51 protein-coding genes and 1 pseudogene (2 of these 52 only partly in view) are annotated in these 56,751 nt (G+C 72.6%); 23 read left to right on the forward strand and 29 right to left on the reverse strand.

Features of this window, described 5'->3' with window-relative positions:
- Positions 1-359 (forward strand): annotated as a pseudogene (locus AB0M80_RS28430) (IS66 family transposase); it begins 984 nt to the left of the window's first position.
- Positions 360-845: 486 nt separating this feature from the next.
- Here AB0M80_RS28430 and AB0M80_RS28435 read toward each other — a convergent pair.
- Positions 846-1,826: an RluA family pseudouridine synthase gene (locus tag AB0M80_RS28435; RefSeq protein WP_364571067.1), complete on the reverse strand. Its 981-nt coding sequence runs from the start codon at positions 1,824-1,826 to the stop codon at positions 846-848.
- Positions 1,827-1,850: 24 nt separating this feature from the next.
- Positions 1,851-2,249, reverse strand: a complete 399-nt coding sequence (locus AB0M80_RS28440) for a DUF5313 domain-containing protein (RefSeq protein ID WP_364571069.1) — start codon at positions 2,247-2,249, stop codon at positions 1,851-1,853.
- A gap of 63 nt (positions 2,250-2,312) precedes the next feature.
- Between AB0M80_RS28440 and AB0M80_RS28445 the strand changes: the two genes are divergently transcribed.
- Positions 2,313-2,750 carry a MarR family transcriptional regulator gene (locus AB0M80_RS28445; RefSeq protein WP_364571071.1) on the forward strand — a complete coding sequence of 146 codons (438 nt, stop codon included), beginning with the start codon at positions 2,313-2,315 and terminating at the stop codon, positions 2,748-2,750.
- 53 nt (positions 2,751-2,803) lie between these two features.
- On the forward strand, positions 2,804-3,685 hold the full coding sequence (locus tag AB0M80_RS28450; protein ID WP_364571073.1) for a TIGR03854 family LLM class F420-dependent oxidoreductase: 882 nt from the start codon (positions 2,804-2,806) through the stop codon (positions 3,683-3,685).
- Between the two features lie 7 nt (positions 3,686-3,692).
- On the opposite strand, the gene AB0M80_RS28455 is transcribed toward AB0M80_RS28450, so the two are convergent.
- Together AB0M80_RS28455 and AB0M80_RS28460 are read right to left on the reverse strand one after the other, a co-directional pair.
- A complete protein-coding gene (locus tag AB0M80_RS28455; RefSeq protein ID WP_364571075.1) occupies positions 3,693-4,493 on the reverse strand; it encodes a hypothetical protein in 801 nt (266 codons plus the stop codon).
- A 221-nt stretch (positions 4,494-4,714) separates the two neighbouring features.
- Positions 4,715-6,226 (reverse strand): MDR family MFS transporter, encoded by a 1,512-nt coding sequence (locus tag AB0M80_RS28460; protein ID WP_364571192.1) that lies wholly within the window; start codon positions 6,224-6,226, stop codon positions 4,715-4,717.
- 121 nt (positions 6,227-6,347) lie between these two features.
- On the opposite strand from AB0M80_RS28460, the gene AB0M80_RS28465 reads away from it, so the two are divergent.
- Positions 6,348-7,508, forward strand: a complete 1,161-nt coding sequence (locus tag AB0M80_RS28465; protein WP_364571077.1) for a DUF1015 family protein — start codon at positions 6,348-6,350, stop codon at positions 7,506-7,508.
- Positions 7,509-7,602: 94 nt separating this feature from the next.
- Here AB0M80_RS28465 and AB0M80_RS28470 read toward each other — a convergent pair whose 3' ends face one another.
- Complete coding sequence (locus AB0M80_RS28470) at positions 7,603-8,112, reverse strand: DinB family protein (protein ID WP_364571079.1); 510 nt, start codon at positions 8,110-8,112, stop codon at positions 7,603-7,605.
- Between the two features lie 54 nt (positions 8,113-8,166).
- Between AB0M80_RS28470 and AB0M80_RS28475 the strand changes: the two genes are divergently transcribed.
- Together AB0M80_RS28475 and ligD are read left to right on the forward strand one after the other, a co-directional pair.
- The gene (locus tag AB0M80_RS28475) at positions 8,167-9,285 is read left to right on the forward strand and encodes an ATP-dependent DNA ligase (protein WP_364571081.1); all 1,119 of its coding nucleotides are present in this window, start codon (positions 8,167-8,169) and stop codon (positions 9,283-9,285) included.
- Complete coding sequence (gene ligD / locus AB0M80_RS28480) at positions 9,282-10,286, forward strand: non-homologous end-joining DNA ligase (protein WP_364571083.1); 1,005 nt, start codon at positions 9,282-9,284, stop codon at positions 10,284-10,286. Before AB0M80_RS28475 ends, ligD begins: the two co-directional genes overlap by 4 nt.
- Here the strand turns inward: ligD and AB0M80_RS28485 are convergent, their stop codons facing one another.
- A complete protein-coding gene (locus tag AB0M80_RS28485; RefSeq protein WP_364571085.1) occupies positions 10,287-11,432 on the reverse strand; it encodes a YbfB/YjiJ family MFS transporter in 1,146 nt (381 codons plus the stop codon).
- Positions 11,433-11,524: 92 nt separating this feature from the next.
- Between AB0M80_RS28485 and AB0M80_RS28490 the strand changes: the two genes are divergently transcribed.
- The gene (locus AB0M80_RS28490) at positions 11,525-12,085 is read left to right on the forward strand and encodes a TetR/AcrR family transcriptional regulator (protein WP_364571087.1); all 561 of its coding nucleotides are present in this window, start codon (positions 11,525-11,527) and stop codon (positions 12,083-12,085) included.
- Here AB0M80_RS28490 and AB0M80_RS28495 read toward each other — a convergent pair.
- Positions 12,082-12,336 carry a hypothetical protein gene (locus AB0M80_RS28495; protein WP_364571089.1) on the reverse strand — a complete coding sequence of 85 codons (255 nt, stop codon included), beginning with the start codon at positions 12,334-12,336 and terminating at the stop codon, positions 12,082-12,084. The two genes, AB0M80_RS28490 and AB0M80_RS28495, sit on opposite strands and share 4 nt — an antisense overlap.
- A gap of 64 nt (positions 12,337-12,400) precedes the next feature.
- Positions 12,401-13,423 carry a GTP-binding protein gene (locus AB0M80_RS28500; RefSeq protein ID WP_364571091.1) on the reverse strand — a complete coding sequence of 341 codons (1,023 nt, stop codon included), beginning with the start codon at positions 13,421-13,423 and terminating at the stop codon, positions 12,401-12,403.
- A 462-nt stretch (positions 13,424-13,885) separates the two neighbouring features.
- Here AB0M80_RS28500 and AB0M80_RS28505 point away from each other — a divergent pair, with 462 nt between their 5' ends.
- From AB0M80_RS28505 to AB0M80_RS28515, 3 genes are all read left to right on the forward strand, one after another.
- Entirely contained in the window at positions 13,886-15,019 is a 1,134-nt protein-coding gene (locus AB0M80_RS28505) for a nitric oxide synthase oxygenase (RefSeq protein WP_364571194.1), read from the forward strand.
- Positions 15,020-15,098: 79 nt separating this feature from the next.
- A complete protein-coding gene (locus AB0M80_RS28510; RefSeq protein WP_364571093.1) occupies positions 15,099-15,605 on the forward strand; it encodes a flavodoxin domain-containing protein in 507 nt (168 codons plus the stop codon).
- Positions 15,606-15,685: 80 nt separating this feature from the next.
- On the forward strand, positions 15,686-16,966 hold the full coding sequence (locus AB0M80_RS28515; protein WP_364571095.1) for an MFS transporter: 1,281 nt from the start codon (positions 15,686-15,688) through the stop codon (positions 16,964-16,966).
- Positions 16,967-17,008: 42 nt separating this feature from the next.
- On the opposite strand, the gene AB0M80_RS28520 is transcribed toward AB0M80_RS28515, so the two are convergent.
- From AB0M80_RS28520 to AB0M80_RS28535, 4 genes are all read right to left on the reverse strand, one after another.
- A complete protein-coding gene (locus AB0M80_RS28520; RefSeq protein WP_364571097.1) occupies positions 17,009-18,157 on the reverse strand; it encodes a hypothetical protein in 1,149 nt (382 codons plus the stop codon).
- Between the two features lie 74 nt (positions 18,158-18,231).
- Positions 18,232-18,684, reverse strand: coding sequence for a hypothetical protein (locus tag AB0M80_RS28525; protein WP_364571099.1), 453 nt, complete (start codon positions 18,682-18,684; stop codon positions 18,232-18,234).
- A 41-nt stretch (positions 18,685-18,725) separates the two neighbouring features.
- Positions 18,726-19,385 carry a response regulator transcription factor gene (locus AB0M80_RS28530; protein WP_364571101.1) on the reverse strand — a complete coding sequence of 220 codons (660 nt, stop codon included), beginning with the start codon at positions 19,383-19,385 and terminating at the stop codon, positions 18,726-18,728.
- Between the two features lie 9 nt (positions 19,386-19,394).
- Positions 19,395-20,594, reverse strand: coding sequence for a histidine kinase (locus tag AB0M80_RS28535; protein ID WP_364571103.1), 1,200 nt, complete (start codon positions 20,592-20,594; stop codon positions 19,395-19,397).
- A 169-nt stretch (positions 20,595-20,763) separates the two neighbouring features.
- Here AB0M80_RS28535 and AB0M80_RS28540 point away from each other — a divergent pair, with 169 nt between their 5' ends.
- A complete protein-coding gene (locus AB0M80_RS28540) occupies positions 20,764-21,372 on the forward strand; it encodes an MmpS family transport accessory protein (RefSeq protein WP_364571105.1) in 609 nt (202 codons plus the stop codon).
- An 85-nt stretch (positions 21,373-21,457) separates the two neighbouring features.
- On the opposite strand, the gene AB0M80_RS28545 is transcribed toward AB0M80_RS28540, so the two are convergent.
- Both AB0M80_RS28545 and AB0M80_RS28550 read right to left on the reverse strand, forming a co-directional pair.
- Entirely contained in the window at positions 21,458-22,942 is a 1,485-nt protein-coding gene (locus tag AB0M80_RS28545; RefSeq protein WP_364571107.1) for a sialidase family protein, read from the reverse strand.
- A gap of 121 nt (positions 22,943-23,063) precedes the next feature.
- Positions 23,064-24,032: a putative sulfate exporter family transporter gene (locus tag AB0M80_RS28550; protein WP_364571109.1), complete on the reverse strand. Its 969-nt coding sequence runs from the start codon at positions 24,030-24,032 to the stop codon at positions 23,064-23,066.
- Between the two features lie 70 nt (positions 24,033-24,102).
- Here AB0M80_RS28550 and AB0M80_RS28555 point away from each other — a divergent pair, with 70 nt between their 5' ends.
- The 3 genes from AB0M80_RS28555 to AB0M80_RS28565 all read left to right on the forward strand — a co-directional run bounded on the left by AB0M80_RS28555 (position 24,103) and on the right by AB0M80_RS28565 (position 27,138).
- Positions 24,103-25,005, forward strand: coding sequence for a LysR family transcriptional regulator (locus tag AB0M80_RS28555; RefSeq protein WP_364571111.1), 903 nt, complete (start codon positions 24,103-24,105; stop codon positions 25,003-25,005).
- Positions 25,006-25,183: 178 nt separating this feature from the next.
- Entirely contained in the window at positions 25,184-25,978 is a 795-nt protein-coding gene (locus AB0M80_RS28560; protein ID WP_364571113.1) for a PadR family transcriptional regulator, read from the forward strand.
- 128 nt (positions 25,979-26,106) lie between these two features.
- A complete protein-coding gene (locus AB0M80_RS28565) occupies positions 26,107-27,138 on the forward strand; it encodes a class I SAM-dependent methyltransferase (protein WP_364571115.1) in 1,032 nt (343 codons plus the stop codon).
- A 1-nt stretch (position 27,139) separates the two neighbouring features.
- Here AB0M80_RS28565 and AB0M80_RS28570 read toward each other — a convergent pair whose 3' ends face one another.
- Positions 27,140-28,459 carry a M14 family zinc carboxypeptidase gene (locus tag AB0M80_RS28570; RefSeq protein WP_364571117.1) on the reverse strand — a complete coding sequence of 440 codons (1,320 nt, stop codon included), beginning with the start codon at positions 28,457-28,459 and terminating at the stop codon, positions 27,140-27,142.
- A 185-nt stretch (positions 28,460-28,644) separates the two neighbouring features.
- On the opposite strand from AB0M80_RS28570, the gene AB0M80_RS28575 reads away from it, so the two are divergent.
- A complete protein-coding gene (locus AB0M80_RS28575) occupies positions 28,645-29,421 on the forward strand; it encodes a hypothetical protein (RefSeq protein WP_364571118.1) in 777 nt (258 codons plus the stop codon).
- Positions 29,422-29,478: 57 nt separating this feature from the next.
- Here the strand turns inward: AB0M80_RS28575 and AB0M80_RS28580 are convergent, their stop codons facing one another.
- Both AB0M80_RS28580 and AB0M80_RS28585 read right to left on the reverse strand, forming a co-directional pair.
- Entirely contained in the window at positions 29,479-34,944 is a 5,466-nt protein-coding gene (locus AB0M80_RS28580) for a biotin carboxylase N-terminal domain-containing protein (protein ID WP_364571120.1), read from the reverse strand.
- Positions 34,945-35,200: 256 nt separating this feature from the next.
- On the reverse strand, positions 35,201-35,440 hold the full coding sequence (locus AB0M80_RS28585; protein WP_308675412.1) for a hypothetical protein: 240 nt from the start codon (positions 35,438-35,440) through the stop codon (positions 35,201-35,203).
- A gap of 235 nt (positions 35,441-35,675) precedes the next feature.
- Here AB0M80_RS28585 and AB0M80_RS28590 point away from each other — a divergent pair, with 235 nt between their 5' ends.
- Positions 35,676-36,005 (forward strand): hypothetical protein, encoded by a 330-nt coding sequence (locus AB0M80_RS28590; protein ID WP_364571122.1) that lies wholly within the window; start codon positions 35,676-35,678, stop codon positions 36,003-36,005.
- A gap of 340 nt (positions 36,006-36,345) precedes the next feature.
- Positions 36,346-37,134, forward strand: a complete 789-nt coding sequence (locus AB0M80_RS28595; RefSeq protein WP_364571196.1) for a hypothetical protein — start codon at positions 36,346-36,348, stop codon at positions 37,132-37,134.
- 202 nt (positions 37,135-37,336) lie between these two features.
- Here the strand turns inward: AB0M80_RS28595 and AB0M80_RS28600 are convergent, their stop codons facing one another.
- Both AB0M80_RS28600 and AB0M80_RS28605 read right to left on the reverse strand, forming a co-directional pair.
- A complete protein-coding gene (locus tag AB0M80_RS28600) occupies positions 37,337-38,686 on the reverse strand; it encodes an alpha/beta hydrolase (protein WP_364571124.1) in 1,350 nt (449 codons plus the stop codon).
- Positions 38,683-39,996, reverse strand: a complete 1,314-nt coding sequence (locus AB0M80_RS28605) for an MFS transporter (protein WP_364571126.1) — start codon at positions 39,994-39,996, stop codon at positions 38,683-38,685. The genes AB0M80_RS28600 and AB0M80_RS28605 overlap by 4 nt, the downstream gene beginning before the upstream one ends.
- A 166-nt stretch (positions 39,997-40,162) precedes the next feature.
- Between AB0M80_RS28605 and AB0M80_RS28610 the strand changes: the two genes are divergently transcribed.
- Positions 40,163-40,996, forward strand: coding sequence for a PaaX family transcriptional regulator C-terminal domain-containing protein (locus AB0M80_RS28610; RefSeq protein ID WP_364571128.1), 834 nt, complete (start codon positions 40,163-40,165; stop codon positions 40,994-40,996).
- Between the two features lie 16 nt (positions 40,997-41,012).
- Here AB0M80_RS28610 and AB0M80_RS28615 read toward each other — a convergent pair whose 3' ends face one another.
- From AB0M80_RS28615 to AB0M80_RS28655, 9 genes are all read right to left on the reverse strand, one after another.
- Positions 41,013-42,881, reverse strand: coding sequence for a Calx-beta domain-containing protein (locus AB0M80_RS28615; RefSeq protein ID WP_364571130.1), 1,869 nt, complete (start codon positions 42,879-42,881; stop codon positions 41,013-41,015).
- A gap of 312 nt (positions 42,882-43,193) precedes the next feature.
- A complete protein-coding gene (locus tag AB0M80_RS28620) occupies positions 43,194-44,429 on the reverse strand; it encodes an NAD(P)/FAD-dependent oxidoreductase (RefSeq protein ID WP_364571132.1) in 1,236 nt (411 codons plus the stop codon).
- Between the two features lie 5 nt (positions 44,430-44,434).
- Entirely contained in the window at positions 44,435-45,976 is a 1,542-nt protein-coding gene (locus AB0M80_RS28625) for an NAD(P)/FAD-dependent oxidoreductase (protein ID WP_364571134.1), read from the reverse strand.
- Positions 45,973-46,704 (reverse strand): class I SAM-dependent methyltransferase, encoded by a 732-nt coding sequence (locus tag AB0M80_RS28630; protein WP_364571136.1) that lies wholly within the window; start codon positions 46,702-46,704, stop codon positions 45,973-45,975. Before AB0M80_RS28630 ends, AB0M80_RS28625 begins: the two co-directional genes overlap by 4 nt.
- The gene (locus tag AB0M80_RS28635) at positions 46,701-47,021 is read right to left on the reverse strand and encodes a lycopene cyclase domain-containing protein (protein ID WP_364571138.1); all 321 of its coding nucleotides are present in this window, start codon (positions 47,019-47,021) and stop codon (positions 46,701-46,703) included. Before AB0M80_RS28635 ends, AB0M80_RS28630 begins: the two co-directional genes overlap by 4 nt.
- Positions 47,018-47,362 carry a lycopene cyclase domain-containing protein gene (locus tag AB0M80_RS28640; RefSeq protein WP_364571139.1) on the reverse strand — a complete coding sequence of 115 codons (345 nt, stop codon included), beginning with the start codon at positions 47,360-47,362 and terminating at the stop codon, positions 47,018-47,020. Before AB0M80_RS28640 ends, AB0M80_RS28635 begins: the two co-directional genes overlap by 4 nt.
- Before the next feature lies 1 nt (position 47,363).
- A complete protein-coding gene (locus tag AB0M80_RS28645; RefSeq protein WP_364571141.1) occupies positions 47,364-48,326 on the reverse strand; it encodes a phytoene/squalene synthase family protein in 963 nt (320 codons plus the stop codon).
- The gene (gene crtI, locus AB0M80_RS28650; protein ID WP_364571143.1) at positions 48,323-49,798 is read right to left on the reverse strand and encodes a phytoene desaturase family protein; all 1,476 of its coding nucleotides are present in this window, start codon (positions 49,796-49,798) and stop codon (positions 48,323-48,325) included. The genes AB0M80_RS28645 and crtI (AB0M80_RS28650) overlap by 4 nt, the downstream gene beginning before the upstream one ends.
- Before the next feature lie 112 nt (positions 49,799-49,910).
- The gene (locus AB0M80_RS28655; RefSeq protein ID WP_364571145.1) at positions 49,911-51,014 is read right to left on the reverse strand and encodes a polyprenyl synthetase family protein; all 1,104 of its coding nucleotides are present in this window, start codon (positions 51,012-51,014) and stop codon (positions 49,911-49,913) included.
- A 426-nt stretch (positions 51,015-51,440) separates the two neighbouring features.
- On the opposite strand from AB0M80_RS28655, the gene AB0M80_RS28660 reads away from it, so the two are divergent.
- The 3 genes from AB0M80_RS28660 to crtI (AB0M80_RS28670) are packed head-to-tail and all read left to right on the forward strand — an operon-like array spanning position 51,441 to position 54,774.
- Positions 51,441-52,148: a carotenoid biosynthesis protein gene (locus AB0M80_RS28660; protein WP_364571147.1), complete on the forward strand. Its 708-nt coding sequence runs from the start codon at positions 51,441-51,443 to the stop codon at positions 52,146-52,148.
- Entirely contained in the window at positions 52,127-53,251 is a 1,125-nt protein-coding gene (locus AB0M80_RS28665) for a glycosyltransferase family 2 protein (protein WP_364571149.1), read from the forward strand. The genes AB0M80_RS28660 and AB0M80_RS28665 overlap by 22 nt, the downstream gene beginning before the upstream one ends.
- Entirely contained in the window at positions 53,248-54,774 is a 1,527-nt protein-coding gene (gene crtI / locus AB0M80_RS28670; RefSeq protein WP_364571151.1) for a phytoene desaturase family protein, read from the forward strand. The genes AB0M80_RS28665 and crtI (AB0M80_RS28670) overlap by 4 nt, the downstream gene beginning before the upstream one ends.
- Here the strand turns inward: crtI (AB0M80_RS28670) and AB0M80_RS28675 are convergent.
- A complete protein-coding gene (locus AB0M80_RS28675) occupies positions 54,691-55,338 on the reverse strand; it encodes a CDP-alcohol phosphatidyltransferase family protein (RefSeq protein WP_364571152.1) in 648 nt (215 codons plus the stop codon). The two genes, crtI (AB0M80_RS28670) and AB0M80_RS28675, sit on opposite strands and share 84 nt — an antisense overlap.
- Between AB0M80_RS28675 and AB0M80_RS28680 the strand changes: the two genes are divergently transcribed.
- Entirely contained in the window at positions 55,327-56,283 is a 957-nt protein-coding gene (locus AB0M80_RS28680; RefSeq protein WP_364571154.1) for a YhjD/YihY/BrkB family envelope integrity protein, read from the forward strand. The two genes, AB0M80_RS28675 and AB0M80_RS28680, sit on opposite strands and share 12 nt — an antisense overlap.
- Before the next feature lie 132 nt (positions 56,284-56,415).
- Positions 56,416-56,751, forward strand: partial view of a MerR family transcriptional regulator gene (locus tag AB0M80_RS28685; RefSeq protein ID WP_364571198.1) — the 5' end (the start) only. 555 nt of this gene lie beyond the right edge of the window; 336 of the gene's 891 nt are visible here — the first part of the coding sequence; its start codon is at positions 56,416-56,418; its stop codon lies beyond the right edge, outside the window.

Here is a 56,751-nt window from a genome sequence, read left to right on the forward strand (position 1 = left end):
ATCCGTTGATCTCCAGGTTCGTCCGCACGATCAACGTCGGCCTGCTGCTCCCACCGGATCGGGGTCGCAAGCAAAGCAAGACACGGAACCTGCTGGTGCGCCTGCGCGACTGCCAGCAGCAAGTGCTGCTGTTCGCCCGCGACCTGACTGTCCCGTTCACCAACAACCAAGCCGAACGCGACCTGCGCATGATCAAAGCACAGCTGAAGATTTCCGGCGGCTGGCGCACCCAACATGGTGCCCAGGCGTGGTCCCCCTTTGAACAAGGAGACGTGGGAAATCTTCCGCGCGGAGGCGGGTCAATCAAGCTACAGGTCAGTGGCAAACTTCAGGGTGGGGTCCTCGGACACTTACCATAGCCCCACCTGTGTGGATCGAGATTAGCCTCGATCCGCACATGTCGTTTACCGAGGTGGTAGGTGGCCTGTTGCACCCGGAGGCGAGCGAGCGGGACCTCGCGCTGTGACTGGATCGCCAGCAGCGGCAGCAGTGCTCGGTGGTCGCGATTGGCGAGATCGACCGGGCTGCCTGTCTTGGGCAGCTACAGCTGGATGCCGCGCCGGGTGCACCAGGCGTAGAGGGTGGCGAACTGGGCACCGGTGAAGGCGCGTTCGTATTTGCCAACGACAATCGCGTCAAGCATTCGCGTCGGTCTGGCGACCTCGGCCATAAGACGGGGGAGGGCTGTCATCGGGCCGTATGCGCATAGGAGCGGCAGGGAGCCAGGCCGTCTACAGGCCGTCACGCGTGCGGCCCGGATCAACCTCAGTCGGCCCCAACCGGCCGGAAAGCCCAGGTCAGGCCCTGTCTGACCGCAAAACGATGCCAGCTCGGGAAACGATGTCCTAAGTTCTGGCACAAGCGACACCGCCGGCGGCGTTCCCGGGGCACGCCGGGGGCGCCGCCCAGGCGTCGGGGTCGTCCCAGGCGGACAGGTGCAGCCCGCTCGTGAAGTGGCGGTGCGCACCGGTCAGCGGGTCGTCGAAGTCGAGGACCTTGGCCAGCAGTTGCAACGGTTTCGTGAAGTCGCCCAGGGACTTTTCCCGCAGCACCGGGTAGAAGTCGTCGCCGAGGATCGGGACGCCGAGGCCGCTCAGGTGCACCCTCAGCTGGTGGGTCCGGCCGGTCGCCGGGACCAGCCGGTACCGGGCCAGTCCGTCGCGGTGTTCGAGCAGGTCGACGTAGGTCTCGGCGTTCGGCTCTCCCGGCACCTCCTGGGCGGCCAGCACTCCGCGTTCCTTGACGATCCGGCTCCGGACGGTCCGGGGGAGCGTGAGCGCCGGGTCGTACGGCGCGATCGCTTCGTACTCCTTGTGCACCCGGCGGTCGCGGAACAGCGTCTGGTAGCGGCCGCGCACGCCGGGCGTGATCACGAACATCACCAGCCCCGCGGTGACGCGGTCCAGGCGGTGTGCGGGGGACAGGTGCGGCAGGCCGAGGTCGCGGCGCAGCCGCACGAGCGCGGTCTCCAGGATGTGCTGCCCGCGCGGGATGGTCGCCAGGAAGTGCGGCTTGTCGACGACCAGCAGGTGCTCGTCGTGGTGCACCACGTCGATCGCGAACGGCACCGGCACCTCGTCCGGCAGGTCGCGGTGGAACCAGATGAACGAACCGGGCGCGTAGGGCGTGTCGACGCCGAGCGGGCCGTCGGTGCCGTGGATGCGTTCTTCGCGCAGCATCTGCTCGATGCGATCCGGCGCGACGCGCGGCAGCCGGTCGACGAGGTGCGCCAGCAGGGTCGGCCACTCGCCGTCGGTGGGCAGTTTGAGCCGGGCGGGCTCCAGCCCGTGGCGGGGCGGGATCGGCGGGCGGAGCTTGCGTCTCATCGTCCCCCGACTGTAACAACCCCACTACGGCTGACCCTCCGACGACGTCCGGTAGCGCGCGAGGTAGCGGGCGGTGACGTCGGCGTTCTTCGCTTCGGCCGCTTCGGCGCGGATGCGGCGTCCGGTGTGGTGGGGGAAGCCCTGCCGGCCGAGCCGGTGCTCGATGCTCTCTTCCATGTACGCGCACGAGTAGAAGTACGCGACGAGGGCTGCCATCAGGACCAGCGAGAGCCGCAGCCAGATCGAGCCCGGCAGCAGCAGCCACACCGCGCACAGCGGCACGATGCCGACCGACCGCTGGAGCACGTACCGGGCCCGCCAGTGCTTCGACGTCGCGTCGTGCAACGCCCAGTCGTTGAAGCGCTCGGGCAGCCGCACCCCGAGGGCGTAACCGGCCCAGCGGAGCACATTCGGTCGTTCCATGCGATCGATAGTACGCTAATACTTAGCGTGCTAACCATTAAGGTGAGACAGGAGGATCGGGACATGATCGACCTGGGCGAGGATCCCCTGAAGCTGGACCGGCAGGTGTGCTTCGCGCTGTCGGTGGCTTCGCGCAGCGTGATCGCGATCTACCGGCCGCTGCTCGAGCCGTACGGCCTGACCCACCCGCAGTACCTGGTGATGCTCGCGCTGTGGGAGCGTTCGCCGCGTTCGGTGAAGGACCTCGGCACGGCGCTGCGCCACGACCCCGCGACGCTTTCGCCGCTGCTCAAGCGGCTCGAGGCGCTCGGCTACGTCACCCGCACCCGCAGCCGTTCGGACGAACGCCGGTTGACGGTCGAGCTGACCGAGTCCGGCACGGCCCTGCGGGCCGAGGCGGAGAAGATCCCGTACAAGGTGGTCGAGACGCTCGGCATGGAGGTCTCCGAGCTGGAGGCGTTGCACGGCGTGCTGAGCCGGGTCATCGACGCGACGGCCTGAGGAATTCCCGGCCGCCCGGCGCGTTGCTCCCGGAGAGCCTTCCGGGAGGAACCGTGCTGAAGATCAGGTTGGGCGTCGCACCCGCGGCCGGCACCGGGCCGGCGGAATTCGCCGGGCTGGCGCAGCGGCTGGAGGAAGCCGGCGTCGACTCGCTCTGGCTGTCCGAGCTGGTCTACTCGCCTGAAGTCGACCCGATGATCGGCATGGCGCACGCGCTGGCGCGGACGTCGAAGCTGAAGGTCGGCACCGGGGTCGCGATCCTGCCGGGCCGGCACCCGGTCCTGGTGGCCAAGCAGCTGCTCACCCTGGCCGGCCTCGCGCCCAAGCGGGTGCTGCCGGTGTTCGGCCTCCGCCCGGCCCGCGCGGCGGAGCACGACCTGTTCCCGGTACCGCCGGGCCGCCGCGCCGCGGTGTTCGACGAGTCGCTCGTCCTGCTGCGGCGGTTGCTGGAGGAGGACGAAGTGTCCTTCCACGGCGAGTTCTTCCACCTCGACGGCGTCCGCCTCGGCCCGCGTCCCGCGAAGCGCCTGGACGTCTGGCTGGGCGGAGCGGCCCCGGCGGCCCTGCGCCGGACGGGCCGCCTCGCCGACGGCTGGCTGGGCAGTTTCCACACGCCGGCCCAGGCGCGGGCCGCCCGCGTCGCCATCCAGCAAGCCGCGGCGGCAGCCGGGCGCGAGATCGAGGAGGACCACTTCGGGCTGAGCCTGGCGGTGGCGGACAAGGGACTGCCGGCCGAGCTCGCGGCGGCCGCGGCCCGCCGTCGTCCCGGCGTGCCGGTGACCGACCTGGTGGCGACGAGCTGGGCGGAGGCCCGGCGGCTGGTGGAGCAGCACATCGAGGCCGGGCTGTCGAAGTTCGTCATCCGGCCCGCGCACGCCGATTTCGCGGGGTTCCTGGAGAACTTCCAGGCGGAACTGGTGCCGCTGCAGAACTAGGGGCTCCTCACCCGTGGTGGAGGCCGCCGTGCACCTGGCCGATCTGGAACGCGGTCCCGTTCACCGGTCCGCTGATGACGTTGGTCGTGCTGCCCGGCGGTGGCGGCGGGATCTGGGCCTTGGCCTCGGCCAGCTCCTCCGCGTAGTCGCCGCCGGCCCCGTAGCGCAGCAGGTCGCCGCTCGGATTCGGGATGTACAGGTAGACGGTGCCGCGGTATTCCTTGAGCTGCACCTGCGCCGGCACGACCTTCGTCGAAGGCAGTTTCGCGTATCCGCTGGCCAGCACATCTTCGAAAACGCGCTGGGACAGCGCCACCGCGAGGAACGTCTGGTCGGGGTCCGAGCGCTCCAGCACCGCGCGCACCGGGGCGGCGTCGAGCAGCCGGTGCGTGGTGATCACGGCACTGCCGATGGCGGCCGCCGAGGTGGTACCCGGAGCGGGCTCGAGGATCGGGCCGACGTTCAAGCTGGCCCGCATCCGCAGACGAACCGACCGCGCGGCCGACCGCAGGCGCGCGTCCCGCTCGGCGAGCACGGTCTGCAATTCGTCGAAGAACCTGGTCACCACGGCGGGCAGGAAGCGCGGGTCGAAGCCGAGGCCGTAGCCGTCACCGGTGCCGTGCGGGAACAGGGCGGTTTCCCAGACGTCGCGCAGCCCGGCGCGCTCGAAAGCCTGGGAAAGCACGTCCGGGATCGCGGCGGACAGCACCGCCTGGGTGGCGTCGGGATTGCTGCCGAAGCCTTTGGTGTCGACCACCAGCAGGGCACGGTAGGGCGGGAGTTCGGCGAGCACGTCGTCGACGGACACGGTCGGGCCTTCCTGATCGCTGGTGGCCCTTCGATTCTGACGGACCGGCGAGGGATGCCCAAGTCACGGCAGCGGCCGGCACCGGCGGCGAACCCCATGAGTGACGTGTAGTCACCCAGCAGGTAGTCGGTGACGGCGCCACGCCAGTCGGTGCGAGAGCGAGCACGCCGAGGACGTCGGCTTCGATGAGCGGAACGAGGTCGTCGTCCACCGTGGTCCGCCTAGAACTCCAGCTGCTCGGTCTTCCGCGGCATGAGCAGCAACGCCCCCACCGACAGCACGGCCACCGCCAACAACCCCAGGAACACGTAGTGCGTCGCCTCCGCCAGCGCCCCGCGCACGTACACCGCCGCCGGGGAATCGTCCGCGTGGCCACCCAGCACCAGGCTCGTCGCGTCCACCGAAGGCGGCAGGGGCCCCACCCCCGCCGGCGGGTTCGCGAACCTCGACGCCAGCGTCGCGTTGGCGATCGCCCCGAAGACCGCCGCCCCCACCGCGCTGCCCAACGACCGGCTGAACAGGTTCGTCGCCGTCACCACGCCTCGGCGGTCCCAGCCGACCACCGACTGGATCGCCACCAACGTCGGGCTCGCCGCCAACCCCAAACCCACACCGAGGACGAACGCCGCGAACGCCGCCGACCAGATCGACGAACCCGCTCCCAGCAGGGCCACCAGGACACCGCCCGCGATGATGAACACGCTGCCGATCAACGCCGTGTCGCGGAAGCCGATGCGCAGGTAGATCTTGCCCGCCAGGGACGCCGAGATGGGCCAGCCGACCGTCAGCGCCGCCACCGCGAACCCGGCCACCAGCGCGCCCGCGCCGAGCACCCCCTGCGCGTACGTCGGCAGGTACGACGTCAGTCCCATCAGGACCGCGCCGACCACCAGCGCCACCAGGTTGCCGCCCACCAGGACCCGGCGGGTGAACACCCACAGCGGCAGCACCGGCTCGGCCGCGCGCTTCTCCGCCAGCACGAACGCCACCAGCACCACCGCCCCGGCGACGAAGATCGCCACGCTCGGCAGGGATCCCCACGCCCACGCGACGCCGCCTTCGAGCAGCCCCAGGATCACCAGCGAACAGCCGATGGTGAGCAGCGCCGCGCCCAGGTAGTCGACCTTGTGCGGCTTGCGCTCCACGCGCTCGGCGAAATTGCGGAACAGCATCAGCGCGGCGATCGCGCCCAGCGGCAGGTTGATGAAGAAGATCCACCGCCAGTCCAGGTACTCGGCGAACACGCCGCCGAGCGTCGGGCCGATCACCGAAGCCACGCCCCAGACGCTGGCCACGTAGCCCTGCACCCGGGCGCGTTCCTCCACCGTGTAGAGGTCGCCGATCACCGTCATCGACATCGGCTGGATCGCGCCCGCCCCGATGCCCTGCACCGCGCGGGCGGCGATCAGCACCGGCATGCTCCACGCGGCGCCGCACAGCACCGAGCCGACCAGGAACGCGGCGATGCCGAAGAACATCACCGGGCGGCGGCCGAGCACGTCGGCGAACTTGCCGTAGAGCGGGACGGTGACCGCCTGGGTGAGCAGGTAGATCGAGAACAGCCACGGGAACTGCGCGAACCCGCCGAGATCGCGCACCACCGACGGCACGGCGGTCGCGATGATCGTGCTGTCCAGCGCGACCAGCGCCGTGCTGAGCATGACCGCGATCAGGACCGGGCCGCGCTCCGACCGGAAGCCGACCCCCTTCACGCTGGCGGCGGGCGTCGTCATCGGCGGCGTGCTCCTCGGGACGGTCATGACCGGAGTCAACTGCTTTGCAGCCCTAAGCATTCCATCCCCGCGGCACCGGCCCCAGCGAATTTCCGGGCCCCGGTGGCGCAAGATGGGCAGGATGAACGACTGGATCCGGCCGATCGGGCGGGGCTGGGTGGTCCGCGACGCGGTCCCCGGCCCCGACGTCGACGAGTTCGCCGAACCCGACCACGTGATCGCCGCGCTGGCCGCGCCCGGCGCCGCGGACAGCCTCCTGGCCGTGCAGCACCCCGCCCGCACGCCCGCGGCGCTGGCGCGGGGGCTCGGCCTGACCGCCGCCGTCCCGGTCGCCCGGGCCGTGCTCGAACGGCTGCGCAAGCGGTTCTACCGGCCGGTGCGCGACATCGTCGCGCCCTACCGCGTCGAGGGGCCGGACGGGGTGGCGCTCGGCCTGCTCTGCCTGGTCGACCCGGCGGCGGTGACCGACGACGGCGCCGCGCGCGTCCGCCACACCGAGGACGTCTACCCCGAGGTCGTGGCCGAACGGGCCGCCGTGCTCGCCGGGCTCGGCTGCGCGACCAGCGCGGCGCTGCTCGTCCCGGCCACCGGCGGCCCGGAGCTGACCGAGCAGGTCGAGCAGGCCTGCGCCGGGCTCGGCCTGCCCGATCTGTCCACTTCGGACGCGGCCGGCCGGCGCCACGACCTGTGGCTGGTGCCCGCGGGGCCCCTGCAGAGCCGGCTGCTGGCCGCGGTCGCCGGGACGGACCTGCTGGTCGCCGACGGCAACCACCGGGTGGCGGCCGCCACGGCGGCCGGCCACGGCGCGCTGCTCGCCCTGGTCACCGCGGGACCGGCGCTGAAGATCGGCGCGATCCACCGCGTCCTCACCGGCACCGGCCTCGGCCCGGAGGACCTGGTGTCGCGCTGGTGCGCGGCCGGCCTGGACGTCCGCTACGACGAGCACGCGGTGCCGGTCACCGGCGAGGCCGTCGTGCGCGCCGGTGACGCCGTGCTGCGGGTGCCGCTGCCGAAACGGGCCGGGCCGGAACCGGTGATCGACCACGAGGTCGTCGAGCGCGTGCTCTTCGCCGAAGCGCTCGGCGTCGACCCCGACGGGCCGTGCGTCCGCCCGCTCCCCGCGGGCCGCCCGCTGCCGCCGGACGCGGACGCCGTGGTGCTGCTGGCCCCCGTGAGCTACGCCGACGTCCTGGCCGTGCACGCGGCCGGCCGCCGGATGCCGCGGAAGGCCACCTACTTCACGCCGAAGCCGCGCAGCGGGCTCGTCCTGGCGGAGCTTTAGCGGGCGTCCCACCAGTCAGGACCCGGGTGGCGGACAGGTCGCGCTCCACCTGCCGGCGTAGGGCCGGAGTCGCGCAACCAGGCGAGCACGTCCACTACGCCCCCGTGACGCCGTCGATGGCCTCCCGCAGGAAGTCGGCGTGGCCGTTGTGCCGGGCGTACTCGTGGATCATGTGCAGCATCACCAGCCGCAGCGAGACGTCTTCGCCCCAGCGCGGCTGGTGACCGGTGACGTCCAGGGACTCGGCCGCTTCTTCGATCTTGCGCGACTGCTCGACCTCGGCCTGCCAGGCCTCGAAGGCCTCCGAACGCGTCGCCGAGCTCGTGTCGTAGGCGGCCTGGAAGTCGTTGGCGACGGCCGACCACACCATCGGGACGTCTTCGGCGTTGATCACCCGCCGGAACCAGGTGCGCTCGACCTCGGCCATGTGCCGGACCAGGGCGAGCAGCGAAAGCGTCGACGGCGGGCTGGCGGCCCGGCGGAGGTCCTCGTCGGACAGCCCGTCGCACTTCATGGCGAGGGTGGCGCGGTGGAAGTCGAGGAAGGTGCGCAGCATTTCGCGCTCGCCTCCGGTCAGGGGCGGCGCGGGGCGCTCGGTAGTCACGCGACAGTGTCTATCACGCCCGGAAATGTCGTACCGGTGTTTTAAGCTCGCGCGGTGGACTTGCCCGTGATGCCGCCGGTGCGGCCGATGCTCGCGAAAGCCGTGCACGCCGTGCCGCGTGCGCCCGGGCTGCTGTACGAGCCCAAGTGGGACGGGTTCCGCTGCATCGTCTTCCGCGACGGCGACGAGATCGTGCTCGGCTCCCGCAACGACCGCCCGCTGACCCGCTACTTCCCGGAGCTGGTGGAGCTGCTGGCCGCCGCCCTGCCGCCCCGCTGCGTCGTGGACGGCGAGATCGTGCTGGTCACGCCCGCGGGGCTCGACTTCGAGGTGCTGCAGCTGCGGCTGCACCCGGCCGCGTCGCGCGTGCGCAAGCTCGCCGAAGAGACGCCGGCCAGCTTCATCGCCTTCGACCTGCTCGCCCTGGGCGACACCGACTTCACCGAGGAGCCCTTCCGCGAGCGGCGCAAGCAGCTCGAAAGCATTCTGAGCACCGCGGCCGAAGGGCTGCAACGCGTCCACTTGACGCCGCTGAGCGACGACCCGGCGCAGGCGGAGGACTGGTTCACCCGGTTCGAGGGCGCGGGCTTCGACGGCGTCATGGCCAAGCCCGCCGACCTGCCCTACGAGCAGGACAAGCGCGTCATGCTGAAGGTCAAGCACGAGCGCACGGCCGATTGCGTCGTCACCGGGTTCCGCTGGCACAAGGACGGCGCCGGTGTCGGCTCGCTGCTGCTCGGGCTGTTCGACGACGACGGCGTCCTGCACCACGTCGGGGTGGCCAGCAGTTTCACCAAGGCACGCCGGGCCGAGCTGGTCGAGGAGCTGGCGCCGCTGCGGGAGAACGCGCTCGAGAACCACCCGTGGCGGTCCTGGGCCGAGTCTCATGCCGCCTCCGCGGGGGAGAGCACGTCGGCGGGATACGAGCCCGAGCCGGGACGGCAGCCGGGCGCGAACAGCCGGTGGGCGCCGCAGAAGGACCTGTCGTGGGAGCCGCTGCGCCCGGAATGGGTGGCGGAGGTCCGCTACGAGCACCTGCAGGGCGGCCGGTTGCGGCACGGCGGGCGCCTGGTCCGCTTCCGGCCCGACCGCACGCCGGAGTCCTGCACGTACGCCCAGCTCGAGGAAGCACCGCCCGCCGAGCTCGCGAAGCTGTTCGGGGAGGCTCGGTGAGCGAGGCGATGATGCTCGACGTCGACGGCGTCGAGGTCAAGATCAGCAGCCCGGACAAGGTCTACTTCCCGGAGCGCGGCGAGACGAAGCTCGACCTCGTCGAGTACTACCGGGCGATCTCCGGGCCGCTGCTGGCCCGGCTCGGCGGGCGCCCGCTGCTGCTGGAGCGCTACCCGGACGGCGCCGGCGGCAAGAACTGGTACCAGAAACGCGTGCCCAAGGGCACGCCGCCGTGGCTGACCACCACCGTCGTCTCGACGCCGAACGGCACGACGAGCGACGCGCTGGTGGCCAAGGACCTCGCCCACATCCTCTGGGCGGTGAACCTCGGCTGCCTGGGCTTCCACGTCTGGCCCTACCGCGCGGAGACCCCCGAGGTCACCGACGAACTGCGCATCGACCTCGACCCGTCGCCCGGGATCGGCTTCGACGAGCTGCGCGAGGCCGCGGTGCTGACCAGGGAGTTCCTGGCCGAGCACGGCATCGAAGGCCACTTGAAGACGTCGGGCTCGCGGGGGCTGCACCTGTACGTGCTGCTCGAACCCCGCTGGGACGGCTTCCAGGTGCGGGCCGCCGCGGTCGCGCTGGCGCGTGCCCTCGAACGCCGTCACCCGGAGAAGATCACCGTGCAGTGGTGGAAGGAAGAACGCGGCTCCCGCGTGTTCGTCGACTTCAACCAGAACGCCCCGCACAAGACGGTGTTCGGCACCTGGTGCGTGCGCCCGCGCGTCGGCGGCCAGGTGTCCACCCCGATCGGCTGGGACGAGCTGGACACCGTCGAGCCCGGCACGCTGACGCTCAGCACGGTGCCCGCGCGGGTGGCCGAGCGCGGCGATCCGTGGGCCGACGCGGGGGAGCGGCCCCAGTCGATGGAGCCGCTGCTGGAGATGTCCGCACGGGACATGGCGAACGGGCTGATGGACGCGCCGTGGCCGCCGGTCTACCCGAAGATGCCCAACGAGCCGCCGCGGGTCGCGCCGAGCCGCGCGAAGAAGACGTGATCAGGGCGGCCCGAGGCGGCGGTGCAGCTGGCTCCACGCCGTGAGCGCCACCAGCGCGGTCAGCCCGAACACCGCCGCGGACCCGATGCCCGCAGCCGCCGCGCCGGCCACCGGTGCGGCCGCGGTCTGGCCGACGCCGAGCCCGGCGAACGACCACGTGATGCCCCGGGCCGGCCGCGCGGGGAGCAGGCGCGCGGCCCAGAGGATGCACAGCCCGGTCAGTGCCATGTAGGTGCTGCCGAACAGCGCGCTGGAGAGCAGGGCCGCGGGCACGCCCGGACTCGGCAGGGCCAGGAGGCCGATGCCCGCCGCCGCCAGCGTCCACGTCACGAGGTTGACCGTCCGCAGGCCCGCGTGCTCGGCCGCCCGCCCGGCCAGGCCGCCGAGCAGCCCGGCCACGCCGATCGTGCACCAGCACCAGGTCGCGGCCACCGGGCTCAGGCCGGCTTCGGCGAGCCGGGAACTGGAGAACGTCCAGTACGGCGCGCTCGTCGCGCCGACCAGGACGGAGTTGACCACCAGCGGAGCCATCCCGCGGACGGGGGCGGTCTCCGCCGCGACGCCGTCGGTTCCGGGCGAGCGCGGCACCGTCCGCCAGGCGATCAGGGTCACCGCCACGCCGAGGGCGGCGAACGCCGACCAGATCACCGGCCAGCCGAACGCCAGCAGGGGGGTGAACGCCGAGGCGGCCAGCCCGAGGCCGGTCCCGGTGTTGGCCCAGGTCTGCGCCCGGGTGCGGGTGCGCGCCCCGACCGTCTCGCCGATCAGCTGGGCGACGCCCGGCGAGACGAGTCCCGCGCCGGCCCCCGCGACGACGATCCCGGCGCCGAACACCGCGACGTGCGGGGCCAGCGCCATGAGCCCGAGCCCGGCCGTCGCCGACGCCGCGGCCAGCAGCACGGTGCCGCGCGCCGACCGCGCGGAAGTCCTCGGGGCGAGCAGCAACCCGAGGCCGTACCCCGCGGTGGACAGGCCGCCGAGCACGCCGACGCCGACCGTCGTGAGCCCGAACGTCTCGCTGAACCGCGGCACGAACGGCCCGTACGCGTAGCGCGCGAACCCGTAGCAGAGGGCGATCACGACGGCGCCGATCGCGGCCGTCGACCGCCACTGGGCTGCCGTCTTTTCCTCCGTTCCGGTCACCATGCCCTCCACCAAACAGACAGGTCTGTCTGGTGTCAAGTGGTGGTAGGATCACCGCAGGAAGCAAGCCATACCGAGTTGTCCGGAGGAGTGCGGTGGCCCGGACCCGTCCCGGCGATGCGGGCGCGAAGCTGCTCAAGGCCGCGTCGACGTTGTTCTACCGCGACGGCATCCACGCCGTGGGTGTCGACACGGTGGCGGCCGAAGCGGGCGTGACGAAGGCGGCGCTCTACGGCAACTTCGGCTCCAAGAGCCGGCTCGTCGTCGCGTACCTGCGGGAGCGCGATCGGCGGTGGCAGGAGGAGATCGACCGGATCACCGCCGCGCACGCCGATCCGCGGGAGCGGGTGCTGGCGGTGTTCGACGCCTACGAGGCCTGGCTGTCCCGCGACGGCTACCGGGGCTGCGCCTTCCTGAACGCGACGTCGGAGTTCCCCGACCCCGCCGACCCGGTCCGCGAGGTGGTCCGCCACCACAAGACCGCGCTGCGCGGCTACCTGCTGGCGCAGCTCCGGCGCGGCGAGCCCGGACGCGCCGACACGCTGGCCGACGAGCTGATGCTCCTGCTGGAGGGGGCGGCGGTCACGTCGGTGGTCGCCCAGGGGCCCCAGCCGTTCGACACGGCGAAGCGGCTCGCGCAGACCTTGATCGCCTAGACCTGCAGGTCGAGGGCGAGCTGGCCCCGGTCCTCGCCGACCCCGGACAGCGTCGCGACGCACGCGGGACACGGCGTCACGTCGGACGTGGCCAAATCCAGGGGTTTCCAGCTGCGGGATTCCCGCTCGCCGCAGGCCGAACGCCGGTAGCGGAGGTCGCCGGAGCGGGTCATCAGGTGGGCCAGGGGGACGTCTTCGGGCAGCACGCCGACCAGGTACCAGCGTGGTGCGCTCACCGCGGTGGTCGTCATGGCCGTCAGTGTCCGTCGCGGTGGCCGGGGCGGGAGCGCATTTGCCGATCTTCGGCGTGGCGCCTCAGGTCTCGTCGGGCAGGTAGCGCAGGACGTGCAGCAGGCCGCGCTCGTCGACGGCGCCGGGGTCTTCGGCCAGGCAGCGGCCCAGGTCGGCGAGCACGGCGCCGGTGTCGATCCCGGCGCCGATCAGCACCAGCTCGGTCCGCCGGGGCTCGCCCGGTGGCCACGCCGACCGCTCCAGCTGCACGAATCCGCCGACGGTGTGCAGGTGGAAGCGCGACTTGGGGCCGGTGGGCCCGAAGTCGGCCCGGCCCTTCATCCGGTACAGCCCGGCCGGGCGCCGTTCGAGGAACTCGACGAAGGCGCGCGGCGCGAGCGGGGTTGCGGCGGTGAACGTGACGCTCTGGTACTCGGCGTGCAGGTGCCGCGAGTGGTGGTCGTCCTCGCGCAGGTCGTCGAACGACAGCTGGCCGGCCCGCTCGCCGCGGGGTTCGGGGTCGAAGAACAGCCGCGGGTCGACCCGGCCGTGCGCGGTGACCAGCAGTGGCCGGCCCGGCGCCAGCTCTTCGACGGTCGCGGTGAGCTTCGCGAGCGCCTCGGCGGGCACCCGGTCGGCTTTGTTGAGCACCACGAGGTCGGCCAGCCGCAGGTGGTCGGCCAGCTCGGGGTGGCGTTCGCGGGCGGCGTCGAACTCCGCGGCGTCCACCACCTCGGCGAGGCCGCCGTAGCGGATGTCGGGGTTCTCGCTGGCGATCATCAGCCGGATGAGGTCGCGCGGCTCGGCGATGCCGCTGGCTTCGACGACGATGACGTCGATGCCCGCCTCGGCGCTCGACAGCTTCGCGAGCATCGCGTCCAGCCCGCTCGCGTCGACGGCACAGCACAGGCAGCCGTTGCCGAGCGAAACCATCGTGTCGACCTGGCCGGCGACGGCGAGCGCATCGACGTTCACCTGGCCGAAGTCGTTGACCACGACGCCGACCCGGGCGCCCTCCCGGTTGGCGAGCAGGTGGTTGAGCAGTGTCGTCTTGCCCGCGCCGAGGAACCCGGCGACGAGGACCACGGGGATGCGCCTGGCGCTCACGAAACGTCCTTCCTCCGGCCGATCACCGCGACCCTAACGCCGGGGCCCGCGCCGCCCATACACGGGTGACCGCCGCCGGTGAAGGCCGTTCGGCGAATGCCCACGAAAAGACGCAGGCGGCCGCGCGGGAAAGGATCACGCGAATTTCGCCACCCGAAGTGATCGATTGACGGAGAATGCGCTGTGCCATGTCCGAATAACGCTTGGTAGCAGTTGTTCTTTCGGTATTTCCCTTGGTTGCGGCCGAATTCCGGGACGGCCGTGACGTCGTTCACGACTGGCGGAGCACGCTTCGCGGAACGTGGGGTATCCTCCCCCGCCTGGCCGGACTTCCCAGGGCAGTGGGAACTTCGGGCCGCCAGTGTCGTCGGCGACCTTCGGAGGAACCGTGAACCTTTTCGTCGGGATGCAGATCACGATTTCGGAGAGTGGGGTGGCACGGTGACCGTTACGCCCGAGCGGGTGACGCCCTCGCTGCCGCTTTACCCCCAGCGCGTGTCGGGGGAGCAGAGCGTCGAATCCGCGGAAGCGGAGGAATTCCTCGACCGGATGTTCGCCGAAGGTGCCGCGGAGGAGGGCGAGCGGTTCGAGACCCGGCTCGCCGAGGTTCGCGCGGAAATCCAGGAAACCGGGACCTACCGGCACACCGCGGCCGAACTGGCGTACGGCGCGCGCGTCGCGTGGCGCAACTCGGCGCGCTGCATCGGCAGGCTGTACTGGCGCAGCCTCCGGATCCGGGACCGGCGCCGGGTCACCGGACCCGCCGCGATCGCCGGCGAATGCGTCGCCCACCTCCGTCAGGTCACCCGGGGCGGGCGGATCCGGCCGACGGTCACCGTCTTCGCGCCCGACGCCCCGGGCGCGCCGGGGCCGCGTATCCACAACGAGCAGCTCATCCGCTACGCCGGGTACCGCTTCGAAGACGGGTCGGTCCTCGGCGACCCGCGCTACACCGAGTTCACCGAGCAGGTGCGAAGACTCGGCTGGCGCCCACCGGAGCGCAGAGGGTCCTTCGACGTCCTTCCCCTGCTGATCGAGGCCGAACCCGGCGAGCCACGGCTGTTCACGCTCCCGCCGGACGCCGTCCTCGAGGTGCCGCTGACCCACCCCGACCACCGCTGGTTCGCCGGGCTGGGCCTGCGCTGGCACGCCGTGCCGGCGATCAGCAACATGCCGCTGGAGATCGGCGGCGTCACCTACCCGGCCGCGCCGTTCAACGGCTGGTACCTCGGCACCGAGGTCGGCGCGCGGAACCTGGCCGACGAGCAGCGCTACGACCTGCTGCCGGTCATCGCCGAGCTGATGGGCCTGGACACCGCGTCCGAGCGCACGCTGTGGCGCGACCGGGCGCTGGTCGAGCTGACGCTGGCGGTGCAGCATTCGTTCGACGCGGCCGGCGTCACCATGGCCGACCACCACACCGAATCGCACCGGTTCCTGGCCCACGTGGAGCGCGAGGAGCGGGCCGGGCGCCGGTGTCCCGCGGACTGGAGCTGGATCGTGCCGCCCCTGTCCGGCGGGCAGACCGCGGTCTTCCACCGCTACTACGACGAACCCGATCCCGCGCAGCGACCGGCGTTCCTGCCGCCGGGGTGAGCAGCGTGGGAACGCCCGTTCGGCGGATCGTGACCGGTCCGTGGAGCAATCCGGCCCGTGAGGGCCGACAATGGGGCATATGACCGCAGTCCTCGTCGCCTACGCCGGGCGTCACGGCGGAACCCGGCAGATCGCCGAGGTCATCGCCGCCGAACTCGGTGAAACGGGCCTGACCGTCGAGGTGCGCGACGCCGCCGACGTGGCCGGCGTCGAGGACTACGCCGCGGTCGTCGTCGGCAGCGCCCTGTACTACCACCGATGGCGGCCCGAGGCCGTCCGGCTGCTGGAGCGCAACGCCCGGGCGCTCGCCGAGCGTCCGGTGTGGCTGTTCCACAGCGGGCCGTGCGGCCCCGGCGCGGCCACGCACCAGGTCAGCCTGCCGGCGAACGTGGCGCTGCTGGCCGCGCGCATCGACGCGGAGCGCACGGCCACCTTCGGCGGCAAGCTGGACCCGGCGACCGTGCGCGGCCTGATCCCGAAGCTGCTGGCGTCCGGCCGGCGCGGCGGCGACTTCCGCGACTGGGACCGGATCAAGGCGTGGGCCCGGGACGTCGGCCGCCGGGTCCGCACCCGCGTCGCGCTCTGAATGTTCTTGCCCGCTTCGGGCGGTGGATGCTAAACCGTGCCTGAAGTCTTCCGGTGGGAAACCGACGGAACGGGGCGAACGTGACGGATCGGCCGGCAAGGAAAGCGCTTACTTCCGGTCAGCGGAACGCGTTCCTCGCGGCGCTGCTCGGCTGGAGCATGGACTCGTTCGACTACTTCCTCGTCGTCTTCGTCCTGGCGGACATCGCGAAGGACCGCTCGTTCGGCGCGACGGCGACGCAGCTGGCGTTCATCACGACGGCGACGCTGGTGATGCGCCCGGTGGGCGCGCTCCTGTTCGGCCTGTGGGCCGACCGGGTCGGCCGCCGGATCCCGCTGATGGCCGACGTCCTGCTGTACTCGGTGGCCGGTCTGCTGTGCGCGTTCGCCCCGAACTACACCGTGCTGCTTGTCCTGCGGTTCGTCTACGGCATCGGCATGGGCGGCGAGTGGGGCCTGGGCGCGGCGCTGGCGATGGAGAAGATCCCGGTGGCGCGCCGCGGGTTCTTCTCGGGCCTGCTGCAGGTGGGTTATTCGATCGGCTACCTGCTGGCGGCGCTGGCGTACCTGCTGTTCCACTCGGCGCTCGGCCTGCAGTGGCGCTGGATCTTCGTGCTGAGCATCTTCCCGGCCCTGATCAGCCTGCTGATCCGGGCGCGCGTCCGCGAGTCGGAGGTGTGGGAGGCCGCGCGGGAGAAGCTGAAGGTGACGCGGACGTCGGTCAAGGACGTGCTGCTGAACCCGAAGGTGATCCGCCGCTTCGGCTACCTGATCCTGCTGATGACGGCGTTCAACTGGATGAGCCACGGCACCCAGGACGTCTACCCGAGCTTCCTGAAGGCCCACGAAAACGGCGGCGCCGGCCTGAGCGCGGCGGCGAGCACGTGGATAGCGGTGCTGTACAACATCGGAGCCATCATCGGCGGGTTGACGTTCGGCACGTTGTCGGAGCGGCTGGGCCGCCGCCGCACGATCGTGACGGCGGCGGTGCTGGGCCTGCCGGTGGTCCCGATCTTCGCGGTCGACCACGGGGCGGGCATGCTGGCCCTGGGTTCGTTCCTGATGCAGATCATGGTCCAGGGCGCGTGGGGCGTGATCCCGGCGCACCTGACGGAGATGTCCCCGGACGCGATCCGCGGGTTCTACCCGGGAGTGACCTACCAGCTGGGCAACCTCCTGGCGGCGCTGAACCTCCCGATCCAGCAGGCGATCGCGGAATCCCACGGCTACACGTCGGCTTTGGTGTGGACGGTGGTCCCGGGGTTGATCGCGGTGGCGGTGTTGACGGCGATCGGGAAGGAGGCGAAGGGCATCAAGTTCGGCGAGTCCGCGGTGGCTTCTGCACCGGCGGGATCGAAGTAACCAGTCGAATCAGGATCCGGGGCCCGATTCGGGACTTTCGAGCTACTCGGCGAATACTCCCCTGGCCTCGGCCCATTCCAGGATCACTGTGGCACTCTTCTTCTGGCCACTTCGTTCGGCATATTCCAGGAGGGAACTGGCGCGTGGTTCCAGGTACAGCAGGGTCGCGGCGATCGCAGTCCGGCTGTCGCTGTCGATCGCGTGGTGAAGCAGTCCGGTGAGATGATCGGCGGTGGCGCTTGGTGCGATCACTGCCATGATCGAAAGGATCGCCCCCGTTTGGTTGTGATCGATGGCGAAGGCGGCGAGAGCTTCGAGTGTTTCCCACTGACCTCGGGCGGAGAGGGCGCCGGCCAGCGCGAGGCCTGCTACTCCGTCCGCCATTCTGATTGCCTCGCGGGCAAGATCGGAAAGGTCTCCAAACCTGCTGTTGGCGGAGAGGGTTGCCGCAGCGGCAACCATGACTTCCCCATGCCGGATCTGGGCGGCGTCGTGGAACATCTCTTTGAGCTGGGAGAACCGCCCCATCTTGCCGATCACGATGGCCACTATCCCCAGCGCCACGGAATCGCCCGCCTCGGAGGCGCGCCGGAAACACTTCTCGGCCACCTCGAACCGCCCGGCTCGGTAGGCGCCCATGCCGATCGCTGTGACCCCTTGGTCGGAACTCAGCGAAAACAAAGTGTCCCAAGTGCTGTCGGGGATCGGCGAGCCGCCCAGCGGGCTGGTGCCTTCCTGCGCCTGGTCGACCAGGTAGTCGGAGGCCAGGTAGGCGCCGTCGCTTCGGGGCTGCAAGCAGGAACTGGCGCCCAGCACCGGCCGGGCCGCCCAAGCCAGGCCTTCGGAAACCGGCGGGAGATCGGGGCGGTCGCACCACGGCGCGGCTAGGTAGCTGCGGCACAACTCGGCGAGCGTCGCGCTCGGAACGGCCTCGGCATAGCCCGCCCGCCGGCAGTCGACTGCTGCGCTGATCACTGCCTGGCCGACATAGAACAGCGGGCTGTCGCCGATGGACCACCGCTGCAGCATCGGCGTCCCCGCCGCCAGGTACTCCGCGAACCCTTCGGAGGCCGTCAGCGCCCGGCCGATGCGTGGGTCACCCGACTTTGCGGCTCTCGCGCGCTCCTGCTCGGCCTCGGTCAAGTGCTGGTTGATCGCGATCAGGTGGCTCGGCGGGATGCTCGCGATCAAATCCGCTGCCGCCTTGTTGATCGCTCCCTCGGTGGTGCGGAAGGCGGCGAGTTCGTGGTCGCGGATCGTGGCGATCAGACACGCCGAGGGAGCCAGTCATGACCGGGACGCAACCGCCGCACAGCCTCGGCCGCCGCCCGGCTCTTGCCCGCGGCGGCGCGGCCGTGCAGCAGCACCAGACCGCCGCTCGCGATCGCCCACTCCAGGTCCTCGTCCCGGTCGCGCGGCACGTACCGGGGGAGGTCCCGGCCTTCGGGGTCGAACGTGTCCACCGCCCGCTTGACCCGCAACGCCAGCAAAGACACGTCGGCAACCTTCGGCAACCGATCGCCATCGAGGTGAAGAGCCCGTCCTGCACAGACACTCTGCGAGACGACAGGTTTTCGGCGCCGCAGTTCGACCACCGAGAAACCGACCGCCACGACAGCAGCCAGCCAGCTGAGTGCTTCGAGCGTCCGCCGAACCGCGCCGCCGTCGGCCACCAGCCAGCTCAGCCAGCCCAGCCGGAGCGCCGCCACGACCGCCACCGGGACGAGGACGGCCGCACCTCGGCGGACCCAGCGGGGACTCACGGCGTGACGAGTGCGGCTTCGTAGGCGAAGATCGTCAGCTGGACCCGGTTGCTCACGTCCAGCTTCGCGAACGTCCGCGTGATGTGCGTCTTCACCGTCGCCTCGCTGAGGAACAGCTCGGCCGCGATCTCCGCGTTCGGCTTGCCCTGCGCGACCGCCGTGACGATCTGGCGTTCGCGGTCGCTCAGCATCGCCAGCTTCGCCTGGGCGTGAGTGCGCCGCGGGTGGACGCGCGCCGCCACGAACTGGCCGATCAGCTGCTTCGTCGTGCGGGGCGACAGCATCGCGTCGCCGTTCGCCACCGCCCGGACGCCTTCGATGATCTCCTGCGGCGAGCCCTCTTTGAGCAGGAAACCGCTCGCACCCGCCGCCAGCGCCTCGAACACGTACTCGTCGAGGTCGAACGTCGTCAGGATCAGGACCTTCGGCGGCCGGGGCCGGGCCAGCACCGCCGCCGTGGCGACGAGGCCGTTCATGCGGCGCATCCGGATGTCCATGATCACCACGTCCGGTGCGTGCCGGGCGACCTGCTCGACCGCTTCGTCGCCGTCGCCCGCCTGCGCGACCACCTGCAGATCGGGCGCGCTGGCCAGGATCATGGACAGCCCGGTGCGGACCAGCGGGTCGTCGTCGACGAGCAGTACGCGCACGCTCACCCGCCCATGCTAGGGCGCCGGTGCCACCCACGGCAGCCAGGCCCGCAGCGCGAACGTCCGCTCGTCGGCCGGGCCGGCCGACAGCCCGCCGCCGAGCAGGGAAATCCGCTCGTTGACGCCGGTGAGCCCGGTGCCCGATCCCGGCGACGGCACCGGGTGCGGCGGCAGCGGGTTGAGGACCTCGAGGGACAACCCGGCTCCCGGGCCCCCGCGCACCGTCACCTCCGCGGGCGCTCCCGGTGCGTGCCGCAGGACGTTGGTCAGGGCCTCCTGGAGGATCCGGTAGGCCGCCGTGGCGAGGGGGGCCGGCGCCGCCGACGCCTGGTCGAGCAGGATGGTCACGTTGACGGCCAGGCCGGCCTGCCGCGCGCCGGTGATCAGGTCGGGGATGTCGGTCAGCGCCGGCTGGGGCGGCTCCGCGGGCCCGCCGGACGCCCGGTCGGCGAAGCCGGCGCCGCGCAGGATGCCGATCACCTGACGCAGGTCGTCGAGCGACTGCGGGGCGGTGGTCCGCACGGTCTTGGCCGCCTCCGCGGCGTCCGGCGTCGTGGTGGCGGTGACCTCCAGGGCGCCGGCCTGCAGCGAAAGCAGGGACAGCCGGTGCCCGAGGACGTCGTGCATTTCGCGGGCGATCCGCGCCTGCTCCTCCCGGCGGGCCACCTGGTCGCGCAGGGCCGCCTCTTCGGCGGCCAGGCGCCGCTTCTCGGTGAGGCTGTACCGGACGATCCCCAGGGTGAGCGGGACCGCCGTGTAGACCGCTGCGGTGACGACGACGCCGATCAGCTTGGCACCGATCGTCTCGGTCGAGATCCAGGCCTCGGCCAGCGACATGTCCTGGTACCGGCCCGCGTCGCGCCACACCGCGAGCCCGGTCGCGGCGAACACGAGCGCCGCCGCGCTCCAGCGCCACCAGCCGGTGAAGCGGCTCACGAGCGCGGCAAGGGCGATCAACGCGGCCAGCGAGTCGGCCACCAGCAGCAACGGTGGCACCACCGCGACGCCCGTCACCACCAGGGGCCAGCGCCACCGCCAGACCAGCAGGATCGACGCGCCGATCCCGAGCAGCCAGCCGAGTACCGCGGCGGCCGTCACGTGCAGTTCGTCGGTACCGGGCAGGCTGATCTCCAGCGACACGTTCACGATGCCCGTCACCAGGCTCGCGGTGACCGCCAGCACGGTGCAGACCACACCCAGCACGGACCGTCCCATGGGGGTCAGCGTACGAGGTGGCCACCGCGTCCCCATCAGCCGTTCCGCTGGTTCACGCGGGCGCCGGTGACGACTTTCGTCGTACGGGGTCGAGGCCTTCCGGCGACGCGGGCGGGGCCGCGTGGCTGGTTTTCTGCTCGCCGTCCAGCAGAGGTGAAAGGAAACCCCGATGACCGACCACACCCAGCTCCAGCCGCAAGCGGTTCCCCAGGCCGCGCCGCCGCGCAACGGCCTCGGCACGGCGGGGTTCGTCCTCGGCCTGCTCGGGCTGGTGTTCTCGCCGATCCCGATCGTCGGCGTCATCGCCTGGCCGCTGGCGGTGCTCGGCCTGATCCTGTCGGCGGTCGGCATCGCCAGAGTGCGCGCCGGGAAGGCGACCAACAAGGGGCTCTCGATCGCCGGCGTCGTCGTGTCGGTGCTCGGCCTGCTCGTGAGCATCCTGTGGGTGGTCGTGATCGGCAAGGCGATCGGCGACGTCAACGAGCAGGCCACCCAGCACCACACCATCACCTACGAAGTGAGCGGCGACGCGAAGGCCGTCGACATCGAATACAGCACCTTCGACCGGAACACGATCCTGATCAACACCGAGGTGGCGGCCGCGGTGCCGTGGACCAAGACCGTCGAAGCCACGGGGTTCCTCGCCGGGGCGCAGTTCACCGCGACCGCCGGGCCGGACGGCGGCTCGGTCGGCTGCAAGGTCGTCGTCGACGGCAAGGAGGCCAAGACCGCGACCGCGGCCGGGCCCGGGGCGTCCGCGAGCTGCACCGGCTTCTGAACCGCCCGTGCCGCCCGGGCGAGGGGCCGGGCGGCACGGGGGAGGGGTGGGACCCCGCCGGGGGGCGGGTCCCCCCTGTCGTGGGTCAGCTGCAGTGCTCGAACTCGCTGTTGAAGGACTCGCCCCCGGTCGAGCCGCCCCACTTCACGCACTTGTCCGCGGCGACCGCCGAGACCGGGCCGGCGAAGTAGGAGAACGAGCCGGAGTCCGTGACCCGTGCCGAGCCCTTGACCTCCAGGTAGGCCGAGGTCGCGGTGGCCGTCCCGGCGGACGCCCTCTTCATCGTGCTGACGCAGTTCTTGCCGTTGGCAGCGTTGTAGGACAGGTAAGCCGTGCCCGCCGTGCCGAGCGGCTGCGATTCGATCACGGTGTAGCCGCCGCCGCAGGCCGGCGCGCCGAGCGCGGCTTCGGTGACCGTGGCGTAGCGGATCGAGTTGCGGTATTCGCCCCCCGTTCCTGCTTCGAAGATCACTCCGGCCGACGACTCGGACAGCGGAACCATGTCCGAGTACGCCGCGTCCTGGCCCCACACGAGCAAGCTGCCGGCGGTGCCGGTCCAGTTGGCGCCCTCGTCGAACGACGAGTGGATCCGGAATTCCTTGCGTTCGCCGCAGAGGGACGGCGCGGCGAACAGGAGGCGGTTGTACTTGCCGCCGGTGTCGGTGGCGCTCATGCGGCCCGTCGACCCCTCGACGACCGAGGTGACGAGGTCGGTGGCGAAGGTGAAGTTCTGGCTGAAGGTCTCGGCGCCGTCCGAGCTGATCGCGAACGCCCGGTTGCGCGTTCCGTCGGCCAGGCACCGGTTACCGTCGTTCGCCTGGTTGCGGGCCGCGGCGTAGACCCGGCCGTCGTTGAGTTCGGTGACGCTGATCTCCTGCGGGTTCATCGCACTCGACGTCGGCTTGTCCTTGGCGCCGAGGTGCCAGGTGCTGCCCTTGTCGTCGCTGTAGATCAGAGCGCCGATGTTCGAGTAGCTCATCCCGGCGACGAGCCGGCCCGCGTGGGCGCCGCGCGTCAGCACGATCCCGTGGGACGGCCCGGTGGCCAGCCAGTCGGGCGCGGTCGAGAAGCCGAGTTCCGAGGTCAGCGTCTTCGGCGTGCCCCACGTCTTCCCGTTGTCGTCGCTGATGGACACGCGCGGGACCCGGTTGCAGTCGGGACTGGTGAAGCACTGCATGGTCGACAGCAGCACGATCCGGTTGCTGTTCGGGATGACGATCGGCGCGGGGTTGCCCTTCACATCACCGAACGCGGTGATGACGGTTTTCAGCTCTCCCCACGTCTTGCCGCCGTCGATGGAGCGCTTCATCACGAGGTCGATCTTGCCGAGGTCGTTGCACCAGCTGGCGCCGCCGTTGCGGCCTTCGGCGAAGGCGAGCAGGTCGCCGTTGTTCGCCTTGACGATGGTGGGGATGCGATAACAGTCATGGTCGTCAGTGTTCCTGGCGAACACCACCGAGCTGGCCACGTCGGCCTGCGCCGTCGCGGCGCCGATGGCGGCCGGAACGGCGACGGCCGCGCACCCCAGCAGGCCGGCCAGCAGGCCTTGGGCGATACGGGCGAACTTCACGGTGGAGACTCCCTACGGGTTCGTTCTACGTCCTATGTCTTGGGCAGAAGCGTCGACCCGGCCCGTACAAGAGCTGTACAACCCCGCGTATAACGAACTATACGTGTCCGGAAGGAAAAATTCAGGTGAACGCGGCCAGGGTGCCGAACCCGGTCGCCACCACCAAAAGCGTGGACAGCAAGCCCAGCAGCAGCGCCCGTCCGCCCCCGCGCAGCAACGCGCCGAGCCGGACGGCGCAGCCCAGCCCGAACAGCGCGCCCGCGAGCAGGAGCGTCGACGCGGTTTTCGCGACGTCGAGCACGACCGCGGGGACGAGCCCGGTGCTCCGGACGGCGACCATCGCGAGGAAGCCGAGGACGAACACCGGCACGAGCGGAGCGTGCCCGGCGTGGCGGCCGCGTTCGGTGGCGCCGACGAGCGCGACCACGGGAGCGAGCAGAACGACGCGGCTGAGTTTCACCACGACCGCGATCCCGGTCGCGGCGGCGCCCGCCGGCCCGGCCGCCGCGACGACCTGGGCGACCTCGTGCACCGAGATCCCCGCCCAGCTGCCGGTCCGGCGGGCGTCGAGGTCGAGGGCGCGAGCGAGCAGGGGAAGGACGGCCAACGTGAAGCTGCCGTAGCAGGTGACGAGCGCGACGGCGGTGGCGACGTCTTCGTCGTCGCGCTCGATCACGCCTTCCACGGCGGCGATCGCCGAGGCGCCGCAGATCGAAAAGCCGGTGGCGACCAGCAGGGCGAGCCCGCGCGGGACCCGGACCAGCCGGGCCAGGCCGAGCGTGCCGAGGAAGGTGACCGCGACGGTCAGCACCACGGCGGCGAGCGTGCCGGGGCCGAGCGCGAGCACCGTGGGGACGGCGAGCTGGAGCCCGAGCAGGACGACGCCCGCGCGCAGCAGGCGTTTCGTGACACCGGCGACGGCCCGGCGGTGTTCCGCGGTCAGGACGGGGGTGCTCCCGGCAGCGACGCCCAGTACCACCGCGACGGTGAGCGCGCCGGCCACCGGCCACGCCGAGCTGAGTGCGTACGCCGCGGCGACGCCGAGCCCGGTGATCGCGAGACCGGATGATTTCGCCGACATCAGTGCCATGCGTCCAGCGTCGCCGGTTCCCGGCGTGCGCGGTAGCCGGTGGTCGGTGGTGAGGTCATAGACTGAAGCTATGACCGGACCCGACCTGGACTCGCTGCGGCTGCTGGTGCTCGTCGACGACCTCGGCAGCATCGGCCAGGCGGCCGGAGCGCTCGGCATCGCCCAGCCGTCGGCGAGCAACCGGCTGTCCACTTTGGAGCGTCAGCTGGGACTGTCCCTGGTGGACCGGACCCGGCGTGGCTCGGTGCTGACCCCGGACGGCCGGGTGATCGCGGGCTGGGCCCACCGGGTGCTGACCGAAGTGGACGGCCTGCGCACCGGCGCGGAGGCCCTGCGCACCCAGCGCGGCGCACAGCTGCGGGTGGCGGCGAGCATGACGCTCGCCGAGCACTTCGTGCCGGTCTGGATCGGCGAAGTCAAGCGGAGCGGGCCGGACACCTACGTCGGGCTCGAGGTGGTGAACTCCGAGCAGGTCGCCGATCTGGTCGCGCGGGGCCGGGTGGACCTGGGCTTCGTCGAGTCCCCGGGGCCGTGGCCGGGACTGGCCACGCGCCGCGTCGCGGTGGACCGGCTCGTCGTCGTGGTCCCGGCCGGGCACGCCTGGGCCCGGCGGCGCCGCCCGCTGACGGCGGCGGAGCTGGCCGCGACGCCCCTGGTGGTGCGGGAGCCGGGTTCGGGAACCCGCGAGACGGTCGAGGCGGCGTTGCGCCGGGCCGGGGCGGGCCCGGTGAGGCCGTTGCTGGAGCTGGGGTCGGCGTCGGCGGTGCGCAACGCGGTGATCGCGGGGGCCGGGCCGGCGGTGATCAGCGACCTCGACGTGGTGCGCGAGGTGGCGGGCCGGCGGTTGGTGCCGGTGGCGGTGGCGGGGGTGGAACTGGGCCGCGTGCTGCGGGCGGTGTGGCCGGCAGGACGGCGCTTGACCGGCCCGGCGGCGGAGCTGCTGGCGTTGGCGGTGAGGTCCGGGACGGCGTGAGTCGGGTGGCCTCGGGCCCGCGGCCGGTCGGCGGCGAGTGCCGGTGCGGGCGGAAGCGGCTTGCCCGAGTGGCCCGGTCTGGTGGCCAACTTGGTCCTTCGCCCGACGGCGGGTGGGTTGCCGTCGATCGAGCGGCGATATATCGTGTGAATGTCGCCGATACGATGAGGAGGTCATCATGGAGATGAGCGCGGGAGCAGGACGGATCTTCGCCGGGTTCGGGGGGCCCTTCGGTCACCATCACCCCGGACACCCGGAGCACCCCGGCCACCCGGAGCACGCCGTGCCGGGACACGAAGACTGGGCCGGTGGCCCGGAGCTGGCGCGCGGGGGCCCGCCGCACCCACCCCACCCGCCGCAGCCTCCGGGGGGTCCCGGCGGGCCCGGCTTCCCCGGGTTTCCCGGGTTTCCCGGGTTCCCGGGCGGGCCGGGGTCGTTCGGCGGGCCGGGCGGCTGGTCCGGCGGCGGCGGGCCCTTCCAGCGGGTGCGGGAGTTCCGCGGCGGGCGCCCGGCGGCCCGTCCGGTGCGGCCGGCCGTGCTGGCGCTGCTGGCCGAGGAACCCAGGCACGGCTACCAGCTGATGCAGGAGATCCGGCGCCGCACCCACGACCGGTGGCGGCCCAGCCCGGGGTCGGTCTACCCGATCCTGCAGCAGCTGGAGGACGAAGGCCTGGTCCACACGGTCGAGACGGCCGGGCGCCGGGTCGCCGAGCTGACCGACGCCGGGCGGGAGCACGTCGCCGGGCGCGAGGCGGAGTTCGCCGCGCTGTGGGAGGAACCCGAGGAAGAGCCGGGTGCCGACCGCTTCGCCGCGCTGTGGCACGCGCTGGGGGAGCTGTCCGGCGCGGCCGCCCAGGTCGGCTACAGCGGCACGGAGGCGCAGGTCGCCGAGGTGAAGAAGATCCTCGCCGACGCGCGCCGACGCGTCTACGCGGTGCTCGCCGACGCCGGCCTGGAGGACGAGGACGCCTGACGGGCTCGCCGTCCCGGCTCCGAGGGGCCCCGCACCTCCTGACCAAAGCCGGGGTACGGTCCACCAGCCCGCGTCCGGCCGGATCGTCCACATCGGACGGTCCGGCCCGGGGGGTAAGCTCGGGCCGCATGGAGGAGAAGGACTTCGCCGCGCACCTGACGGAGATCATGACCGGCAGCGCGCTCACCATGCTGATCGGGCTCGGTCACCGCACCGGGCTCTTCGCGGCGGCCGCTCGCGGCCCCGCCACCAGCGCCGGGCTCGCCGAACGCGCCGGGCTTCAGGAACGCTACGTCCGCGAATGGCTCGGCGCCATGGTCACCGGCGGGGTCTTCACCTACGACGACGGGGAGTACACCTTCCCGCCGGAGCACGCGAAGTTCCTGCTCGGCGAGACGGCGTCGAACCTGATGCCGTCCCTGCTGACGCTGTCGGCGTTCACCGGCATCCTGCCCGACCTGGAACGCGCGTTCGCCGAAGGCGGCGGCGTCCCGCGGTCGGCGTACGGGCCCCACCTCGAGACCCTGGGTGCGAAAACCGGGGACAGCTGGAAACACACCTACCGCGAGCACCTGGTGGACGGCTTCTTCGGCGCGGTTCCGGGGCTGACGGAACGGCTCACGGCCGGGGCGCGCGTGCTCGACCTGGGCTGCGGCACCGGCCACGCGATCGCGGTCGCCGCCCGCGCGTTCCCCGCGTCCCGCTTCACCGGCCTGGACCTCAACGCGAGCGTCGTCGAGCAGGCGCGGGAAAACCGGCTGCCGAACGCCGAGTTCGTCGTCGGCGACGCCGCCGAGCTGACCGCCGACCCGCCCTACGACGTGATCACCGCGTTCGACGCGATCCACGACCAGGACCGCCCCGACGTCGTGCTGCGCCGGATCCGCGGCGCGCTGGCGCCGGACGGCCTGTTCTTCATGGTCGACACCAACTTCTCCAGCCACGTGGCGGAGAACGTCGGCAACCCGCTGGCCGCCCTGACCTACTCGATCAGCCTGATGTACTGCACGACGACGTCGCTGGCGGAGGGCGGCGCCGCGCTGGGGGCCGTGTGGGGCACGGAAACGGCGTCGGAAATGCTCGCGGACGCGGGGTTCCGGCACGTCGAAGTGCTCGGTTCCCCGCGCCCGCAGAACTGCATCTACGCCTGCCGCCCGTGAATCACTGCTGGTACGGCGCCGCGGCGGCCTTCGCGGCGGTGATCAGCGCGCCCTTGTTCTTCGGCCAGAAGGTGCTGTCGACGCAGGTGTAGCGCGGCAGGAAGCCACCGCAGGTGCCGCTCGAGCCGCCGACCTCGAACGTCACGCTGGCGACGCCGAGTTCGCCGTAGGTGAAGTCGTCGGTGGTGCCGCTCGTGTCGTACCCGACGGTTTCCTCGTTGGTGCCGACGAGGTAGCCGTTCGACGCGGAGTACTTCGCGCCGAGCTTGCGGTACTGCGCGTCGTTCGGCGAAGTGGCCTGGGTGAAGCCCCACGGGATGATGATGTCGTTGCCGTAGCTGTGCAGCGTGATCATCGTGCCCTTGGCGGTCGCGGGCGCCGGGTCGTTGTTGCCGGTGCCGCGCTGGTCCGGGAAGATCGCGCGGGCCAGCTTCTCCAGCGCCTGCACCTCGGGCTCGGAACCCGCGCTCACGCCCTGGTAGGTCTCGGCACAGGCGGAGTTGGAGTCGCCACCCCACTTGAACGTCGAGTTCCGGTTGAGGTCGACGCCGATGTTCGTGCCGCTGCAGCCGCCCCGGGAGTTGTTCGCGTTCTTGCGCTGCAGCTTCGGCGAGTTCCCGCCCGAGGCGACGATGTCGACGCCGTCGGGGTTGGCGATCGGCACCACCCACACCTCGGTGGTGTCCAGAATGGACTTGGCCGTGGTGTCGGTGGCGTAGCCGTCGGCGAGGTAGTCGATCCAGCGCCAGGCGAGCTCGCCGGTGGACAGCTCGCGCGCGTGGATCTGGGCCACCAGGAAGAACTTCGGCTTCGTCGACGTCGTCGACAGCGTGCAGTCGCCGGCCTGCTTCTTGGTCAGGCAGAGGGCCTGGACGTCGTGGCCGCCTTGGCCCTTCGTCTTCTTCCACGACTGGCCGATCGTGTACTTCGTGGCCAGGTCGGGGTGCGCCGAGGCGACCTGCGCGACGTGGTTTTCGTGGGCGGTGACGGTCCGGTACCCGCCGTAGTAGGTGTCCGCGGCCAGGCTGTTCGTCCGGGCGGGCAGTTCCTTGTAGACGGTGTCGAAGAACGAGGGTCGGTAGCCGAGCGCCCGCAGCTTCCCGGCGACGGCCTGACCGCCGACGACGTTGACGCTGCCGGCATCCCCCTCTTCGACGTCGAAGCCGGCCGCGGCCAGCGCCTGCGCCTGGGCGGCGGTGGCCGGGACGCGCCAGAACACCGGCGTGTCCGCGGCCTGTGCGGTGGCCGTGCCGCCGAGCAGGGTGGTGAGCAGGACACCGGCCGCCGCGCACGCGAGCCGGGACAGGGACCTTGACGCCATCGGGTGATCTCCTCACGGCCGCACGGATGGACGTCCGGTGGGGACCGCGAGCCCACGGTCACCGTACCGGCACGCACAGTGTGTCGGCCCGGGGTAAACGGGCCATACCCCCGAAAGTCGCGAAACCGCCCGGCGGCGACCCCGGCGGCCGTATCATGAGTGGCCCGGACCACGAGGGGGTCGGCGTGATCGAGCCGCTCTACGTCGATCAAGCGCGGTTGGACGAGTACTACTCACAAGTCGTGACCAAGCCGAAGGTGCGGCGAGTGCCGACCTACACGATCAGCGCGGGACTCAGCCCGTCGGTCGGGCTCCAAGGAGCGGTGACCCAGGTTCCCGTCGGGCTCGCCGAGAAGCTGGAGACCGTCTGCGCGTACCTGGGTGGCCAGGACGTCCTCGGTCTGACCCGGCCGAGCATCCACGACTCGTGGGACAACGCGTCGCCCGACCCCGACCTGCCCGAACCCGTATGGACCGAGCTGCGGAGGACGTTTCGCCGGGAGACGTGCGAAGTCCGGAGCCTGTTGCTGCCCCCTCCCGACGGCGCCGCCGCCGGAACGAAAGGCCTGGCGCTCTGGATCTCGGCCCGCCCGCTCGAACTCGAGACCGGCACCGGCGGCGACCGGGAGATCGGCGCCCTCTACCTCCTCCCGAACTTCCCGGAGCCGGACGGGCCGGCCCGCTACGTCTCCGGTCTTTCTCTGCTCGCCATGCTCTACGAACTGGAGCTGCCCCGGCTCGCGGCCGGACTGGAGCAGTTCGCCGACGACAGTGGCCGGCGGCCGTGCCGCGGGACAAGGAACACCCGGGGAGCCCGGCTGCAGGACCTGGTCGAACTCGGGAAGTGGGGGCCGCCCAAGATGGTCGACGTCCTGTACCGCATCCGTGCGTCCTTCATGGACAGCGACGACGACTTCCGGGTCACCACCATCGCCTATCCCATCGCCATGCTGCGCGCCTAGGAGACGCCGGAGGGCGGCACTCCCCGCGGGAAGTGCCGCCCTCCGGCGAACCGCTCGTTACTTCTTCAGGCCGTGTTCGATGGCTTCGATGATCCGCGGCCGCAGGTCGGCCGCGCTGATGATCGCGTCCACCGAGCCGACCTCGACCGCGCGCTGGATGCTGTGGACCCGGTCGAACTCCGCCGCCACTTCGCTCACCTTCTCCGCGCGGACCGCCGACTGGACCTCCGCCAGCTGGGCGTTCAGCGCCGCGCGGGCCGCGCCGCCGGCCGCGGCGACCTGGGCCTGCAGCTCTGTCACCCGGGGGTCGTTCGCCGTGCGGGTGTTCACTTCGCCGGAGAACACCACCGCCGCCGCCGGGGCGCCGCCCAGCACCGAGGCGAAGGAGCCCTCCAGGGCCAGCACCGTCATGTTCGGGTTGAGCGCCTTGGAGAACACCACGAACGCGCCGCCGTGGTAGCGCGAGATCACGCAGAACACGATCGGGCCCTCGAAGTTGACGATCGCCCGGCCGATCTCCGCGCCGTACTCCAGCTGCAGCTTCCGCAGCGACTCCGGCGAGCCGTCGAAGCCGGACAGGTTCGCCAGCACGACCAGCGGCCGGTTGCCCGACGCCGCGTTGATCGCCCGCGCCGTCTTCTTCGACGACCGCGGGAACAGCGTGCCCGCCGTGTAGGTGTCCGGCCCGTCGGTGGGCGGGAAGCCGCGGCGGGGCACCGACCGCGACTCGATGCCGATCAGGCAGACCGGGCGGCCGCCGATGTGCACGTCCTGCACCGCCGAGGTGTCCGCGTCGGCCATGCCGGCCCAGCGCTCCAGCACGGGGTGGTCCTGGTCGGACAGCGCACGCATCACCGTGCGGATGTCGAACGGCTTCTTGCGGTCCGGGTTGTGCTCGGCCGAGAAGATCTCCCCGACGGTCCGGAAGTCGCTGCCGACGATCGCGTGCGGGTACGGCGAAACGTCGCGGTCGACCGGGTCGGTCGTGCTCGCCTTGCGCGGCCCGGCCTCGCCCGGCACGACGTAGGTGTGGTCGTAGTACGACATCAGCACGGCGCGCGCGGCGGGCAGGTTCGGCGCCCAGTACTGCGCCTGGCCGTTCGGGCCCATGACGCGGTCGTAACCGCCGATGCCGTAGTTGTCTTCGGCCGACACGCCGCCGGAGAAATCGAGGGCCTGCTTGCCGGTGAGCACCATCGCCGAGTCCGGTGTCATCACCAGGATGCCCTTGGTGTGCATGAGCATCGTGGCTTCGGCGTTCCAGTACGGCTGGGCACCGACGTTGATCCCGTTGACCACGACGTTGATCTCGCCGCCGTCCTGGGTGAACGTGACGATCCGCTTGAGCGCCGCGGCGACCCAGTCCATGTTCTCGGTGCCCGAGGACATGGAGATCCGCGCGCCCGACGACAGCGCGAACCACTCCAGCGGAACCTGCATCCGCTCGGCCAGGTCGAGCGCCGCGATGACGCGCGAGCACTCCGGCTCCGACAGCGCACCCAGCGACTTCGTCGGGTCGCCGAGCAGGACGACCCGAGTGACGCCTTCGGGGTGCCGTTCGGTCGGCGTGGTGACGACGCCGGCGACGATCGCCGCGGTGTTCTTGCCCTTCGGCCGCTCGACCGGCACCAGCACGCCCGAGGAGTCCATGTCGTGCTCGACGAAGGTGCCCGCCGGGCCGGCGAGCAGGTCGGTCAGCTCGTACGGGTAGACGTTGCCGCGCCGCGCCGCACGCAGCACCTTCAGGCGGTACTCGTCAAGGGGCTTCACCGGCTCGGTCGACGGCGGCTCGACGTGCAGCCGCGCGCCGTGCCCGGGGTCGAGGGTGATCCGGACGGCGAGCTCGGTCAGCTTGCCGGCGTCCGTGCGCCGCCGCGCCAGGAACTGGACCTCCTCCAGCCCGGCCCCCACCGAGGTCGGCAGGATGCGCTGGACGAGGGTGTTCAGCTCCTCGGTGGTCAGGTCGGTCGGCGGCCAGACGTACATCATGATCCGGTTGGTGTCGAACCGCTTGTTCTGCGGCCGCTGCGCCTGGATGTTCCGGATCGAGTCGAGGCAGGCGGTGACCGCGTCCTCGAGCGCGGGCAGCGCGACCAGCCTGCCGTCGGCCTCGCGCAGCGGGGTCAGGTCGCGGACCTGGCCCATCGCGATCAGCCGCTCGTCGGCCGGGTTGGTCCGCGCCACGGCCTTGAACAGGTAGATCTCCTCGTCCGCCGACGGCAGCCGGGTGAGGTCGAACTCGTGCAGCCGCTGCAGCTGCAGGCGCTGCGCGATCTGCGGGTGCAGGCCGCGGATCAGCCGGTCTTCCGTGAAGCCCGCGCCGTCGCGCCGGAAGGTGAAGTGGTGGTGCATCACCGCGCCGCCGGTGCCGGCCACGGTGACGACGATCCGGTGCACGCTCTCCGGCAGCGGGTGTTCGGCCAGCAGCGCGGCGAGCCGCGCGGCGGTCGCGTCGACGTCCGGCTGGTCCTCCCAGCGCAGGTACAGGTCGGCGACCACGCCTTCGGTGGCCACTTCGCCGAGCGCGCGGAGGGCTTCGGGCAGGGCGGCGATGTCGACGGCGGTGGTGACCAGCGGCAGCACGCCTTCGGGGGTGTCGAGCTCGGCGGTCAGCCACCGGTGGCCGCCGGCGTCGCGCACGGCGACCCCGGACAGCCGCCGGTTGCCGTAGTACCGGCGGGTCAGCACCTCGAGCAGCGGCGCGTGGTCGCGGCCCGGCCGCCCGATCCGCTGCCCGATCAGCCGGACCAGCGGCTGCGAGCCGGTGATCATGGCCTGGATCCGCTCGGCGCGGTCCGGCGCGTCCGGGTGCTGGTCGAGGTAGCGCAGCTCGGTGCGGACGGCGGCGTAGACGCGGGCGCGGTTGCGGCGCAGCAGCGGCTGGGCGAACCAGCGGAAGACCACGCCGCGGGCCAGGTCGGACACCGCGGGGAAGCGCACCTGGGTGGCCTCGACCAGGTGTTCCAGGGCGAGCCCGGCGCGTTCGCTCAGCGACTCGGCCGGCTGCGCCCCGGCCAGCCACTGCCGCAGCAGCTCCGAGACGACGGCGACGTCGGCCGACGTCCGCTGCTGGGCGAGGAAGATCCGGAAGACCGCGGCCTCCAGCTCGGGGGTCCGGTCGAGGTCGGTGACACCGTAGTGCCCGAGCACCGCCCGCAGCCGGGCCTGGAAGGCTTCGGTGACGCCGGCGCGTTCGACGTCGAGGCTCTGCAGGTAGCTGTGGAAGAACTCGCGCGGGCTGTGCACCGGGCTGCCCGGCTCGGTGAGCTCGCCGCCCGGGGTGTTGCGGCTCAGCTCGGACAGGTCGGCGAAAACGGTGAGCAGCTGCAGTTCGCCCTCGATCGGCCGGCTGCCCAGTTCGGCGCGGGCCTCCAGGTACGCGGCCAGCACGCGCTGGCGCTCGGCCGGGTCGACGTCGTAGCCGAGCAGCAGGCTCATCAGGTCCTGGAGCCCGCGTTCGGCGCGGTCGGCCGCGGAGACGCCCGCCGGCGCGGACGGCAGCTCGATCTCGACGGTCTCGGTCTCGTCGGCCGCCGCTTCTTCGGCGCCGTCGGCCAGCGGTTCCAGGCGCATCAGCGGCGCGCCGGTCTCGACCTGGCTGCCGACCGACACCGGGCATTCGCGGACGCGGGCGCGGAACGGCGCCCGCAGCACCGTCTCCATCTTCATGCTCTCGAGCACGAGGATCGGCGCGTTCGCCTCGACCTCGTCGCCGACGGCCAGGGGGGTGGCGACGACCAGCGCGGGCGCGGGGGAGCGGACGACGCCGCCTTCGTCGCGGCTGATGCGGTGGGTGACGCCGTCGACCTCGACGAGGTGGATCGGGCCGTGCGTGGCCGAAATCAGCCGGAAGCGCCGGCCGTTGACCAGGATCTGGCCGCTGTGGGCGTCGAACCGGTCGATTTCGATGTCGGCGTGGTGGACGTCGGACGCGCCGGCCGAGATGCCGACGCGGAAGCGGCTGCGGCCGGCCCGGGCGACGGAGACGCGGTAGCCGACGCCGCGGAGCTTGAGGTCGAGCGGGCGGCTCTCGTGCTGCACCTGCGGGCGGCCGCCGTGCGCGGTGGACAGCAGCCGCTGGACGGAGACCTCTTCTTCGTCCTGGTAGGCCTCGATGGCGGCCGCGGCGAGCGCGATCGCGGAGTGCCGGTGGGTGACCAGGCGGCCCTCGGCGCGGACGCGGTCGATCCAGCCGGTGTCGGCGCTCGCGTCGATCACCTCGGGCTGGTCGAGCAGGTCGAGCACGAAGCTCTTGTTGGTCGCGCCGCCCTCGATGATCACGGTGGTCTCGGCCATCGCGCGGCGCAGCCGGCCCAGTGCCTCGTCGCGGTCGCGGCCGTAGGCGATGATCTTGGCGATCATCGAGTCGAAGTCGGCGGGGATGGTGTCGCCCTCGCTGACGCCGGTGTCGACGCGGATGCCGGGGCCGGCGGGCAGGGCCAGCCGCGCGATGCGGCCGGGGGAGGGCGCGAAGTCGCGGTCGGGGTCTTCGGCGTTGAGCCGGGCTTCGATGGCGTGGCCGAGCTCGGCCGGCTGGTCGCCCTCGAGCTTCCCGCCGCCGGCGACGTGCAGCTGCAGCTTGACCAGGTCGGTGCCGGTGGTGATCTCGGTGATCGGGTGCTCGACCTGCAGGCGGGTGTTGACCTCGAGGAAGGCGAACAGCTTCTCGCCCGGGTGGTACAGGAACTCGACGGTGCACGCGCCGCGGTAGCCGACGGCCACCGCGAGCCGCTCCGCCGACGCCTTCAGCTCGGCGGTCTGCGCCGGCGCGAGGACGGGGGAGGAGGACTCCTCGATGATCTTCTGATTGCGCCGCTGCACCGAGCAGTCGCGGACGCCGAGCGCCCACGCCGTCGCGCCGTCGGAGATCACCTGGACCTCGACGTGCCGGGCGCCGGTGACGAGGCGCTCGAGGAAGACGACGCCGGAGCCGAAGGCGCGCAGGGCTTCCTGGCTGGTGCGCTCGTAGGCGTCGGCGAGGTCCTCGCCGGAGGCCACCATGCGGATGCCGCGCCCGCCGCCGCCCGCGGTGGCCTTGAGCATCAGCGGGTAACCGATCTGCGCACCGGCCCGCAGTGCGTCCTCGAGGGTGGCGACCTCGCCGCGGCTCCACGGCGCGACCGGCACGCCGACCTCTTCGGCGATCAGCTTCGCGCCGATCTTGTCGCCGAGCTTGCGCATCGCGTCGGCGCTCGGCCCGACGAAGGTGACGCCGACCTTCTCGCACAGCTCGGCGAAGGCCGGGTCCTCGGCGACGAAGCCCCAGCCGACCCAGGCGGCGTCGGCCTTCGTCTCGACGAGTGCCCGCTCCAGCTTGGCCAGGTCGAGGTAGGGGCGCGCCGAGGCCGGCCCCAGGTCGTAGGCCAGGTCGGCCTCGCGCACGAACGTGGCGGTGCGGTCGGCGTCGGTGTAGAGGGCGACCGTCTCGATCCGCGTCCCGGTTTCCGCCGACAGATCCCGGACGGCGTGGATGAGCCGCATCGCGGCCTCTCCGCGGTTGACGATGGCGACACGACTGAACACCGGCTGAGCCTCCCAAGTACCCCACGCGCAGAAGGCGACGTACCTGTCCTGGAACGTCGCCTGCACCTGTGTACACCCTGGCGGATGACCGCGGGGAGACCAATGTCCGCCATGGCGCATGCCGAGGCGGCTGTTTTGTGGGAACCCGACAAAAAGCGACCCGCACCACACCGCCTGGACCGGCTTTCACGCGAGGTCTGCGACAAAGCGGATCGGCACCCTACGGCCGGCGGAACATCCGGTGACGCGGCAGCGATCAGGAGGCGAGCAGGACGTCGGACTCCAGGACCTGGCCCAGCTCGCGCCGTTCGGCTTCCGACAGCGGCACGGCGGCGACGTCGCAGCGGCCGTCGGGCCCGGGGGCGGTGGTGACCGCCAGCACGGGCCGCCCGTCGATCTCGCGCAGCGTGACGCGGCCACCGCACGCCAGGTCGACGGTGACGCCGGGGCGATCGCGATGCCGGCCCAGCCAGCGGCTGACGAAGTCGAAGGTCATTCGCGGTCTCCCTCGGTCCAGCGCGCTCCCTTGAGCACAGGTGTCGGTTCCTGATGCCCCGGATACCGCGGGTTTACACCCGATCGTGCGAAACGGCGGGCCGGCACCCCCCGACGTGGTGCCGTCACCTTCAGCGCTGCACCGATTCCGTGGGCCATTCCCGTGCCGGTGCGGAACCGGGTTCTCCGCCACCCATGAGGCGTGCCGGACGTGGGTGCGCGGCCATCATGGCCGGATGAAGCTGGGGCGGGTGGCGTCGGCCGCGCGGGAGATCTTTTCGGCCAGGCTGGTCTACGGCGAACCGGTCGAGCGCGACGGCGTCGTCGTGATCCCCGCCGCGGCGGTGTTCGGCGGCGGAGGCGGCGGCGGTGGGGACGACTCCGGTGTGCTGCCCGTGCGGGAAGGCGCCGGAGCCGGGGTGCTCGCCCGGCCCGTCGGCGCCTTCGTCGTGCGCGGTGGCTCCGTCACCTGGGTGCCCGCCGTCGACGTCACGCGGCTCGGGCTGGCCGCCGTCGCCGGTGTCGTCGCCCTCGCGAAGATCCTGGCGAAGCGCACCAAAGCCTGACCGGAACCGCCGAAAGTTCACCGCCGGTTTGTTGTCCACTTCCGGCGGACGCTGCTGCGCGCCGGTGGGGGTGGCGGCTCGGGCAGCCGGACCCGGACCGTCACCGGCACGCTGGAACCGGACGTGCCGGGCTGGTTACTACCTGCCCGTCGAAGTCCGCCGCCCGTCCGGCGGTCCGAACACGACGGTGCCCCACGCGATGGTGGCGATGTCCAACCCGATCTTCCTCGGCGCCACCCGCCACTGAACCCCCGGCCGGTGCGCCGCGTCCTGCTTTGGGCAGACTGGTGCGAACGGGTGATGGGGAGGCAGGGTGCGCGGTTGTGGCCTGAAGGTGGCCATCGTCCTGGGGGCGATCGTCGTGCTGGTCGCGGGGATCGTCGTGGTGGTGGCGGTGACGCGCGACTCGGTCCGTACGCCGGGGTGCACGGTGGCGCTGCCGGGGGACAACGCGTCCGCGTACACGTTCACCCCGGAGCAGATGAACAACGCGGCGACGATCTCGGCCGTGGGCACCAAGCTGGGCCTGCCCGCCCACGCGGCGACGGTCGCGCTGGCGACGGCGTTGCAGGAGTCCAAGCTGCGCAACCTCGAAGGCGGCGACCGCGACTCGGTCGGGTTGTTCCAGCAGCGTCCCAGCCAGGGCTGGGGCACGGTGGCGCAGCTGCGCGACCCGGTCTACGCGGCGACGGAGTTCTACGAGAAGCTCGAGAAGCTGCCGAACTGGGAGACGTTGCCGATCACCGTGGCGGCGCAGGCGGTCCAGCGTTCCGGCGTCCCGGACGCGTACGCGCAGTGGGAGCCGCAGTCCCGGGCCATGGCCGCGGCGTTCAACGGCCAGTTCCCGGCCGCGCTGACCTGCCGCAACCTGACCCTGGCGGCCCCGGCGGACCTCGCCACGGCGGCCACGGAGGAGCTGGGCGCGGCCCGCTTGAGCGGCGCCCACCCGGGCGCCCAAGGCTGGGCGTACGCGACCTGGCTGGTCGGCCGCGCGGAGGCGCTGGGGGTGGACAAGGTCAGCTTCGCCGGGCAGACGTGGACGGCGGAGTCGGGCGCGTGGGCCCAGGACACCGCCGCCGGTCAAGACCTCTCACTGCACCAGGCCCCGGCGCCGCAACCGAGCCAGTAGCGCCGGCCCCGAAGGCCACTGGGACGCACGGGACCGGGCCTGGTGACCGTCCTAACTGGCCAGTGGCAGCGCGACGGCGCCCGGGAAACGGGGCGTCTCGGCCTCGTCGAGCATCGTCGCCGCGACGGTCTCCCGGCTGATCGCCGGCTCGAGGTCGAAGGGAAATCCAAGTTCGTCAAGCGACGATTTACCGGCACCCAAGTCAGCGGCGGTCCGCTCCGGTGAGCGGGGCCGGGGTGTAGCGGAGGTAGCGACCGGGCGCGCCCAGTGCGGCCGCGGCCGCGTTGAGGCGTTCGGGGCGGAGGTCGGGCCAGTGGCCGGTTTCGATGCGGGCTTCGAGGGCGTGCAGGGCCGCGAGGGTTTCCGGCGGCCGGAAGGCGCAATGTCCGGCCGCATCGACGTAAGCCTGGCGTAGCAAGGGTTCTCGCCCCGCCGCGCGGACGCGGTGGGCGTACCAGTTCTCCTGCTCGACCGGGACGAGGTGATCCGCGGTGGTGTGGACGGTGAGCTCCGGGACGCGGAGCCGCCCGGTCGCCGTTGAAGTGCGGGCGAGCGTGCCGACGGCCTGCGGGTCGGGCGTGATGTCCGCGTGGCGGGTCAGCTCGGTCAGGTCGGCGTTCAGGTCGAGACCCGCGGCCCGGTACAGCGCGCGCACCTGGCGGGCCAGCGGGCTTCCGGACAGCAGGGCGCGGTAGTCGACTCCGGCGGTGAACGCGCTGTTCCCGCCCGCGGCGAGTTCGATCTGGTAGCGGCCGGGCACGATGAAACCGAGCACGAACCGGCTCAGCGCCTGCTGCTGTTGCTGCTCCTGGCCCGCGTAGTCGGCGGGGCCGGGCGGGGCGTCGCCGGTCAGCCAGGGCGGCATGTTCATCAGCGCGGCGCCGAGGGCGATCCGGGCCCGGCCGGCCGCGGTGCCCTGGGCGTCGGTGACGATCCTGGTCAGCGCCGCGCCCGCCGCGCTCGCTTCATCCGCACTCGCGTAGCGGACGAGCTTCACCGGCTGGGCCGGTGCGAGCAGGCGGGACAGCGCGTATTCGCCGTCGAGCTGGTAGTTGTTCAGGTTCAGGGCGCCCGCGACCAGGCCGCACGTGGTCAGCGCGCCATCGAGCCGCCGAGCGCCGGACTCGGCTTCGAGCGCGCTGACCAGCCCGCCCATCGAGGTGCCCCAGGCGATGGTGCGGCGGGGCTCGCCGATCCTGCGCACGAGCTCGTCGAGCGACGCGAACTGGTCCCGCGGCGCGGAGGCGAGCGCCCACAGCGACGTCCCGCTGTAGGACGAGCCGACCAGGGCGTAGCCGGCGGTGAGCAGCGCCTGCCCGGTCGCCTGGTCCGGGGCGTTCTGTGCCACGAGCGGGCCGAAGCCGTGGCTGTAGAGGATGACGGTCCCGTTCCAGGACGCCGGCACGTCCGCCACCCAGCTCGCGCCGTCCGGCAGCACGCCGGTGTAGTGCGTGGGGGTGGCGGCGTGCGCGGTGCCTGCGGTGGTGAGACCGAACGCCGTCAGCGTCGTCGCGACGATTGCGCCGATCCGGCGGAGCCACCTGCTGCTCATCCTCGGTTTCCTTCCGGTTGGGCGGCCGCGGGCACGGCCGGCTCCGGGGTGAGCTCGCGGCGGTGGGTTTCCCGCAGCGCCAGGACGCAGACGGCGGACAGGACGCAGAACGCGGCGATGGTCCAGGACACCGAAGTGGTCGAGGCACCGCCGTTGCCGCGCTGGAGCTCGGCGAAGATCAGCGGGGCGAACCCGGCGCCGAGCCCGGCGAGCTGGTAGCCCAGCGACGCACCGGTGTAGCGGTTCTCGGTGGCGAAGAGCTCGGTGTACAGGGCGGCCAGCGGGCCGTACATCATCGGGTGGATCACGCCCTGGCCGATCACCAGCGCGAGGACGAGCAGCAGGCCGCTGCCGCTGCGGACCATCGGGAACAGCAGGAACCCGAACACCGCCATGGCGATCACCCCCGCCAGGACGACCGGGCGGCGGCCGATCCGGTCGGACAGCGCGGACCACAGCAGGATTCCCACCACCGCGCAGGCCGACGACAGGGTGAGCGCGTTGAGCACCTCCTGCCGCGGGTGTCCGTGCTGGACGCCGTAGGCGAGCACGAAAGTGGTCAGCGTGGCCTGGACGACGAACGCGGCGAGCCCGACGCCGACGCCGAGGGCGAGCACGCGTGGGTGGTCCCGCAGCACGGCGACGACCGGCAGCCGGCGTCGCCCTTCCTTGCGCGTGGCCAGGAACGCGGGCGTTTCGTCGACGCGCGAGCGGACGAACAGGCCGATCGCGAGCAGGATGATGCTGAGCAGGAAGGGAATCCGCCAGCCCCAGGCGAGGAAGTCCGCCTCGGAGGTGAGTGCGGCGGTGCCGGACATGGCGAGCGTCGAGACGACCATGCCGCTCGGCGCGCCGGCGTTGGTGAAGCCGGCCCACAGCCCGCGGCGCGACCGCGCGTGTTCGGCGGACATCAGCACGGCGCCGCCCCACTCGCCGCCGACCGCGATGCCCTGGACGACGCGGAGCAGGACCAGGCCGAGCGGGGCGACCGGGCCGATCTGGTCGTAGCCGGGGAGCAGGCCGATGAGGAAGCTCGCGACGCCCATCATGCTCATGGTGAGCACGAGCATCCGCTTGCGGCCCAGCCGGTCGCCGAAGTGGCCGAAGATCAGGCCGCCGAGCGGGCGGGCGAGGTAGCCGGTGGTGAACGTGCCGAAGCTGGCGACCGTGGCCAGCGCCGGATCGAGGTCGGCGAAGAAGACCTTGCCGAAGACCACCGCGCTGGCCGTGGCGTAGAGGAGGAAGTCGTAGTACTCGATCAGGCTGCCGAGAAAGCTGGACGCGACCGCTCTGCGGAGCTGACTGCTCATGGGGTCACCCTCGTCTTTGGGGGCGGGTCTTCGGGGGCGCTGGGGCGGGACAGGTTCGTCCATGGCGGACGACGGGGGAGCGGGCCCCAACGTTAGTCAGGCTCATAACGGTCGTCAAGATTCTGCACAACATCAAGTGGCGACCGGCCGGGTTACGCTGGCGAGCGTGACGCCCTTCGACGACACCGGCTCCGGGCCCCGCCCGAAGTCCGTCATGCTGACCTTCCTGGGCATCCACCTGCTCGGCCGGGCGACGGCGATCTATTCGGGCAGCGTGATCGACGTGTTCGCGCGGGTCGGCGTCTCGGAGGAGGCGGTCCGCTCGACGCTGACCCGCATGGCGGGCACCGGATTGCTGACCCGCCACCGGCGCGGGCGGAAGGTCTACTTCGGCCTCAGCGGACGCCTCGCCGCGGTCCTCGAGGACGGCAGGCGGCGCATCTGGGAAACCGGCGCGGTCAACCGGTCCGGGGACGGCGGCTGGACGCTGGTCGGCTTCTCGCTGCCGGACACCCGCCGCGGTGACCGCCACGACCTGCGCCGGCAACTGACGTGGGCCGGTTTCGGGTTGCTGCAGAACGGTTTGTGGGTCGCCCCCGGCGTCCGCGACGTCGCGGCCATCGTCGAGCAGCTCGGTCTCGACGGGCACGTGACCGTCTTCACGGCGCACCCGGCGAAGCCGACGGAAGCGGCCGGGCTCGTCCGCAAAGCCTTCGACACGGCGACGATCGCGTCGCGCTACCACGACTTCATGGAGAAGTGGGACGCCGGGAAGCCGTCGTTCCCCGACGACCTGACGCGGCAGCTGATGCTGCACTCGGACTGGCTGCACGTCGTCCGGCGGGATCCCCACCTCCCGGCCGAGCACCTGCCCGGCGACTGGCCCGCCATCCAGGCCGAGACGTTGTTCCGCAAGCTCGACGAAGACTTCCGGGACGAGGCGGCCAGGCTGGCCGCCGAGACCCTCGAACTGATGCCGATCGCCCAGACCGCCGGGTAGGAGTGCGGGCCCCGGCTCACGAGCTGTGAACCCCGGGGCGGGCGGAAACCGCCCGCCCCGGGTGGTTCACCGGATCAGCGCCGGCAGGGGTTGCCCGCCGGGTGCGCGGCCGTGCCTGCTGCTTCACGACGCCGTTCGCGATGGTCTGGCCGTTCAGCTTCAGCGAGCCGATGACCAGCGCGATGGTCAGCGGTGCCGAACCCACCGTGACCGAAACGCCGTTGATCTTCAGGGAGGCGACACTCGAACTGCCGGTCAGCGCCGGGGCGAGCCCGCCCGGAGCCGGCTGGCAGGTCGCTGCCGCCTGGGACTGGATCACGCCCAGCTCGATGGTCAGCCCGACCGTGCTGATCACCGTCTTGTCGATCTTGGCCGTCGCCTGTGCGTGGTCACCGGCCGCCGGGGCTGCCGACTGGTTGTCCGGCGCCAGGTCGGTCGAGGCGGTCAGCGCGTGGGTCTGGACCTTGATCAGGCCGGCGTTGAGCGTCGCGTCGAGGACGGTCTTGCTGTCGTCGGCGCAGGGCAGGTTGGCCGGGTTCGCCACGGCCGCGGTGATGCCGATGACGTTCGCGGCGGTGCCGGTGCAGGAGAAGACGCCGTCACGGTCGTCGTCGACGATCGTGCCGACCCCGATCGGGTCGATCAGCCCGGCGCCGGCCGGAGCCGAGAGCGTCACGGTGAACGTCTCGTCCGGCTCGTCGACGGTGTCCGGGTTGACCGGCACGGTCACCGGTTTGGCCGTTTCACCGGGTGCGAAGGTGACGTCACCGCTCGCCGCCTGGTAGTCGGCCGGTGCGGTCGCGGTGCCGTTCGCGGTGGCGTAGTGGACCGTCACCGGGTTCGGGCCGGCGCCGCCGAGCAGCGACACGGTGAAGGTGGCCGGCACCGGCGCGCCGCCGGAGCCTTCGTTCACCGTGACGTCGTTGATGCTGAGGCCGAGCACGCGCACGGCCGTCGTCTCGACGAACCCGCGGGACACGCCGTCGACCAGGTAGTCGACCGTGCAGTGGTAGGTGCCGGGCGCGGCGTCGGCCGCGGCGGCGACGGTCTCGGTGAACGTCGCGACGTCCCCGCTGGCCACCTTGACGCTCGCCGGGGCGTTGGTGAGCGTCAGCTGCGGGTCGCAGCTGGTGACGTGCGGCGCGACCGTCACCTCGATGGACTTGATGCCCTCGAGGATGGCCTGCGAGACCTGGTTCGACGGCACGTTGTTCAGCAGCACGCCGCCGGTGGCGGAGGCGATGGCGCTCGCCTGGCCGGTGGCGTCCAGTGCGCCGACGTTGACCGCGACCACGCGGATGTTCGCCGCCTTGAGCGCGTCGATGGTCTGGGCCAGGGTGTGCCCGCCGCTGGGGTCGTGCGACGGCGCGTCGCCGAACCAGGCGATGATCCTCGTGCCGTCCGGGCGGAAGGTGACCGCGCCGGTGGCCAGTTCGTAGAGGGCGTTGAGGTCGGCTTCGGGCGTGTCGCCGCCACCGGAGGCGACCCACTGGTTGGTGCCGGCCTGGATGGCGGCGGTGTCACCGGTGATGCCCTGGTTGACCTTGAACGGCACGGAGTCGGTGAAGTCCTTGTACTCGGCGACGCCGAACTGGGCGGTCGGCTGCGCGGCGAGCACGTCCCCGGTGATGGCGTTCGCACCTGTGCGGACGTTGGTGATGGCGCCGCCCATGCTGCCGGTGGTGTCGGCGAGCAGCACGAGGTCGGGGTTCGGCGGGACGGCGGAGGTGGTGACGTGCTTGGTGATGTCCGCGCTCTGCCCGGCGGAGAGCGTGAGATCGACGGTGGCCGGATCGACCCCGGGTGGCGCGGCGGCGGCCACCGCGGCCGGGATGAGCAACGCGCCGACCGTGGTCAGCGCGACGAACGTGGATCTCCGCGACATGGACTTCCTTCCGAAGGCGGAATTGCTGCGGGTTGCCTGGGGAAGACGGAAGGAACGGGATTTCGTTAGCAAGCCGGGAAAGCGTCACCCCCGGCGCACTGTCAAGGCGCTCAACGGGCTACGGCGGGGAATCCGCGCTACGCAGACCATGGCGGGACTGCGCCCGACAGCGAGGATCGATCGGTGGCCGCCACCCGATTCAGGGATGATCCGGCACCACCGGTACCCGCCGATCTTCCGGAGCGTGGCGAATTTCGTCGTGCGAGCCACCCGGATGTCGCAATGTGACCGCTGTTTTCCCGGTGATCCGGCTCAGCCGGTGCGAGGCCGGCGGCCGAGATCGGCGAGGACGGCACGGGCCGCCCGGGTGCCGGACGCCAAGGCGCCTTGGAGGGAGCTCGTGTCCCGGTGGTCGCCGCACACGTACCGTCCCTCGCCCAGGCGGACCTCGCGGCGGATCTCGTGCGGGGGCCGCATCGCCGGGAGTCCCCGGGCGATCTCGTACCGGCCGATCAGCGGCCAGCGGGTCGCGTCGGTGCGGTACATCCGGCCCAGCGCCCGGCGCACCTCGTCCTCCGGCAGGGCGGTCAGGGCGGACGCGCTCACGAGCGCGGCCCCCGGTGGGGCGTAGGAGGGGCACACCTCACTGAGCACACTGGTGTTGACGACCGGCCCGCCGCGCGCGTCGATCACGATGACCGGTTCGCGCAACGGTGCTCGCGGCGGCGCGAAGTACCACGTGGTCCCGCTGTTCCACCGCGGCTCCGCGACGCCGAGGAGCCGGTTGGCCGTGGAGCCGTCGGTCGCGACCACGACCGCGCGGGCCGTCCGGACTTCGCCGCCGGCCGTGCGGACCCGGCCCGGGCGGACCTCTTCGACCGGCGTGTCCGGGTGGACGGCCGAGGTCGGCAGGGAACGGGCGAGCTGCCGCGGCAGCTCACCCATGCCCAGCGCCGGCAGCGACGGTGCCGACCGCAGGAAGCTGCGCCACACCAGCTGGAAGAACCGGGCCGAGGTGGTCAGCTCCGGTTCCAGGAACACCCCGGAGAGGAACGGCCGGAACACCGTCTCCACCGCCCGGGCGGACACCCCGGCGCGCCGCAGCTCGTCGAGCGTCGTGCGGTCGGCGCGGTCGATGATCGCCTGGGCCGATCCCGCGGCCACACGGGCGGACAGCGCGCCCAGTGCGGCCAGGTCCTTCGCCGACAGGTAACGCCGGGCCGCGATGTCGCGCAGCGCCTTGGGCGTGTCGAGCGGGTTCCCCAGCAGGGAGACGCGGTCGTCGTCGGCCACCCGGACCGCGCGCCAGAACCGGCCCAGCCGCAGGGCGTCGACGTCCACCAGCCGCCGGATCGCCGGATAGGCCGGGTTGAGGATCTGGAACCCGCGGTCGAGGCGGAAGCCGTCGACGAGGTCGGTGCGCACGCGGCCGCCGACGTCGTCGGACGCTTCCAGCACCGCGCACGGCACCCCGGCCCGGTGCAGGGTCACGGCGGCGGCCAGCCCGGCGAGCCCGGCGCCGACGATGACGACTTCGTGGTCCGCCATCCCGCTCACCCGCCGAAGGCCTTCGCCGAGGCGAGCCGGTTCAGCAGGCCGATCCGGCCGCGGTTGGGCACTGAACGCAGCGGGTGCCCGGCGAGCCCCCAGCCTTGCAGGAGCGTGTTGGCCGCGGCCCAGCCGGTGGTGGCCGCGCGTTCCATCAGCGCGACCGGCAGGTCGATCCGCACGCCGTCACCGGCCAGTGCCAGCGCCGGATCCGGCGTGACGACCGCCGGGCGGCGCGCGAAGTCGCCCAGCCCGAAGAGCGGGCAATCCTCCCGCCACAACGAAATCGAGGCGCTGACCCGCGCGTCGAGGGTTTCGGGGTAGATCGCGTGCAGCCGGTCGTCCACGGCCTTCACCAGCGTCTCGCGGTCGTCGGTCGTGGCCGCGTAGGCGTGCAGTTCGACGACCGAGCCGCCGGTGCGCGCCGCCCACCGCCGTGCCTCGCCCTCGTAGCGGTCGAGCAGGCTGATGTTGTCCAGCGGCGGGACGCTCCCGGTGCCGAGGAAAGGCGGCCGGGCCGCGTCGACGGGCCGGTCGAGCCAGAGCCGGCGGACGAGGAACGGCGGTGCCGTGCGCAACCCGGCGACGGCGGCTCGCCACTCCGGCGTGGCGACCGTGGGCGACGCGGCGACGATCTCCTGCAGCCCCCGCACGTCACAGGCGAGCACGACGCTGTCGAACGGCGTGGTGCCTTCCGCCGTCGTGACCGCGAATCCTTCGGAAGTGCGGTCGAGGGACGCCACCGGGGTGCCGGTCCGGATCGTCACCCGGCGATCGGCCAGGTAGCCGGCCAGCGGGTCCCACAGCGCCTGGGGAAACGGCTCGGTGGGGACGTCGAACACGAGGCCTTCGCTGGAGCCCAGGAAGTACAGGTGGAACATGGTCGCCAGTTCCGCCGCGGAAAGCTCACGGGGATCGGCGAAGAAGCTCCGGGAGAACACCTCGAACGCCAGGTGCTTGGCCGCGTCGGGGAAGTTGATCGCGTCGAGGAAGCTCGCGGCGTCGGTGCCGTCGAGCCGGTGGTAGATCTCCGGCACGCTGACCGTCGCCAGCGGCAGGGCCCCGCGGCCGTTGATGCGCACCAGGTCCCGCGGGGTGAACGTCGGGCTGCGCCAGGCGAACGCCAGCGCGTTCCACGGCGGCGTGCGGGGGAGACCCGCGAAGGTGTCCGTGCGGCCCTCGGCGTCCAGCAGCGGGTAGTCGGCCAGCGGGGTCAACCGGTCCAGCCAGGGATCAGTGCGCATCAGCAGTGACCGGAGGTTGTAGTACTGGCGGAAGAAAGCGTGGAAACCCCGGCTCATCGTCACCGCGGTCCCGTCCGGCAGCCGGTCGGCCCAGCCGCCGACCCGCCCGCCCAGGTGGCCGTCCCGCTCGAAGAGCGTCACGGTGACACCCCGCTCGGCCAGCCCGGTGGCCGCGGTGAGGCCCGCGATGCCGCCGCCGACGACCGCCGCGGTCGGGCGCCTGCCGAGCAGCCCCGCGTCGGTCAGGCCGGGCGGGGCCGGCCGCGTTTCGATCCGGCGGTCGGTGCCGAGGGGACGGGTCACGGGTGCTCCTGCGGGTTGGTGCCGAGGACGGTGTGGACGATGCCGTGCTGCCAGCCCGGCATCGAGGCGGTCCGGACGTCGGTGAACCCGGCGTCGGACAGCCGGCCGGCGAGTGCGGCGATCCCGTCGAATTCCCGGACGCTGCGGCGCAGGTGCCGGTAGAGGGTCGCGTCGCCGGTGGTGACCTTCCCCAGCGGGATGATCACGCCCGCGCAGACCGCGTTCCACACCCACCGGGCGCGCCGCGAGTCGTGGACGGAGTATTCGTGGACCGCGATGCGGCCGCCGGGGCGCAGCAGCCCGCGCAGCCGCCGCAGCTGCCGGGTCGGCTGGGTGAGGTTGCGCAGCAGGTACGCCGCCAGGATCGCGTCGAAGGGGCCGGAAATCCCGGCGAGGTCCTCGACCGGCGTGTGGACGAAGGTCACGCCGTCCGGCCAGTCCTTGGCCCTGGCCCGCGCGAGCATCTCCCCGGAGGCGTCGAAGGCGGTGATCCGCGCCCCGGGCGCCACGGACAGCAGCGCGGCCGTCGACGCGCCGGTGCCGCAGCCGGCGTCCAGCAGCCGCAGGCCCGTCGCGTCCGCCGGCAGCGCCAGCCGCTGCGCCGAGAGCCGGAGGTGTTCGTGGTAGCCCGGATTGGCACCGACCAGCCGGTCGTACCACCGCGCTTCGGTGTCGAAGGCCGACGGGACGGTGCCGCGGGGCAGACCGTCCTTCGCCATCGCGCTCATGTTCGCTCCCGGCGGGGGTCGGCTCGTTCCCACCCCAGCAGCACGGCGGTCACGAGCGCGAAGCCGAAGAGGAAGTCTTCGACGGGGATGTCCCACGGTAGGCGCCAGTTCGTGACGTGCTCCGGCGCGTAGCGCACGATCGGGTCGGACAGCTTGGTCAGCCAGCCGTCCACCGGGATCTGGAACGCGGTCACGATGGCGATCGTGATCCAGTAGGCGGGGCGGCGGAACAACCCCGTGCGCAGCAGGAAGAGTTCGGCCAGCACGACCGCGGCCACCGCGGCGGCCGCGGGCACGGTGTAGCCCCACGGGATCACCGGCGCACCTCCTGCCTGCCGCGCCGCCGCAGCAGCACCGCGAGGGTGAGCTGGACGATCTCGTAGGTCAGCACCCCGCAGAGGGGGATCACGACGAAGAACAGGATTTCCTCCAGCGGCACGGCGAAGGGGGCGCGGATGCCGGTGACGTGCTCCGGTGCGTAGTCCCAGACCCCGCCGGCGATCGCCAGCGCGTCCCAGACGAGGAACACCAGCGCGACCGGCAGCACCGCGCGGGCCAGCCGCCGGGGCTGCCGGTACACGCGCGCGCCCGCCAGCTCCAGCGGCAGGGTGACGAGGACGCACGCGGCCAGCACGACGAGGTATTCGGCCTTGCCCACCTCAGCCCACCGCCGCCGGGAGCGCCGGAGCGGGGTGCCGCCGGCGGGCCCACTGCGTGCGCGCCACCGCCCCGCACGCGACCGCCAGCCGCTGCCCGCGGGAGACCGCCGCGCGCCCGGCGAAGACGTCGTGGCCGGCGTCTTCGATGCGGTCGAGGATCCCCCCGTACAAGGTCGCCGCCGTGGCCACGCACGGGCGGGAAACCGGGTGCAGCATGGCGATCCCCGGCCGGGCCTCGGCGTACACCTCGCGGGTGACGGCGATCTGGTGGCGGATCGCGGCCTTCACCGGCTGATCGGCCCGGCCCCGCCGGGCGCACCACGCCAGCCGGTCGCGGTCGACGCCGTGCGCGGCCAGCTCGTCGGCCGGCAGGTAGACGCGCCCGCGCTCCAGGTCCTCGGCGACGTCGCGCAGGAAGTTGGTGAGCTGGAACGCTTTGCCCAGCGCGGCCGCCCTCGGCTCGGCCTCCGCGCGTGGCGCGACGAAGCCGAGCACCGGCAGCACCTGCAGCCCGATCACCTCGGCCGAGCCGTGCACGTAGGTGTCGAGCTCATCGCGCGTGGCGTAACCGGTGACGGTGAGATCCATCCGCATCGAGGTGAAGAACGCCCGGAAGTACGCCTCGGCGAGGGTGTACCGGGCCGCCGTGTCGATCACGGCGGTCAGCAGGGGGTCCTCGCTCGCGCCGGCGTCGAGGTCGGCGAGGAAGCGGGTCTCGACCTCCCGCAGCCGCCGGGCGAGCGTTTCGGGGGTGGCGTCGTCGTCCGGTTCGTCGACGATGTCGTCGAGCCGGCGGGCGAAGCCGTAGAGCGCGTGGATCGCGGGCCGTTGCGCCGGGGTCAGCAGCCGCGTCGCGAGGAAGTACGTGCGGCCGTGCCGGGCGTTGAGCTCGCGGCACCACGTGTAGGCCGAGCGCAGCCCCGGTTCGGTGATGCCGGCGGCGTCGAGTTCGCGTCGGGTCATCGGGTCCCTCCGGTGATCCGGTCGGCGGCCAGTCTGCCGGAGATCAGCACGGTCGGCACGCCGACGCCGGGAACCGTGGCGCCACCGGCCAGGACCACGTTTTCCGTCCCGCGGGGGAGGTTCCGCGGCCGGAACGGCCCGGTCTGGACGAAGGAGTGCGCGTAGCTGAACGGCGTCCCGGCGACGAGGCCGCGGTCGGCCCATTCGGCCGGGCCGAGCACGTGCGTGAACTCCGGTTCGAAGCCGGGCAGGAGCCGTCCGCGGGCCACGTCGAGGATTTCTTCGGCGTAGGACGCGGTCTCGGCGGCCCAGTCCACGCGGCCGTGGTCGAGGTTGGGCACCGGGGCGAGGACGGAGTAGAGCTCGCGGCCGGGCGGGGCGAGCCCGGGATCGGACGCGGTCGGCCGCGTGACGAGCAGCGACGGATCGCTCATCCGCCTGCCTTGCGCGATCAGCTCGTCGAACGTCGACCGCCACCCGTGCCCGAAGGAGATCGTGTGGTGGGCGATCGCCGGGTGCCGGGCGGGGCCGCCGGCGTGCACGACGAGCGCCGAGGGCGCGGCCCGGAGCGGGACAGGCCGTCGCGGGTGCCGGCCGAGCAGCCGGTGGCTCTCGGGCAGCTCGGTGGTGAGGACGACGGCGTCGCACGGGTAGCGGGCCCCGGCGGCGGTGCGGACCGCGGTGACGCGGGCTCCGGCCCGTTCGAGCTCGCTCACGGCGTCGCCGTAGCCGAACTTCACCCCGGCGTGGGCCGCGACGCGGGCCAGCGCCTGGGGCAGGGCCGCGATGCCGCCGGGCGGGAAGTAGACCCCGCCGACGGTGTCCATGTACGAGATGACCGCGTAGAGGGCCAGCGCGTGCATCGGGGATTCGCCCGCGTAGAGCGCCTGGAAGGTGAAGACGCGCTTCAGCCGCTCGTCGGCGAGGAACCGGCCGACCTGGCCGTCCAGCCGCCGGAAGCCGCCCAACGCCACGAGGCGCGCCAGTTCCGGCCGGAGCATGCCGAGCGGGGAGTCGATGTTCGCGTCGATGAACCGGCCGAACTCGGCGTGGTACAGCTGCGTCAGCCAGTCGCGCAGCCGGGTGTAGCCCGCGGCCTCGGCCGGGCCCGCGAAGTCGCGGACCGCGTCGGTCATGGCGGCCGCGTCGGTGTGCACGGGCAGCGTGCTGCCGTCGGCGAACTGCGCGACGTACGCCGGGTCGAGCCGGGTCAGCGGCAGTTCGGTGGTGAGCTCGGCGCCGACCGCGGCGAAGGTGTCGCCCAGGATCGACGGCATGGTCAGCACGGTGGGGCCGGTGTCGAGCAGGTAGCCGTTCCGTTCGACGCGCCCCGCGCGGCCGCCCGGCCCCGGATCCCGTTCGAGGACGGTGACCTCCCGCCCCCGCCCGGCCAGGTGCAGGGCCGCGGCCAGGCCGGCCAACCCGGCCCCGACGACGACGACGCGGTTCACCGGTCCGGGCACGGTCTTCATCGGTCGCGCTCCATGCCTCGGGCCGCGGGCGCGGCGGGCGGATTGCCGGTGTGGTGCGGGGTTGCGGTGGGGGCGGGTGCCTTGGCGGCTTGTTCCGGGCTCAGCTCGCCCCTCATCGGTCCCGCTCCGTGCAGCGTGCCGCGAGGGCGGCGAGCAGGTCGCCGGCGTGGCGCGGCACCACCGCGGGGTCGATCGCCGCGAGGGCTTTGTCGGCTCGTTCCCTGATCAGCTCGCCCATGCGCTCGCGCGCGCCGGTGGCCACGATGAGTTCCCGCCAGCGTCCGACCGCTTCGTCGTCCACCGTGGGCAACTCGAGCAGCTCGGCGAAGTCGGCCTGCCGGCGCCGGTCGGCCATCGCCGCGGCGAGCACGATCACGCTGGATGCCTTGCGGTCGCGCAGGTCCTGCCCGGCCGGCTTGCCCGTGGTGGCCGGATCGCCGAACACGCCCAGCAGGTCGTCGCGGAGCTGGAACGCCTCGCCCACCAGGCCACCGAATTCGGCCAGCCCGGCCATCAGCTCCGGGCCGCACCCGGCCAGCGCCGCGCCGAACTCCAGCGGCCGCCGCACCGTGTAGTTGCCGGACTTGCGGCGCAGGACGTCGAGCAACGTGTCCCAGCTGGGCAGGGCCCGCGCGTCGTTCACCAGGTCGGCGAGCTGCCCGACGGCCAGCTCGGCCCGCATCGCGTCGTAGTGCGCCCAGCCGCGCGCCAGTTGCGCCGCCGCCAGCCCGCTTTCGCGCAGCATCTGCTCGGACCACACCAGGAAGAGGTCGCCGAACAGGATCGCGGCGGACTCGCCGAACCGGGACGCCGAGCCCGCCCAGCCCTGCTCCTCGTGCCACCGGGCGAACCGGACGTGCAGGGCGGTGCGGCCGCGGCGCAACGCCGAGCCGTCCATCACGTCGTCCTGGACCAAGGCGAAGCAGTGCAGCAGTTCCAGCGCGGCGGCCGCCCGGATCGCGGCGTCGGATTCCGGTTGCCCGCACCGCCACCCCACGTACGCGAAAAGCGGGCGGAGACATTTTCCGCCCGCGACGAATTCCGGCACCGCGGTTTCCGCGAGCTTTCCCTCGCTGCGCCCGGAAAAGTGTTCCGCCGCCCGCGCGCTCACGAAGCCGTGCGCCTCGGCGAGGCACCGCCGGCCCAGCGCGTCCAGCCGCTCGGCGGGCGCACCACCGGTGGGGGCGTCCCCCGTCGTCGTCATGGTCGCGGTCATCCGCCGCCCTCCAGCCGTCAGCCTATTCGATTCGCAACCGTTTCACATGTGGTGTAGCTTGTCTACTTGAACCCGATGAAGCGTCCGTGACCAGCCCAGATCGTCTGGTGGCCCGACGAACGGCGGTGGATTGGATCGATGCTGCATCGGAATCGGCTTTCCTGTGGACGGGGCGGCGATGCCACGCGCCGCCCCGGCGAACCCCCCGTCCCGCTCGCGGGCGTGGGTTCGGGTACCCGGCGACGCCCTGCTCACACCCAGGGCGTCGCCGGGTGCTTGTCGACCATTCTTCTCCCCATTCTCCGCCGATCATCCAGCCATTCTCCGAAGGGGGCGGCCGCATTCACCCGTCGCCGCCCGGCCCCGCCCGCACTGGCCGCCTGGCTTTGCGCGGCCGCCACCGTGCTCTGCCAGATCCTCTACTCGGTGACCGATCCGGGTGGCCGTACCCCGTTGACCGTCCTCACCGTGCTCTGCTTCGCGGCGGCGTCCCTGGCCGACGCGTGGTCCCGCTCCGGCGCCCGCGCCGTGGTCGCACTGGTGGTCGTGGCGGGCGGCGGCGGGCTGCTGGCCGAGGTGGCGGGCCTGCACACCGGATTCCCGTTCGGGCGCTACGAATACACCGGGGTGCTCGGCTGGCCCGTCGCCGGCGTTCCGGGGATCGTCCCGCTCGCCTGGCTGATGATGGCGTGGCCGGCGTTGCTCGCCGGGCGCGCCCTGGCCGGGAAGCCGGCCGGCGTGGTGGCGGCGTGCGCGCTGGCGGCGTGGGACGTGTTCCTCGACCCCCAGATGGTGGACGAGGGGTACTGGGTCTGGTCTTCTCCCGAGCCTTCGTTGCCGTTGGTGCACGGCATCCCGGTGACGAACTTCGCGGGCTGGCTGCTGGTCGCCGTCCTGATCCAGGCCGCGTTGCACCGGTGGGTGCCGCGGCCGCCGGATCCGATTCCCGGCGCGGGCGCCGGTCCGGCGCCCGCGTTGTACCTCTGGACGTGGTTTTCGTCGGTGTGGGCGCACTTCGCGTTCTTCGGCAGGCCCTGGGTGGCCGTCGCCGGGGGCGTTCTCATGGGCGCGGTGGCCGTGCCGTTCGCCATCCGGATGGGAAGGGGATGCCGATGGGCTCGCGTATCCGCGTGATCGTGCGCGCCGGGGCCCTCGGCGCGGTCATCGGTGCCGGGCACGCGGCCTACAACGCGCGGATCGTCCGGGCGCCACGCGAAGGGCCGGCGCGGTGCCGAGAAACCGTGTCGATCCTGCTGCCCCTGCGCGACGAGGCCGCCCGCGTGACCCCGGCCCTGCGCTCGCTGCTGGCGCAGCGCGGTCTCGACGACGCGGAAATCCTGGTGCTGGACGACTGTTCCACCGATGGCACGGCCGCCGTCGTCCGCCGGGTCGCCGGGGCGGACCCGCGGGTCACGCTGCTGACCGGCGCCGAACCCCCGCCGGGGATGCTGGGCAAGCCCCACGCGTGTCACCAGCTCGCCCGGCGGGCGCGGGGGAGTGTGCTCGTCTGCGTCGACGCGGACGTCGTGCTCGCGCCCGACGCCGTCGCCGCCGCGGTTTCGCTGCTGCGCGAGGCGGGCCTCGACGCGGTTTCGCCGTTTCCGCGCCAGCGCGCCGAAGGCCCGGCTGCCCGGCTGGTGCAGCCGCTGCTGCAGTGGTCGTGGCTCGTGCTGCTGCCGTTGCGGCTCGCCGAGACGTCGCCGCGGCCGTCGCTCGCCGCCGCCAACGGCCAGTTCTTCGTCATCGACGCCGCGGTGCTGCGCCGGTGCGGCGGGTTCGCCGCGGTCGCCGGCGAAGTGCTGGACGACATCGCCCTGATGCGCGCGGTGAAACGCGCCGGCGGCCGCGGGGTGGTCGCGGACGGCAGCCGGGTCGCGGAGTGCCACATGTACCCGACGTGGGCGCAGCTGCGCGACGGCTACACCAAGTCGCTCTGGTCGGCCACCGGCTCGGCCCCGGCGGCGCTGGCGATCGCCGGGCTGTTCTTCGTCGTGTGGGTGCTCCCGGCCGCCGCGGCCCTGTGCGGTTCGCGGGCCGGTCTGCTCGGGTACGCGGCCGGGGTCGCCGGCCGGGTCGTGGCGGCCCGCCGCACCGGCGGCCGGGTGTGGCCGGACAGCCTGGCCCACCCCGTCTCGGTCCTCGCACTGGCCGGGCTCATCGGCCGGTCGTGGCGGGCCCGGTACGCGGGCAGGCTGGTCTGGAAGGGCCGTCCGCTGCCGCGCCGGGGTGCCGCGTGAGCGACGTCGTGGTGGTCGGCGGCGGCATGGGCGGCCTCGCGTCCGCGGCCCGGCTGGCCGCCGCGGGGCACCGGGTGACCGTGCTCGAGCGATCGGCGGTGTGCGGAGGCAAGCTCGGCACCCGCACCCGGGACGGCTTCACCTTCGACACCGGTCCTTCGCTGCTGACTTTGCCCTCGGTCTACCGCGAGCTCTTCGCGGCCACGGGCGCCGACCTCGACGAGCTGGTCGACATCGTCCCGGTCGACCCGGCCTGCCGCTACCGGTTCGCCGACGGCACCGAACTGGCCGTGCCGCACGAGCGCGCGGCCGTCCCCGACGCGCTCGAAGCGGCCTTCGGCCGCGGCGCCGGCGAAGAGTGGCGCGGGCTGATGCGCGACGCCGAACGGCTCTGGGGGCTGGTCGGCGAGCCGGTGCTGCGCCGCCCCCTGAACGGGTCCCGGGACCTGCTCAGGCACGCCAGGGGGATCCGGGACCTCGCCGCGATCGCGCCGTGGCGGACGTTGCGCGGGGCCGGGCGCCGCCGGCTGACCGATCCGCGTGCCCGGATGCTGCTGGACCGCTACGCCACCTACACCGGCTCGGACCCGCGGCGGCTGCCCGCCGTGCTGAGCGTCGTCCCGTTCGTGGAGCAGGAATTCGGCGCCTGGCACGTCCGCGGCGGCCTGCGCCGGCTGGGGGACGCCCTGGTCGACCGGCTCGTCGCCCTGGGGGTCGAGATCCGGACGGACGCGGAGGTCGTCGCGATCGAAACGGGCGCCGCGGGCGTCCGCGGGGTGCGGCTGGCGGACGGCGAACGGCTCGCCGCTCCGGTCGTCGTGGCCAACGCGGACGCGACGCACGTCTACGGCGACCTGCTCGACGACGCCCGGACGCGCAAGCCGCGGCGGGCTTTGCGGCGGACGCAGCCGTCCTTGGCGGGGTTCGTCCTGCTGCTCGCGGTGCGTGGCACGACGCCGGACCGCAGCCACCACCGCGTGCTCTTCCCGGCCCGCTACGACGCCGAGTTCGACGCGATCTTCGGCCGGGCTCCCCGGCCGGTCGAAGACCCCACGATCTACGTCTGCGCGCCCGACGACCCCCGGCTGCACCCGCCGGGGTGCGAATCCTGGTTCGTGCTCGTGAACGCGCCGCGCCACGATCCGGCGGCCGGGGTCGACTGGACCACGCCGGGGCTGGCGGCGCGTTACGCGGACCGGGTGCTCGACGTCCTCGCCGTCCGGGGCCTGGACGTGCGCGACCGCCTGCGGTGGCGGGAGATCCGCACCCCGGCCGACCTCGAACGTGACACCGGCGCACCGGGCGGGGCGATCTACGGGGCGTCGTCCAACGGGCCTCGCGCGGCGCTCCTGCGCCCGGCGAACGCGAGCCCGGTGCCCGGCCTGTACCTCACCGGGGGCTCGGCCCACCCCGGCGGCGGCCTGCCGCTGGTCGCGCTGTCAGCCGAGATCGTGGCCGGGCTCGTCGGGCCGGCCGACCGCCCGCGCGACGCCCACCCAGAGATGAGCCAGGCCGATGAGTGACAGACCGGTGCCCAGCACCGCGCAGGTCGTGCCCCACGGCCAGCCCGTCCACGGCGTCCCGGCCGGAGCCAGCGCGGACCCCGTGACGGCGACAGCCGTGACGACCAGGCGCGTCGGCCGCTCGGCGACGGTGATCGCGCCGGCGCCGCGCATGCCCGCGGCCTGCGCGCGGGCCCGGACGTACTCGTGCAGCAGGAGCAGCACGGCCATGGCCGCGCACCACGCGGCGGGCGCCCCGAGCACGAGCAGGACGGCCACGAAGCACAGTTCGGTGAGCCGGTCGGCCGCCGCGTCGAGGACCGCGCCCAGCGGCCGGGCCCGCCCGGTGCGCAACGCGACCGCGCCGTCCAGGCCGTCGAAGACCCCGGTGGCCACGATCGCCGCGAGGGCGAGCCACGGCGCGGCGCCGGCCGGCGAGGCCAGCCAGACCGCGGCCAGCGCGCTCAGCACCCCGCAGCCGGTCAGCACGTCGGGTGGCACGCCCAGCACCGGCCGGGCCAGCAGGTGGATCGCCCGCAGCCAGCCGACGGCGAGCACGTTGGCGGACACGTCGTGCTCGTGCACACGGGACCACCCGGCGACCCCGTCGTCGGCTGCGCGGGCCGGCGGGCCGGCGTGAGCGCCGCGGAGGTGGCCCGCTGGGCGGGCGTGGTCCTGCGGGACGCCGGCCGGGAGCTCCGGGGCCGGGACGTGTCCCTGTGGGCCGCCGGCGTCACGTTCTTCGCCGCGCTGGCCGTCGTCCCGCTGGCGCTGGTCGCCCTCCGGGGTGCCGCGTTCCTCGGGTCGCCGGGGTTCGTCCGCCACGGCGTCTCGCGCTGGGCCGCCGCGCTGCCCGCCGGCCACGGCCCGGGACCGGTGCTCGAGGCCCTGGCCACGGCCGCGCTCGGCACCCCGTGGACCGCGCTGGCCGTCACCCTGCTGCCGGCCACCTTCTACGGCGAAGGCCTGTTGCGCGGCCTGGTCCAGGTCGCCGGGCAGCGCGCCGGCGCCCTCGTCGGCTGGCGGGGGCGCCTGATGTTCGTGCCCGTCCTGGTCCTCAGCCCGACCCTGGCGATCGCGCCGCTGGCCACCGCCGACGCGGTGGCCGACCGCTACCAGGGCGGCGGCGGGCCGGCGTTCTGGGGCATCGCGCTGTCGTTCCACGTCGACTGGCTGATCATCTCCGCGGTGACCGCGATCGTGTTCGCCGGCAGTGCCCCGCGCGGCGTGCGCCGCGGGCCGCTGGTGGCCGGCGCGTTCGCCGTGGCCGCCGTCCTCGCGGGCTTCTTCCACGGGTTCCTCCTGTTCCTGGCCATCCCGCTGGACTGGAGCGTGCCGTTCGGCGGTCTCGCGGCGGTCGGTGCGGTGTCGGCGTTGCTCCTGTGGCTCTACCTGCTCCACGTGCTGCTGCTGCTCGGGTACCGGCTGACCCTCAGCGCCGAGCGCACCCGCCTCGGCGCCACTGAGTCCCCGGAAATCGATGCGGAAGCGCATGGTCCATCCGGGCATTCTCGCAGCCGACGCCGGTGACCGCAGGCAAGCGCTGCCCAATCGATCCATCCGGTCGGGGGCTCTCTGCCCGGAAACGTGCCTCAGCCGGATAAACTGCGGCTCGAGCCACAGATTTGTCCAGGGTGGCGGGCGGTGGGGAACGTGGTGTTGATGGACGCCGACGCGGTGAGTGGTGGGGACGGGTCTCGGGCCGCGGGCTCGTGGACGCCCGGCAAGGTCGCCGAACTGCTGGGCGTCTCGCCGGTGACGCTGCGCACCTGGGCCGCCCGTTATGGGGTCGGTCCCACGCTGCGTGACGACGGGCGGCACCGGCGCTACTCCGACGCCGACGTGCGCCGGCTGCAGTACATGCAGCGGCTCATCGACCGCGGCATGCGGGCTCGTGAAGCCGCCGCGGCCGCGTTCTCGGGCCCCGAAGACGTGGCTCCCGAAGTCTCCGTGGACCGGCACATCGAAGAACTCCAACGGGCCGCGGAGAGCCTCGAC

The sequence above is a fragment of the Amycolatopsis sp. NPDC051045 genome, from assembly GCF_040682955.1.
In the GTDB taxonomy this organism is placed as follows: domain Bacteria; phylum Actinomycetota; class Actinomycetes; order Mycobacteriales; family Pseudonocardiaceae; genus Amycolatopsis.

Bases quoted from the DNA above. Each gene is read 5' to 3' on its own strand.
- AB0M80_RS28655 (WP_364571145.1), bottom strand. From the start codon at position 51,014: ATGACCGCGACCATGACGACGACGGGGGACGCCCCCACCGGTGGTGCG.
- AB0M80_RS28605 (WP_364571126.1), bottom strand. From the start codon at position 39,996: ATGAGCAGTCAGCTCCGCAGAGCGGTCGCGTCCAGCTTTCTCGGCAGC.
- AB0M80_RS28510 (WP_364571093.1), top strand. From the start codon at position 15,099: ATGACCGCAGTCCTCGTCGCCTACGCCGGGCGTCACGGCGGAACCCGG.
- AB0M80_RS28615 (WP_364571130.1), bottom strand. From the start codon at position 42,881: ATGTCGCGGAGATCCACGTTCGTCGCGCTGACCACGGTCGGCGCGTTG.
- AB0M80_RS28535 (WP_364571103.1), bottom strand. From the start codon at position 20,594: ATGGGACGGTCCGTGCTGGGTGTGGTCTGCACCGTGCTGGCGGTCACC.
- AB0M80_RS28565 (WP_364571115.1), top strand. From the start codon at position 26,107: ATGGAGGAGAAGGACTTCGCCGCGCACCTGACGGAGATCATGACCGGC.
- AB0M80_RS28600 (WP_364571124.1), bottom strand. From the start codon at position 38,686: ATGAGCAGCAGGTGGCTCCGCCGGATCGGCGCAATCGTCGCGACGACG.
- AB0M80_RS28645 (WP_364571141.1), bottom strand. From the start codon at position 48,326: ATGACCCGACGCGAACTCGACGCCGCCGGCATCACCGAACCGGGGCTG.
- AB0M80_RS28435 (WP_364571067.1), bottom strand. From the start codon at position 1,826: ATGAGACGCAAGCTCCGCCCGCCGATCCCGCCCCGCCACGGGCTGGAG.
- AB0M80_RS28540 (WP_364571105.1), top strand. From the start codon at position 20,764: ATGACCGACCACACCCAGCTCCAGCCGCAAGCGGTTCCCCAGGCCGCG.
- AB0M80_RS28585 (WP_308675412.1), bottom strand. From the start codon at position 35,440: ATGACCTTCGACTTCGTCAGCCGCTGGCTGGGCCGGCATCGCGATCGC.
- AB0M80_RS28620 (WP_364571132.1), bottom strand. From the start codon at position 44,429: ATGGCGGACCACGAAGTCGTCATCGTCGGCGCCGGGCTCGCCGGGCTG.
- AB0M80_RS28560 (WP_364571113.1), top strand. From the start codon at position 25,184: ATGGAGATGAGCGCGGGAGCAGGACGGATCTTCGCCGGGTTCGGGGGG.
- AB0M80_RS28665 (WP_364571149.1), top strand. From the start codon at position 52,127: ATGGGCTCGCGTATCCGCGTGATCGTGCGCGCCGGGGCCCTCGGCGCG.
- AB0M80_RS28445 (WP_364571071.1), top strand. From the start codon at position 2,313: ATGATCGACCTGGGCGAGGATCCCCTGAAGCTGGACCGGCAGGTGTGC.
- AB0M80_RS28465 (WP_364571077.1), top strand. From the start codon at position 6,348: ATGAACGACTGGATCCGGCCGATCGGGCGGGGCTGGGTGGTCCGCGAC.
- AB0M80_RS28485 (WP_364571085.1), bottom strand. From the start codon at position 11,432: ATGGTGACCGGAACGGAGGAAAAGACGGCAGCCCAGTGGCGGTCGACG.
- AB0M80_RS28590 (WP_364571122.1), top strand. From the start codon at position 35,676: ATGAAGCTGGGGCGGGTGGCGTCGGCCGCGCGGGAGATCTTTTCGGCC.
- AB0M80_RS28570 (WP_364571117.1), bottom strand. From the start codon at position 28,459: ATGGCGTCAAGGTCCCTGTCCCGGCTCGCGTGCGCGGCGGCCGGTGTC.
- AB0M80_RS28440 (WP_364571069.1), bottom strand. From the start codon at position 2,249: ATGGAACGACCGAATGTGCTCCGCTGGGCCGGTTACGCCCTCGGGGTG.
- AB0M80_RS28555 (WP_364571111.1), top strand. From the start codon at position 24,103: ATGACCGGACCCGACCTGGACTCGCTGCGGCTGCTGGTGCTCGTCGAC.
- crtI (WP_364571143.1), bottom strand. From the start codon at position 49,798: ATGAAGACCGTGCCCGGACCGGTGAACCGCGTCGTCGTCGTCGGGGCC.
- AB0M80_RS28495 (WP_364571089.1), bottom strand. From the start codon at position 12,336: ATGACGACCACCGCGGTGAGCGCACCACGCTGGTACCTGGTCGGCGTG.
- AB0M80_RS28550 (WP_364571109.1), bottom strand. From the start codon at position 24,032: ATGGCACTGATGTCGGCGAAATCATCCGGTCTCGCGATCACCGGGCTC.
- AB0M80_RS28630 (WP_364571136.1), bottom strand. From the start codon at position 46,704: ATGAGCGCGATGGCGAAGGACGGTCTGCCCCGCGGCACCGTCCCGTCG.
- AB0M80_RS28460 (WP_364571192.1), bottom strand. From the start codon at position 6,226: ATGACGACGCCCGCCGCCAGCGTGAAGGGGGTCGGCTTCCGGTCGGAG.